This window comes from Methylobacterium sp. JK268, from assembly GCF_054052225.1.
In genome coordinates this window covers 1-56,069 of the sequence record NZ_JBSVZN010000028.1, presented here as the reverse complement: position 1 = coordinate 56,069, position 56,069 = coordinate 1, and the positions used below count along the sequence as shown (strand labels likewise).

Annotated in this window: 50 protein-coding genes and 1 pseudogene (1 of these 51 running past the window's edge); 37 read left to right on the top strand and 14 right to left on the bottom strand. The window is 71.5% G+C overall.

Translation table 11 applies throughout. The annotated features are described in order from the left end of the window. Together ACW9J6_RS25235 and otnC are read left to right on the top strand one after the other, a co-directional pair. A protein-coding gene (locus ACW9J6_RS25235; protein WP_457115230.1) for a LacI family DNA-binding transcriptional regulator crosses the window boundary here: on the top strand, positions 1-481 show its 3' end. The gene continues 566 nt to the left of window position 1, outside the view; only the last 481 of its 1,047 coding nucleotides appear in the window; the start codon falls outside the window, past its left edge; its stop codon occupies positions 479-481. Positions 482-494: 13 nt separating this feature from the next. Next, complete coding sequence (otnC, locus tag ACW9J6_RS25230; RefSeq protein WP_457115231.1) at positions 495-1,166, top strand: 3-oxo-tetronate 4-phosphate decarboxylase; 672 nt, start codon at positions 495-497, stop codon at positions 1,164-1,166. 7 nt (positions 1,167-1,173) lie between these two features. Here the strand turns inward: otnC and ACW9J6_RS25225 are convergent, their stop codons facing one another. Further along, positions 1,174-1,650: a GNAT family N-acetyltransferase gene (locus tag ACW9J6_RS25225; RefSeq protein ID WP_457115232.1), complete on the bottom strand. Its 477-nt coding sequence runs from the start codon at positions 1,648-1,650 to the stop codon at positions 1,174-1,176. Positions 1,651-1,728: 78 nt separating this feature from the next. On the opposite strand from ACW9J6_RS25225, the gene ACW9J6_RS25220 reads away from it, so the two are divergent. From ACW9J6_RS25220 to ACW9J6_RS25175, 10 genes are all read left to right on the top strand, one after another. After that, positions 1,729-1,866, top strand: coding sequence for a hypothetical protein (locus tag ACW9J6_RS25220; RefSeq protein ID WP_457115233.1), 138 nt, complete (start codon positions 1,729-1,731; stop codon positions 1,864-1,866). A gap of 514 nt (positions 1,867-2,380) precedes the next feature. Further along, a complete protein-coding gene (locus ACW9J6_RS25215; protein WP_457115234.1) occupies positions 2,381-4,174 on the top strand; it encodes an acyl-CoA dehydrogenase C-terminal domain-containing protein in 1,794 nt (597 codons plus the stop codon). A gap of 25 nt (positions 4,175-4,199) precedes the next feature. Then, the gene (locus ACW9J6_RS25210; RefSeq protein ID WP_457115235.1) at positions 4,200-4,379 is read left to right on the top strand and encodes a hypothetical protein; all 180 of its coding nucleotides are present in this window, start codon (positions 4,200-4,202) and stop codon (positions 4,377-4,379) included. Positions 4,380-4,460: 81 nt separating this feature from the next. Then, a complete protein-coding gene (locus ACW9J6_RS25205) occupies positions 4,461-5,669 on the top strand; it encodes an acetyl-CoA C-acetyltransferase (RefSeq protein ID WP_457115236.1) in 1,209 nt (402 codons plus the stop codon). A gap of 433 nt (positions 5,670-6,102) precedes the next feature. Continuing rightward, entirely contained in the window at positions 6,103-6,579 is a 477-nt protein-coding gene (locus ACW9J6_RS25200; protein WP_457115237.1) for a hypothetical protein, read from the top strand. Between the two features lie 56 nt (positions 6,580-6,635). Next, a complete protein-coding gene (locus tag ACW9J6_RS25195; RefSeq protein WP_457115238.1) occupies positions 6,636-8,837 on the top strand; it encodes a 3-hydroxyacyl-CoA dehydrogenase NAD-binding domain-containing protein in 2,202 nt (733 codons plus the stop codon). Positions 8,838-9,104: 267 nt separating this feature from the next. Next, entirely contained in the window at positions 9,105-10,781 is a 1,677-nt protein-coding gene (locus ACW9J6_RS25190; protein WP_457115239.1) for a methyl-accepting chemotaxis protein, read from the top strand. Positions 10,782-10,854: 73 nt separating this feature from the next. Further along, entirely contained in the window at positions 10,855-11,793 is a 939-nt protein-coding gene (locus ACW9J6_RS25185; protein ID WP_457115240.1) for a diacylglycerol/lipid kinase family protein, read from the top strand. Further along, positions 11,790-12,635: a metallophosphoesterase family protein gene (locus ACW9J6_RS25180; RefSeq protein ID WP_457115241.1), complete on the top strand. Its 846-nt coding sequence runs from the start codon at positions 11,790-11,792 to the stop codon at positions 12,633-12,635. Before ACW9J6_RS25185 ends, ACW9J6_RS25180 begins: the two co-directional genes overlap by 4 nt. A gap of 346 nt (positions 12,636-12,981) precedes the next feature. Next, positions 12,982-14,670 (top strand): methyl-accepting chemotaxis protein, encoded by a 1,689-nt coding sequence (locus ACW9J6_RS25175; protein WP_457115242.1) that lies wholly within the window; start codon positions 12,982-12,984, stop codon positions 14,668-14,670. Between the two features lie 6 nt (positions 14,671-14,676). Here ACW9J6_RS25175 and ACW9J6_RS25170 read toward each other — a convergent pair whose 3' ends face one another. After that, positions 14,677-15,057 (bottom strand): RidA family protein, encoded by a 381-nt coding sequence (locus ACW9J6_RS25170; RefSeq protein ID WP_457115456.1) that lies wholly within the window; start codon positions 15,055-15,057, stop codon positions 14,677-14,679. Positions 15,058-15,419: 362 nt separating this feature from the next. Between ACW9J6_RS25170 and ACW9J6_RS25165 the strand changes: the two genes are divergently transcribed. After that, on the top strand, positions 15,420-16,067 hold the full coding sequence (locus ACW9J6_RS25165; RefSeq protein ID WP_457115243.1) for a L,D-transpeptidase: 648 nt from the start codon (positions 15,420-15,422) through the stop codon (positions 16,065-16,067). A 54-nt stretch (positions 16,068-16,121) separates the two neighbouring features. Here ACW9J6_RS25165 and ACW9J6_RS25160 read toward each other — a convergent pair whose 3' ends face one another. Beyond that, the gene (locus ACW9J6_RS25160) at positions 16,122-16,430 is read right to left on the bottom strand and encodes a hypothetical protein (protein ID WP_457115244.1); all 309 of its coding nucleotides are present in this window, start codon (positions 16,428-16,430) and stop codon (positions 16,122-16,124) included. Between the two features lie 113 nt (positions 16,431-16,543). On the opposite strand from ACW9J6_RS25160, the gene ACW9J6_RS25155 reads away from it, so the two are divergent. Then, positions 16,544-16,783, top strand: a complete 240-nt coding sequence (locus ACW9J6_RS25155) for a hypothetical protein (protein WP_457115245.1) — start codon at positions 16,544-16,546, stop codon at positions 16,781-16,783. A gap of 75 nt (positions 16,784-16,858) precedes the next feature. On the opposite strand, the gene ACW9J6_RS25150 is transcribed toward ACW9J6_RS25155, so the two are convergent. Continuing rightward, a complete protein-coding gene (locus tag ACW9J6_RS25150) occupies positions 16,859-17,311 on the bottom strand; it encodes a phasin (protein WP_457115246.1) in 453 nt (150 codons plus the stop codon). A 252-nt stretch (positions 17,312-17,563) separates the two neighbouring features. Here ACW9J6_RS25150 and ACW9J6_RS25145 point away from each other — a divergent pair, with 252 nt between their 5' ends. The 3 genes from ACW9J6_RS25145 (at position 17,564) to ACW9J6_RS25135 (ending at position 21,707) form a co-directional block, all read left to right on the top strand. Next, on the top strand, positions 17,564-20,446 hold the full coding sequence (locus tag ACW9J6_RS25145) for a sensor histidine kinase (RefSeq protein WP_457115247.1): 2,883 nt from the start codon (positions 17,564-17,566) through the stop codon (positions 20,444-20,446). 219 nt (positions 20,447-20,665) lie between these two features. Then, complete coding sequence (locus ACW9J6_RS25140) at positions 20,666-21,142, top strand: Hsp20 family protein (protein WP_457115248.1); 477 nt, start codon at positions 20,666-20,668, stop codon at positions 21,140-21,142. Between the two features lie 49 nt (positions 21,143-21,191). After that, positions 21,192-21,707 (top strand): Hsp20/alpha crystallin family protein, encoded by a 516-nt coding sequence (locus tag ACW9J6_RS25135; protein ID WP_457115249.1) that lies wholly within the window; start codon positions 21,192-21,194, stop codon positions 21,705-21,707. Between the two features lie 245 nt (positions 21,708-21,952). Here ACW9J6_RS25135 and ACW9J6_RS25130 read toward each other — a convergent pair whose 3' ends face one another. After that, positions 21,953-22,906 (bottom strand): GlxA family transcriptional regulator, encoded by a 954-nt coding sequence (locus ACW9J6_RS25130; protein ID WP_457115250.1) that lies wholly within the window; start codon positions 22,904-22,906, stop codon positions 21,953-21,955. A gap of 119 nt (positions 22,907-23,025) precedes the next feature. Here ACW9J6_RS25130 and ACW9J6_RS25125 point away from each other — a divergent pair, with 119 nt between their 5' ends. The 9 genes from ACW9J6_RS25125 (at position 23,026) to ACW9J6_RS25085 (ending at position 32,661) form a co-directional block, all read left to right on the top strand. Beyond that, positions 23,026-23,838, top strand: coding sequence for an SDR family NAD(P)-dependent oxidoreductase (locus ACW9J6_RS25125; RefSeq protein ID WP_457115251.1), 813 nt, complete (start codon positions 23,026-23,028; stop codon positions 23,836-23,838). 16 nt (positions 23,839-23,854) lie between these two features. Continuing rightward, positions 23,855-24,250: a tautomerase family protein gene (locus ACW9J6_RS25120; protein WP_457115252.1), complete on the top strand. Its 396-nt coding sequence runs from the start codon at positions 23,855-23,857 to the stop codon at positions 24,248-24,250. Positions 24,251-24,448: 198 nt separating this feature from the next. Next, entirely contained in the window at positions 24,449-24,832 is a 384-nt protein-coding gene (locus ACW9J6_RS25115) for a tautomerase family protein (RefSeq protein WP_457115253.1), read from the top strand. A gap of 348 nt (positions 24,833-25,180) precedes the next feature. Beyond that, positions 25,181-26,479: an ABC transporter substrate-binding protein gene (locus tag ACW9J6_RS25110; RefSeq protein WP_457115254.1), complete on the top strand. Its 1,299-nt coding sequence runs from the start codon at positions 25,181-25,183 to the stop codon at positions 26,477-26,479. 117 nt (positions 26,480-26,596) lie between these two features. Continuing rightward, positions 26,597-27,946 (top strand): MFS family transporter, encoded by a 1,350-nt coding sequence (locus tag ACW9J6_RS25105; RefSeq protein ID WP_457115255.1) that lies wholly within the window; start codon positions 26,597-26,599, stop codon positions 27,944-27,946. A gap of 74 nt (positions 27,947-28,020) precedes the next feature. Further along, positions 28,021-28,296 (top strand): hypothetical protein, encoded by a 276-nt coding sequence (locus tag ACW9J6_RS25100; RefSeq protein ID WP_457115256.1) that lies wholly within the window; start codon positions 28,021-28,023, stop codon positions 28,294-28,296. A gap of 178 nt (positions 28,297-28,474) precedes the next feature. Continuing rightward, on the top strand, positions 28,475-30,421 hold the full coding sequence (acs, locus tag ACW9J6_RS25095; RefSeq protein WP_457115257.1) for an acetate--CoA ligase: 1,947 nt from the start codon (positions 28,475-28,477) through the stop codon (positions 30,419-30,421). Between the two features lie 246 nt (positions 30,422-30,667). Next, positions 30,668-30,973, top strand: coding sequence for a DUF485 domain-containing protein (locus tag ACW9J6_RS25090; RefSeq protein ID WP_457115258.1), 306 nt, complete (start codon positions 30,668-30,670; stop codon positions 30,971-30,973). Further along, positions 30,970-32,661, top strand: coding sequence for a cation acetate symporter (locus ACW9J6_RS25085; RefSeq protein WP_457115259.1), 1,692 nt, complete (start codon positions 30,970-30,972; stop codon positions 32,659-32,661). The genes ACW9J6_RS25090 and ACW9J6_RS25085 overlap by 4 nt, the downstream gene beginning before the upstream one ends. Before the next feature lie 105 nt (positions 32,662-32,766). Here the strand turns inward: ACW9J6_RS25085 and ACW9J6_RS25080 are convergent, their stop codons facing one another. The 4 genes from ACW9J6_RS25080 to ACW9J6_RS25065 form a co-directional block, all read right to left on the bottom strand. Further along, entirely contained in the window at positions 32,767-33,258 is a 492-nt protein-coding gene (locus ACW9J6_RS25080; RefSeq protein WP_457115260.1) for an AAA family ATPase, read from the bottom strand. Positions 33,259-33,494: 236 nt separating this feature from the next. Next, positions 33,495-35,015 (bottom strand): undecaprenyl-phosphate glucose phosphotransferase, encoded by a 1,521-nt coding sequence (locus tag ACW9J6_RS25075; protein WP_457115261.1) that lies wholly within the window; start codon positions 35,013-35,015, stop codon positions 33,495-33,497. Between the two features lie 161 nt (positions 35,016-35,176). Then, entirely contained in the window at positions 35,177-36,418 is a 1,242-nt protein-coding gene (locus ACW9J6_RS25070; protein WP_457115262.1) for a glycosyltransferase family 4 protein, read from the bottom strand. Positions 36,419-36,734: 316 nt separating this feature from the next. Next, positions 36,735-37,307, bottom strand: coding sequence for a polysaccharide biosynthesis/export family protein (locus ACW9J6_RS25065; protein ID WP_457115263.1), 573 nt, complete (start codon positions 37,305-37,307; stop codon positions 36,735-36,737). A 200-nt stretch (positions 37,308-37,507) separates the two neighbouring features. On the opposite strand from ACW9J6_RS25065, the gene ACW9J6_RS25060 reads away from it, so the two are divergent. Beyond that, complete coding sequence (locus ACW9J6_RS25060; RefSeq protein WP_457115264.1) at positions 37,508-39,886, top strand: GumC family protein; 2,379 nt, start codon at positions 37,508-37,510, stop codon at positions 39,884-39,886. A gap of 109 nt (positions 39,887-39,995) precedes the next feature. Here ACW9J6_RS25060 and ACW9J6_RS25055 read toward each other — a convergent pair whose 3' ends face one another. Beyond that, complete coding sequence (locus ACW9J6_RS25055; protein ID WP_457115265.1) at positions 39,996-40,229, bottom strand: DUF6894 family protein; 234 nt, start codon at positions 40,227-40,229, stop codon at positions 39,996-39,998. Positions 40,230-40,443: 214 nt separating this feature from the next. Between ACW9J6_RS25055 and ACW9J6_RS25050 the strand changes: the two genes are divergently transcribed. Beyond that, a complete protein-coding gene (locus ACW9J6_RS25050) occupies positions 40,444-40,950 on the top strand; it encodes a L,D-transpeptidase (RefSeq protein WP_457115266.1) in 507 nt (168 codons plus the stop codon). Positions 40,951-40,966: 16 nt separating this feature from the next. Here the strand turns inward: ACW9J6_RS25050 and ACW9J6_RS25045 are convergent, their stop codons facing one another. Together ACW9J6_RS25045 and ACW9J6_RS25040 are read right to left on the bottom strand one after the other, a co-directional pair. Continuing rightward, entirely contained in the window at positions 40,967-41,305 is a 339-nt protein-coding gene (locus ACW9J6_RS25045; protein WP_457115267.1) for a cupin domain-containing protein, read from the bottom strand. A 67-nt stretch (positions 41,306-41,372) separates the two neighbouring features. Beyond that, on the bottom strand, positions 41,373-41,579 hold the full coding sequence (locus ACW9J6_RS25040) for a DUF1674 domain-containing protein (RefSeq protein WP_457115268.1): 207 nt from the start codon (positions 41,577-41,579) through the stop codon (positions 41,373-41,375). Between the two features lie 124 nt (positions 41,580-41,703). Here ACW9J6_RS25040 and ACW9J6_RS25035 point away from each other — a divergent pair, with 124 nt between their 5' ends. Continuing rightward, positions 41,704-43,062 (top strand): RsmB/NOP family class I SAM-dependent RNA methyltransferase, encoded by a 1,359-nt coding sequence (locus ACW9J6_RS25035; RefSeq protein WP_457115269.1) that lies wholly within the window; start codon positions 41,704-41,706, stop codon positions 43,060-43,062. A gap of 104 nt (positions 43,063-43,166) precedes the next feature. After that, positions 43,167-44,888, top strand: a complete 1,722-nt coding sequence (locus tag ACW9J6_RS25030; protein ID WP_457115270.1) for a heparinase II/III family protein — start codon at positions 43,167-43,169, stop codon at positions 44,886-44,888. A 174-nt stretch (positions 44,889-45,062) separates the two neighbouring features. Here ACW9J6_RS25030 and ACW9J6_RS25025 read toward each other — a convergent pair whose 3' ends face one another. Next, positions 45,063-46,652, bottom strand: a complete 1,590-nt coding sequence (locus ACW9J6_RS25025) for a catalase (RefSeq protein ID WP_457115271.1) — start codon at positions 46,650-46,652, stop codon at positions 45,063-45,065. A gap of 190 nt (positions 46,653-46,842) precedes the next feature. Between ACW9J6_RS25025 and ACW9J6_RS25020 the strand changes: the two genes are divergently transcribed. Beyond that, positions 46,843-47,826: a LysR substrate-binding domain-containing protein gene (locus tag ACW9J6_RS25020; protein ID WP_457115272.1), complete on the top strand. Its 984-nt coding sequence runs from the start codon at positions 46,843-46,845 to the stop codon at positions 47,824-47,826. Here ACW9J6_RS25020 and ACW9J6_RS25015 read toward each other — a convergent pair. Continuing rightward, entirely contained in the window at positions 47,778-49,532 is a 1,755-nt protein-coding gene (locus ACW9J6_RS25015; protein ID WP_457115273.1) for a peptidase domain-containing ABC transporter, read from the bottom strand. The genes ACW9J6_RS25020 and ACW9J6_RS25015 overlap by 49 nt on opposite strands. 207 nt (positions 49,533-49,739) lie before the next feature. Here ACW9J6_RS25015 and ACW9J6_RS25010 point away from each other — a divergent pair, with 207 nt between their 5' ends. From ACW9J6_RS25010 to ACW9J6_RS24985, 6 genes and pseudogenes are all read left to right on the top strand, one after another. Further along, complete coding sequence (locus tag ACW9J6_RS25010; protein ID WP_457115274.1) at positions 49,740-50,807, top strand: AbrB family transcriptional regulator; 1,068 nt, start codon at positions 49,740-49,742, stop codon at positions 50,805-50,807. Positions 50,808-50,897: 90 nt separating this feature from the next. Then, a complete protein-coding gene (gene ilvA / locus ACW9J6_RS25005; protein ID WP_457115275.1) occupies positions 50,898-52,439 on the top strand; it encodes a threonine ammonia-lyase, biosynthetic in 1,542 nt (513 codons plus the stop codon). Between the two features lie 59 nt (positions 52,440-52,498). Beyond that, positions 52,499-53,395, top strand: a complete 897-nt coding sequence (gene lgt, locus ACW9J6_RS25000; RefSeq protein WP_457115276.1) for a prolipoprotein diacylglyceryl transferase — start codon at positions 52,499-52,501, stop codon at positions 53,393-53,395. Then, positions 53,392-54,504, top strand: a complete 1,113-nt coding sequence (locus tag ACW9J6_RS24995) for a class I SAM-dependent methyltransferase (protein WP_457115277.1) — start codon at positions 53,392-53,394, stop codon at positions 54,502-54,504. Before lgt ends, ACW9J6_RS24995 begins: the two co-directional genes overlap by 4 nt. Positions 54,505-54,514: 10 nt before the next feature. Then, positions 54,515-55,282: a peptidoglycan editing factor PgeF gene (gene pgeF, locus ACW9J6_RS24990; protein WP_457115278.1), complete on the top strand. Its 768-nt coding sequence runs from the start codon at positions 54,515-54,517 to the stop codon at positions 55,280-55,282. Positions 55,283-55,562: 280 nt separating this feature from the next. Next, a pseudogene (locus ACW9J6_RS24985) lies at positions 55,563-56,069 on the top strand (porin family protein); the annotation flags it as partial.

The window sequence follows — 56,069 nt, the reverse complement described above, 5'->3', positions numbered from 1 at the left end:
CAGCGCCCGCTACCTCGTGGCGCGGGGCTATCGGCGCATCGGCTATCTCGGCCACGATCTCGACCGGGACCGGCGCGCGGGCAAGCGCTACGCGGGGTTCCGCACGGCCCTCGGCGAGGCGGGGCTCGCGCTCCACGCGGAGGAGCGGATCACCGCGCCGTCCTCCGTGGAGGCGGGGCGGCACGGCCTCTCGGCGCTGCTCGCGCGGGCGCCGGACTGCGAGGCGGTGTACTTCTCCAACGACGACATGGCGCTCGGGGGCTACTTCCACTGCCTCGCGGCGGGGCTGACGGTGCCGGACCGCCTCGCCCTGTTCGGCTATAACGGGCTCGATGTCGGGCGGCTGATGCCGCAGCCGCTGACCACGATCCGCACGCCGCGCGTGGAGGCGGGCGCGACCGCCGCGCGCCTCCTCTGCGCGGACGCGCCCGCGACCGTGGTCGATCTCGGGTTCGAACTGATCGTCGGGGCGACGGCGTGAGGAAGGGAGCGCGATGAGCGAGAGCGGGTTTCGGGAGTCGATCTGCCGCTTCGGCCGCTCGCTGTTCGAGCGCGGGCTGACGCCGGGCTCGTCGGGCAACATCTCGCTGCGGCTCGACGACGGCGGCTGGCTGGTCACGCCGACCAACGCCTCGCTCGGCTTCCTCGATCCGGCGCGGATCTCCCGCCTCGACCGGGACGGCCGCCTGCTCTCGGGCGACCCCCCGACGAAGGAGATCCCGCTGCACGGGGCGCTCTACGAGTCGCGCGGCGGCGCCCGCGCCATCGTGCACCTGCACTCGACCCACGCGGTGGCGGTCTCGATGCTTCCGGAAATCGACCCGCGGGCCGTGCTGCCGCCGCTCACCGCCTACAGCCTGATGCGGGCGGGCGCGGTGGCCCTGGTGCCCTATTACCGCCCGGGCGATCCGGCGGTGGCCGATGCCATCCGGGGCCTCGCGGGGGCCTATTCCTCGGTGCTGCTCGCCAATCACGGGCCGGTGGTGGCGGGCGAGACGCTGGAAGCGGCGGTCTTCGCCACCGAGGAGCTGGAGGAGACCGCCAAGCTCTACCTGCTCCTGCGCAACCTCAACCCGCGCCATCTGACGCCCGCGCAGGTGCAGGATCTGGTTCGGCATTTCGGGCTCACGCTGCCCGAGCACCACGACCATCCCGCCCATTCATGAATGCGGCTCAGGGCGCGGCGGGCAGGTCGCGCCGCATCAGCACGTAGTCCTTGCCGTGGCTCCGGACGCTCTCGACCGTGATCCACTCGGCCCTGGCATAGATGCGCTCCGCGGTCCGGGTGTAGAGCCATAGCGTGGAGAACCCGGCCTCCCTCGCGCGCGCTTCGACCGCCGCGACGAGGCGGCCCGCATGGCCCTGGCGGCGCGCCTCGGGCACGACGTAGACGCCCGCGAGCCAGGGGGTGAGGTCGGGCCGCTGATCGAGATCGCGGGCGGCCAGTGCCGCCATGCCGACCGGCGTGCCGCTGTCGAGGAGGACGAGCACGCGCGGCATCGGCGGTGGGGCCGCCGCGCCCGCCCTCTCCGCCGCCAGCACCTCGTCGAGGGACCGGCCGCGCTTGCCGAAGAATTCCTGCCAGCGCCATCGCCCGGTGATCTCGGCAAGGTCGCGGCGGTCGGCGGTGCAGACGATGGCAGGGGTCACGGGACGGCTCTCGGGGTCATGAACGGGCCGGCGTGGGGTTCGCTTACCACGCGAGGTGGGGCGAAGGATCGGGCGCCGATGACGCAGGGTCTCTTGCGGTTGTCCTGCGATCGAAGAGGATTATTCATGCGGCAAATGGATCGTTTAGCTATTTATCCGGCAATATCAGAGAAAAATTACTATTTTGCCGCCAGTGCCACCGGTCATCACAAATGAAGTCATTCTGCCGTCGACTGCTCGGTGTCGACTAGCCAATTCGCTCTTCGTTGTTGATGCGCGATCCCCTCTGCCTCGCACGCGCGCTGCTGTCTGAGGAAATCAGAGGCTACTTTTCGGGAGCTTTGGTTTCTTAAAAGTGCCATTTCAACAGAAAACTACGCCATATCAGCTCGCGCGGGATCCCCTCTCCCGAGTGGGAGAGGGGAGAAGTGCTTCGCGTTTTCTCTGGACAGCTGTGCCGCCGGTGGAGAATTTTGCGCCTCGTCTCGAGAAGCGTGAATGAAGAAGCCCGCACGCGCGATGGATTCCCCGATTCGGCATCCCGGGCACCGGGCCGCTTGCCATGGCGGTCCCATCGCGGCGGACGTGAATGGCGGGCCCCTGTCCCAGAGGGAACCCCCTTCCCCACCGTCCACACCCCCTCCCCCCTTTCCCCCGGCCTCGAGATAGTTTACATGTGAACCATCTCGCGGCGGCACAGCCGTGGAGGGATCGAGGGAGACGAGGGGCCATGCCGAGCTACAAGGCGCCCGTGGAGGACGTCCTGTTCCTCCTCAACGACGTATTCGGGTACGAGCGCTACAGCAACCTGCCGGGCTTCTCGGACGCGACGCCGGACGTGGTCGAGGCGATCCTGGCCGAGGGCGCGAAGCTCTGCGAGGAGGTGCTGACGCCCCTCAACCTTCCCGGCGACGCGGAGGGCTGCACCCGTCATCCGGACGGCCGCGTCACCACCCCGAAGGGCTTCAAGGCGGCCTACGAGGCGTTCGCGAGCGGCGGCTGGAACGGGCTGTCGATGCCCGTCGCGTTCGGCGGCCAGGGCCTGCCCGCCACGATCAACAGCGTGATCCAGGAATTCATCTCCTCGGCCAACATCGCCTTCGGGATGTATCCGGGGCTGACCCAGGGTGCGATGGCGGCCCTGCTGGTGCACGGCTCGGAGGAGCAGAAGCGGACCTACCTCCCGAAGATGATCGAGGGGGTGTGGACCGGCACCATGAACCTCACCGAGCCGCATTGCGGCACGGATCTCGGGCTGCTGAAGACCCGCGCCGTGCCGAACCCGGACGGCTCCTACGCGATCACCGGCACCAAGATCTTCATCTCGGCCGGCGAGCACGACCTGTCGGAGAACATCGTCCACCTGGTGCTGGCCCGGATCGAGGGCGCGCCGGCGGGCACGAAGGGCATCTCGCTCTTCGTGGTGCCGAAGGTGCTGGTCAACGCGGACGGCTCCCTCGGCGCGCGCAACGGGGTGTCCTGCGGCTCGATCGAGCACAAGATGGGCATCCACGCCAACGCCACCTGCGTGATGAACTACGACGGCGCGACGGGCTGGCTCGTCGGCGAGGCCAATCGCGGCCTCAACGCCATGTTCGTGATGATGAACGAGGCGCGGCTGGCGGTCGGCATCCAGGGGCTCGCCCTGTCCGAGGTCGCCTACCAGAACGCCGTCGCCTACGCGAAGGACCGGCTGCAGGGCCGTGCGCTCACCGGGCCGAAGGCGCCCGAGAAGCCCGCCGACCCGATCATCGTCCACCCGGACGTGCGCCGCACGCTGCTCACGATCCGGGCCTTAAACGAGGCCGGCCGCGCCCTCGTGCTCTGGACCGCCCTGCAGGCGGACGTGGCGCACCGCTCCGGCGACCCGGCGGAGCGGCAGGCCGCCGACGACCACATGGGCCTGATGACTCCGGTGGTGAAGGGTGTCCTCACCGACCGCGGCTTCGCCAATGCGGTCGACGCCCAGCAGATGTTCGGAGGGCACGGCTACATCGAGGAATGGGGGATGTCGCAGTTCGTGCGCGACGCCCGCATCGCCCAGATCTACGAGGGCGCCAACGGCATCCAGGCCATGGACCTCGTCGGCCGCAAGCTGCCGCGCGACGGCGGCCGGGCGATGATGCGGTTCCTCCAGGAGGTCGAGACCTTCTGCAAGGAGAACGGCGCCGACGAGACCCTCAAGACCTTCACCGGCCCCCTCGCCAAGTCGGTGGGCGACCTCCAGAAGGCCACGATGTGGCTGATGCAGAACGCCATGGCCAGGCCCGACAATGCGGGCGCGGCCGCCACCGACTACATGCACCTGCTGGGCCTCGTGGCGATGGGCTACATGTGGGGCCGGATCGCCAAGGCGGCCTCCGCCCGCAAGGCCGAAGGCAACGGCGACGCGGCCCGGATGGAGGCCAAGCTCGCCACCGGCCGCTTCTACATGGAGCGACTCCTGCCCGAGACCGGCACCCGCCTCGCCCGCATCTCGGCCGGCGCGGACACCGTCATGGCGGTGCCGGCGGAGATGTTCTAGCCTGGAGCAAGCCCGGAGCGCCGCGATGGCCGAACCCGAGACCCTGGTTCTGGAGCACCTGGGCGCGATCCGCGCTTCGGTCGACCGGCTTGAGCAACGCGCGGATCGCCTGGAAAGCCGCGGCGAGGCCCGCTTCGGCGCGATCGAAGATCGCCTCGACGGCCGCGAGACGCGCATCGTCCGGCTCGAAGCCGATCCCATCTGAGCGGGCTGCCCGCCGGCCCGCCCTGTCCTCCGCCGCGCGGCCCCATCCCGCGCGGCCCGCCCTCTCCCGGGAAGAAACGCCATGCCCGACGCCTATATCTACGACCACGTCCGCACCCCGCGCGGCCGCGGCAAGACCGACGGTTCGCTGCACGAGGTCACGGCGCTTCGCCTCGCCGAGACGGCTTTGCGCGCGCTCAAGGACCGCAACGGCCTCGACAAGGCCGCGGTCGACGATGTGGTGCTCGGCTGCGTCGACCCGGTCGGCGAGGCGGGCGGCGACATCGCCCGCGCGGCCGCCCTCGTGGCCGATTACGGGGACCACGTGCCGGGCGTGCAGATCAACCGCTTCTGCGCCTCCGGCCTCGACGCCGTGAACTTCGCCGCCGCCCAGGTGATGAGCGGCCAGCACGACTTGACGGTCGGGGGCGGCGTCGAGTCGATGAGCCGCATCGGGCTCGGCGCCTCGGGCGGCGCGTGGCCGGTCGATCCCGCCATCGCGGTGAAGTCCTACTTCATGCCGCAGGGCGTCTCGGCCGACCTGATCGCCACCAAGTACGGCTTCTCCCGCGATGCCTGCGACGCCTACGCGGTGGAATCGCAGAAGCGGGCCGCCCGCTCCTGGGACGAGGGCCGCTTCGCCAAGGCCGTCGTTCCGGTCAAGGACGTCAACGGGCTCACGATCCTCGACCGCGACGAGCATATGCGGCCGGGCACCGACATGCAGACGCTGGGCGCCCTCAAGCCCTCCTTCGCCCAGATGGCCCAGATGGGCGGCTTCGAGGCGGTGGCGATCGCCGCCCATCCGGACGTCGAGGCCCTCGACCATGTCCACCACCCGGGCAATTCCTCCGGCATCGTCGACGGCGCCGCTGCCGTGCTGATCGGCTCGCAGGAGGTCGGGTCGGCGGCGGGCCTCAAGCCGCGGGCGCGCATCCGGGCCTTCGCCAATATCGGCTCGGACCCGGCGCTCATGCTCACCGGGCCGGTCGACGTGACCCGCAAGGTGCTCAAGCGCGCCGGCATGAGCCTCGCCGACATCGACCTGATCGAGATCAACGAGGCCTTCGCCTCGGTGGTGCTGCGCTTCCAGCAGGCCTTCGACCTCGATCCGGCCAAGGTGAACGTGAATGGCGGCGCCATCGCGATGGGCCACCCGCTCGGCGCCACCGGCGCGATGATCCTGGGCACCGTGCTCGACGAGTTGGAGCGGACCGGCAAGACGACGGCGCTGGTCACGCTCTGCATCGGCGCCGGCATGGGCACCGCAACGATCATCGAGCGGGTGTGAGGCGCCGAGCGGCGTGACCCCTCCCCCACAGCGGCACGCCCGTCCGGAGGAGATCCACACATTCGACGAAAGCGCGCTCGTCGACGACAAAAACGTTTTCTAACAGTAGCTTACGAAGATCCCAGAATGGCGCGGGATCCCCTCTCCCGCGTGGGAGAGGGGTAGGGGTGAGGGTGGCTAGGTCTCACCACGAACTATGAACCGTCGAGCTGCCAGCGGCACGGCCCAGTCTTCTTGCTGAGGCCGAGCCACCCTCACCCCCGGCCCCTCTCCCACTCGGGAGAGGGGAGAGGCGCCTCACTCTTCTCCGGACAATCGTGCCGCAGGGCGGGTGACGCTTTGCGCGGCCCCTGTCCGAAGGAGGTGCTTGACGCTGGCGCGCGGGCCGGGCCTTCGGTCCGCGGCCACGCAAGGCCCCGATCAGGAAACGCTCATGACGAAGTCCCTTCCCCTCCTCGCCCTCGCGCTGGCCCTGGCCGCTCCGGCGGCTCGCGCCGACGACCGCGTCGCGCTCGCCCGCACCATCGTCGAGCGCACGGTGGTCAGGAATCTCGGCCTCGCCTTCCGGCAGGCCGAGGAGCGCACGCTGGCCTCGGTCACCAAGGAGCAGGCCGACACGATGCGGCCCGACCTCGACAAGGGCTTCGAGCAGGAGCGCGCCAAGCTCCTCGACGATCTGTCGAAGGAATACGCCCAGAAGTTCAGCGACGACGAGCTGAAGCAGCTCGCCAAGATCTACGACGACCCGGTCTACCAGAAGTTCCAGGCCCTCAACGCCGACCCGAACTCCCTGGTCTCCAGCATCACCAAGGATGCGGTGACCCGGATGATGAACATGCTGACGCTCGCGACCCTGTCGCAGCAGCAGCCTCAACAGCCGGGTGCCGCCCCGGCCCCGCAGAAGCCCTGACCGGGGTGCCTCCCGCGCCCGGCGCGGGAGGCCCCGGACCAAGAGAGGACGCCCCGATGGACCTCACGCATTTCCGCTTCGAGACCGATTCCGACGGCATCGCGCTCGCGACCTGGGACAGCCCCGGCCGCTCGATGAACGTCATCACCCCCGAGGTGATGGCGGAACTCGACCGGATCATCGACGCGGTCGCGGGCGATGCCGCGATCAAGGGCTGCGTGATCACCTCGGGCAAGGAGGCCTTCTCGGGCGGCGCCGACCTGACCATACTCCAGCAGGTGGGCGCCGAGTATGCGCGGCTCACCAAGGAGCGCGGCGAGGAGGAGGCGATGCGCTTCTTCTTCGACGAGACCCGGCGCCTGTCCCTGCTCTTCCGCAAGCTCGAGACCTGCGGCAAGCCCTTCGCGGCGGCGGTGCACGGCACCTGCCTCGGGGGCGCCTTCGAACTCGCCCTCGCCTGCCACCACCGGGTCCTGTCGGACGACGACAAGACCCGGGTCGGGCTGCCCGAGATCAAGGTCGGGCTCTTCCCGGGCGCCGGCGGGACCCAGCGCGTCGCTCGGCTGATGCAGACCGGCGACGCCCTGCAGATGCTGTTCAAGGGCGACCAAATCCGGCCGCTGATGGCCCGCAACATGGGCCTCGTCCAGGCCGTGGCCAAGCGCGAGGCGATCGTCGACGAGGCCAAGGCCTGGATCCGCAACGGCGGCTCGGCCGTCGCCCCCTGGGATCAGCCCAAGTTCAAGGCGCCGTCGGGCAAGGTCTACTCACCGGCCGGGATGATGACCTGGCCGCCCGCCAACGCCATCTACCGCCGCGAGACGCACGACAACTATCCGGCCGCGAAGGCGATCCTGCAATCCGTCTACGAGGGACTGCAGCTGCCGATGGATCTCGCGCTCAAGGTCGAGAGCCGCTACTTCGCCAAGATCCTGCGCTCGCCGGAAGCCGCGGCGATGATCCGCTCGCTCTTCGTCTCGATGGGCGAACTGAACAAGGGCGCCCGCCGTCCGGCCTCGGTCGGGCCGGTGAGCCTGAAGCGGGTGGGCGTCGTCGGGGCGGGCTTCATGGGAGCGGGCATCGCCTACGTGTCGGCGAATGCCGGCCTCGAGGTCGTGCTGATCGACCAGAGCGCCGAGGCGGCGGAGAAGGGCAAGGCCTACTCGCACAAGCTCGTCTCCGACCAGATCATGAAGGGCCGCGCCAAGACCGCGGACCGCGACGCGCTGCTCGCCCGCATCACCGCCACCACGGATTACGCCGCCCTCGCCGCGTGCGACCTCGTGATCGAGGCGGTGTTCGAGGATCCGAAGGTCAAGGCCGAGGTCATCGCCAAGGTCGAGGCCGCGATCCGTCCCGAGACGATCTTCGCCTCGAACACCTCGACCCTTCCGATCAGCGGCCTCGCCAAGACCTCGTCGCGTCCCGATCAGTTCATCGGCATCCACTTCTTCTCGCCGGTCGAGAAGATGTTGCTCGTCGAGATCATCATGGGCAAGGAGACCGGCGAGCGGGCGCTCGCGACCGCCCTCGACTACGTGCGGGCGATCAAGAAGACGCCGATCGTGGTCAACGACGCGCGCGGCTTCTTCGCCAACCGCTGCGTCGGCGCCTACATCCTGGAGGGCCACCTGATGCTGGCCGAGGGCGTGCCGGCCGCGATGATCGAGAATGCCGGGCGGCAGGCCGGCATGCCGGTCGGCCCCCTCTCCCTCAACGACGAGGTCGGCGTCGATCTCGGCCTCAAGATCCTCAAGGCCACCAAGGCGCAGGTCGGCGAGGCGGCCGTGAACGCCGATCAGGAGCGCATCCTCACCGCCCTCGTCGAGCGCGAGGGCCGGCTCGGGCGCAAGAACCGCAAGGGCTTCTACGATTATCCGGAGAGCGGGCCGAAGCGCCTCTGGCCCGGCCTCGCGGAGATCGCGGGCAAACGCCAGGATCCGGACGCGGTCGACTTCCAGGAGCTGAAGCACCGGCTCCTCGTGGCCCAGGCGGTCGAGGCCGCGCGGGTCTACGGCGAGGGCGTGGTGACCGACCCGCGCGAGGCGGATGTCGGCTCGATCCTCGGCTTCGGCTTCGCGCCCTACACGGGCGGCGTCCTCTCCTTCATCGACGGGATGGGCGCGCGGCGTTTCGTGGAGCTGTGCCGCTCCCTCGAAGCCAAGCATGGTCCCCGCTTCGCTCCGCCGGAGAGCCTCCTCGCCATGGCGGAGACCGGCGAGCGCTTCTACGGCCGCCCGGCCAAGCAGGCGGCGTGACCCGGCGGCCGCGGCGGCGCGCTGGATCGCCGCCGCGGTCCCCAATCCCTCCCGGCCCCGGCCGCTCGACTGCGCGGTGGCTCGGGCCGGTGGGTCACGACTGGTCCGAAACTTCAGAATGTCGGACGTATATTTCCGCAATCGCGGCGCCGTCATCGAAGCGTCAATCGGTACAGCGCGCGCAGCTGCCGATGATATAACGATTTTTTCACGCGATTATTGAAGGTTCGCCGCGCAGCGCGAAGCTGCTTTGCGGAATGTCGGGCCATGCGCCTCTCCTTGAAAGCCCTCCTGGTCGGCCTGTTCGCGGTGCTGACCGCCGTCGCGGTGACGCAGGCCGGAGTCACCGCTTACAAGATCGCGGGCCTGGGGGCCCGGCTGCGCGACGTGACGGAGCACGCGCTCCCGTCCCTCGATGCCCTCCACACGATCAGCACGATGGTGGCCCGCTCCCGGATCCGGCAGTACCAGTGCCTCCTCGCGGAGGATGCCGAGGAGAGCCGCAAGCTCTATGCCCGCTGGGCCGAGAGTGTCACCGAGATCAAGGACGCGGCGGCGCGCTACGACGCGGCCCTCTCCAGCGAGGAGGAGCGGGCGGCCTTCCGCACCTTCGGGGCGCGGTGGCAGACCATGCTGGCCGGATGGGAGAACCTGCGCCGCATCGACCCGACGCAGCGCGACGAGATCATGCGCCGCTTCCGCGGACCGATGGCCGCCGAGTACAGGGACGCCCTCGCCGCCCTCGACGCGACGATGGCGCTCAACCGGCAATTCGCCGACCGGGCGCGCGCCGCGGCCCACGAGGCACAGGACGGCATCGCGCGGTTCGTGATCGCCGCCCTGGTCGTCGCCCTCGTCCTGGCGCTGGCGGCCTCGGCGGTGGCGGTCTGGCGCGTGGTGCGGCCGATCGGGCAGGTCACCGCGGCGATGCGGCGCCTGTCGCAGGGGGACGAGACGGTGGCGATTCCCGGGTCGGACCGGCGCGACGAGATCGGCGCCATGGCGGAGACCCTGGCGGTGTTCCGCGACAACCTCGTGCGCCGCCGGGCCCTTGAGGAGGAAGCGGAGCTCGCCCGCGCCGGCGCCGAGGCGCAGCGGCGGCAGGCGATGCGGGATCTCGCCGGCGCCTTCGAGCGGGCCGTCGGCGGCATGCTCGGCGCGGTGACGGCGGCCGCCACGGAATTGGAGGCCACGGCGCAGAGCATGACGGTCACGGCGAGCGGAGCGGCCGGACAGGCCGCGGAGGCGGCGCAGGCGGCCGAACGGGCGAGCGGGAATGTCACCGCGGTGGCCGGGGCCGCGGAGGAACTCGGCGCCTCGGTGCAGGAGATCGGGCGGCAGGTGCAGGGATCGGCGGGTCTCGCCTCGGCCGCGGTGGCGGAGGCCGGCCAGACCTCCGGCCTCGTGGCGGAGCTGCGCGACGCGGCGGGCCAGATCGGGGACGTGGTCGGGCTCATCTCCGACATCGCCGGCCAGACCAACCTCCTCGCGCTGAACGCCACGATCGAGGCGGCGCGGGCCGGCGAGGCGGGGCGCGGCTTCGCGGTCGTCGCGGCCGAGGTCAAGGAGCTCGCCAACCAGACCGCCCGGGCCACCCAGGATGTCACGAAGCAGATCGCCCGTATCCGCGGGGCGGCCGACCAGGCCGTGGCGGCGATCGGGGAGATCACCGGGCGCGTCCAGGAGATCGGCGGCGTCGCCTCCGCCATCGCCGCCTCCGTGGGCCAGCAGGGCGCCGCGACCCAGGAGATCGTGCGCAACGTCGCGCAGGCGGCGGATGGGACCACCTCCCTGTCGCGGACCATCGACCACCTCGCCGGCAGTTCCCAGGAGGCCGGCTCCGCCGCCGAGCAGGTCCTCGCCGCGGCGAGCGAACTGTCGCGGCAGGCGAACCACCTCAATTCCGAGATGTCTCGGTTCCTCGACACCGTCCGGGCCGCCTGATCCCGGCGCACCGCCATCCAGTTGAGATGAAGCCCCGGCACTCTCCCGCGAATCGATCGCGAGGGCGGGAACGATGGTGGATGCGACGCCGGGCGCCGGCCCAGGCCGGCGGGTGGTGCTGGTGACCAATCTCGCGTCGGGCGCCCTCTCGGAGCGCGGCCTCGCACCCGAGCGGCCGGCGGCCCTCCTCGCCGCGGCGGGCGTGACGGTGGTTCCGGAGCCGCGCCCCGACCTTCCCCTCCCCGACCGCCTGTCGGCCGCGGCCGCGGTGCCGGGCATCGACGCGGTCGTGGTGGCGGGCGGCGACGGTACCCTTGCCTGCGCGGCGCACCGCCTCGCGGACGGCCCGGTCCCCCTCGGCATCCTGCCCGCGGGGACCATGAACCTCCTGGCGAAGGATCTCGGGCTGCCCCTCGACCTCGAGGCCGCCGCGGCGGTGATCGCGCGAGGGCGCCCGCACGCCATCGACCTCGGCGAGGTCAACGGCCACGTCTTCGCGATCAACTCGGTCCTGGGCCTGCCGGCCCGGATGCAGCGGCACCGCGAGGCGCGCCGCGGCCGCCTCGGCCTGCGCGGCCTCCTCGACATGGCGGCGGTGCTCTGGCGGCATCTCGGCCGCTACCCCCGCATGTCCGCGCGTCTCACCGTCGGGGGCGTGACCCGGCCGGTGCGCTTCAGGACGCTGGCGATTGTGGTCGGCGACTACCGGGAGGGATTCGGTGAGGTGCTTCACCGCGCCGGCCTCGACCAGGGGCGCCTCACGCTCTACGTCATCGCCGCGCTCACGGCGCCGCGGCTGCTCCGCCTCGGCCTCGGCTTCGCCGTGGGCGAGTGGCGCCGCCATCCGGACCTCGACCGGACGGAGGCGACGGAACTGACTCTCACCGCGTCGCGCCGCCGACTGCGGGTGATGAACGACGGAGAGGTAATCCTGCTGAAGCCGCCGCTCACCTATCGGTTGCGCCCGCGAGCGCTGCGGGTCCTGGTCCCGGCCGCGGAGCGCGCCGGGTGAGGCGGATCGCGCATATCTCGGACCTGCATTTCGGCCGCACCGATCCGGCCGCGGTCGAGGGGCTGGTGGCGGAGCTGAACCGCGACCGCCCCGACCTCGTGATCGCCTCGGGCGACTTCACCATGCGGGCGCATCACCGCGAATACGCGGAGGCGCGCGCCTTCCTCGACCGACTCGCCGCGCCGGTGATCGCTGTGCCGGGCAACCACGACATCACGCCCTTCCGGCTCTGGGAGCGCTTCCTCCATCCCTTCCGCCGCTACCGCCGCCACATCGCGGCGGAGACGGAGCCGCTGTTCCAGGACGAGGAGATCGCGGTCATCTGTCTCAACACCGTGCGGACCTGGGCGCCCGAGCGCGACTGGTCACAGGGCAAGATCACCCGGGCGCAGATCCGCCGGACCGAGGCGCGCCTCGCCGCCCTGCCCGGCCACCTGTTCCGGATCGTGGTGGGACACCACCCCTTCATCCCGCCGCCCTGGGACGTGGAGGCGCGCCTCGTCGGCCGGGCGGACGAGGCGCTGGCGGCCTTCCAGCGCCATTGCGTCGGCCTCGCGCTCGCGGGCCATCTCCACCGCGGCTACTCGCGCTTCGTGGCGCCGGCGCCGTCCGGCACGCGGGCGGAGATCGATGTCAGCGAGGCGCGGACCACGGCGCAGCGTCTGCTCGCCGTGCAGGCGGGCTCCGCCACCTCCACCCGTCTGCGCGGGAACGAGCCGAACGCCTACAACCGGATCCGCGTCGAGGACGGCGCGGCGACCGTGCAGGTGCGGCTCTGGACGGGCCAAGACTGGTGCGACGCCGCCGAGGCCGGCTCGGCGCGCTGCGCCGCGCGGGAGTGACCGGCGGCGGCCGATCGCGACGCCGCGCCATGGCCCTCGGCCCGCGGGCATGGCTGCGCGCAGGGAGGCGCCGCATGCGCGCAGCCGCCAAGCCCGCGCGGTCGCGGCCGCCGGAATCGGGTGCGCCTCATCGGCTCCCAGGGCAATGCGCGAGCGCTCGCCGAATGCCATGGTGCCCATCGTCAAAGCAGTGGCATCGGCCGTATGCGAGCACCCATGTCACTCGGAATCATCAATATATCCTTCGCTGTGTGAGCTGTAATCGATTGATTTACCCCTATCATCGAGAAGGCGGTGTCCGGCGCCCGCTGCCGCGATCCGGTGCGGGTTACCATTGGAGCGCGTCTTGTCGATCGATCTCTTGTCCATCCGAAGCAAACTGGCGATCGCCTTCGCGATCCTCACCGCGCTCCTGATCGGCCTCGGCGGCCTCGGCCTGTACGGCGTGGGGCGCGTCGACGGCCTGCTGAAGGACGTGCAGCGGAACTGGCTCCCGAGCGTGCGGATCGCGGGCGAGATCGACGCGCTCACGGGGCGATACAACACCAGCCTGCTGCGGCACCTGCTGACGACCGACGAGACGGCGGCGGGCGGCGTCGAGGCGGATCTCGGGCAGCGCGGCGCCAAGCTCGACGCGGCGGCGACGCGCTATCAGCAGGTGATCAGCAGCGACGCCGAACGCGCGATCTACGACCAGTTCCGCCGGGACTGGGCGGCCTTCGTCGCGGTGGCGGGTGAGATGACGGCGCTGTCGCGGGCCGGGCGCAAGGCCGAGGCCCTCGCGCTCTACGAGGCGAAGGGGATCGGCGCTCGCCGTCAGGCCTCGGTGGCGCTCGACAGGCTGATCGCCCTGAACAACGAGGGCGCCGCCCGCGCCGAGACCGACGCGAATGCCGTCTACGGCGAGGTCCGGATGCTGGTCGTCGCGGCGGCCATCGGGGCGATGCTGCTCGCGACGGGCCTCGCCGCCCTCATCACGCGGGGGATCTCGCGCGGCATCGACTCGGTGCTCCGCCCGATGCAGGCCCTGGCGGAGGGCGACCTCTCCGTCGCGGTGCCGCAGCCGGGGCGCCGCACGGAGATCGGCCGCATCGCCGCCGCCGTGCAGGTGTTCAAGGAGGCGCTGCAGCGGGCGCGGGCGCTGGAGCGCGAGAGCGAGGCCGCGCGGGCCGGGGCCGAGGCGCAGCGCCGGGCGGCGATGCGCGACATGGCGGACGGGTTCGAATCCGCGGTGGGCGGCATTCTCGGGACGGTCACGGCCGCCGCGGCGCAGCTCGAAGCGACGGCGGGCGGGATGAGCCGCACCGCCGGCGAGACCGCTCTCCGCTCCGCGACCGTGGCTGCCGCCGCCGAGGAGACGGCCACCAACGTCACCACGGTCTCGGCCGCGACGGAGGAACTCGGGGCCTCAGTGCAGGAGATCGGCCACCAGGTCCACGGCTCCGCCGAACTGGCGCGGGCGGCCGTGACCGAGGCGAGCCAGACCGCCGAGGTGGTGCGGGACCTGAGCCGGGCGGCGTCGCAGATCGGCGACGTTGTGGCGATGATCTCCGCCATCGCGGGTCAGACCAACCTCCTCGCCCTCAACGCGACGATCGAGGCCGCCCGGGCCGGCGAGGCCGGGCGGGGCTTCGCCGTCGTCGCGGCCGAGGTCAAGGAACTCGCCTCCCAGACCGCCCGGGCGACGGACGAGATCACCGGCCAGATCGCCCGGATCCAGGGCTCGACCGGCGAGGCCGTGTCGGCCATCGACCGGATCACCGGCGTGATCGAGCGGATGAGCGCCGTCACGGGCTCGATCGCCGCGGCGGTGGAGGAGCAGGGCGCGGCGACGCAGGAGATCGTCCGCACCATCTCGCAGGCGGCCGCGGGGACGCAGGACGTCACCGCGACCATCGGCACCGTCGCGCTGGCGGCGGAGGAGACGGGCGCGGCCGCCACGCAGGTGCTCGCCTCGGCCTCCGACCTGTCGCAGCAGGCCGAGCGCCTCCGCCGCGAGGTCACGCAGGTGCTCGCGGCGGTGCGGGCGGCCTGACCCGGGTCAGCCAAGCGCGGCCGTCACCTCGATCTCGACCCTCATCTCCGGCCGCAGCAGGCCCGCCACGACGAGGAGCGTCGCGGCGGGCCTCGCCGCACTCATCACCCGCCCGGCGACCGCCAGCACCGCCTCCGCATCCGCCCTGTCCGTCACGTAGTAGGTCGCGCGCACCACCTGCTCCAGGGACGAGCCCGCCTCGTCCAGCACCGCCGCGATGGTCCGCCAACAGGCCTCGGCCTGGGCGCCCGCCCCTTCCGGCATGGTCATGGCGGCGTAGTCGTAGCCGGTCGTCCCGGCGACGAAGACGAAGCCGCCCTCGATGACGGCGCGGGAATAGCCGTAATCCCGCTCGAAGGACGAGCCCCCGTCGATCCGCCGCCGCATGTCGCCCTCCCGATCCGTCAGGAGGATCATAGCGCGCGGATCGGCCGGTCCCGCATCGGCTCGCGGCACCCTCCCGTCGCTCGCAGGGCCTCGCGCGGTGGGAGTCGTGATGTCGGAATTCGCCCGCTCGGCGAGCGGGCGAGGTCATGCGCCTCATCCAGGGCGGCACCGAAACCCCGCGGCGCGGAACCGCCGCCGGTGCGCCGGCGCACTGCCAGACCGCCGCGCTTGGCGCACACCCTCCGTCAGCGCCGGCGGCTCAGCGGTTCACCACAGCACCAAGCATGGCTTTTTCAGGGAACCGAAGTCCTCGTCGGACATTCTTAACTGCAAAGGTAATTGCTGAGGTAAGGCTCCCAGCCATGAAGATCTTCGCCACCGCCCTCGCGGGCGTCCTCGGTGCCTGCGTGCTCGCCTCGGCCCCCGTCAAGGCGGCTCCCTACGACCCGTTCGACGTCAACCCGGGCGAGGAGTACTACTCCAGCCGCGGCTATGGCGGGCAGGTCTACGCGCCCCCCTCCTACGGCCAGGGTCAGGCCGCGGGCAGCACCGATCAGGCCCAGGTCGCGCCGATCCCCCGGGAGCTCGTGCCCTTCACCGGCAGCTACGCCCCGGGGACGATCGTGGTCTCGACGGCGGAGCGCCGACTCTACCTCGTGGTCGGTGACGGGATGGCGATCCGCTACGGCGTCGGCGTCGGCCGTCCCGGCTTCACGTGGTCGGGCACCAAGACGATCGTCGCCAAGCGCGAGTGGCCGTCCTGGACGCCGCCGAAGGAGATGATCGCCCGCCGCCCCGACCTGCCGCGCTACATGGCCGGCGGCATCGACAATCCGCTGGGCGCCCGCGCCATGTATATCGGCGGCACGCTCTACCGGATCCACGGCTCGAACGAGCCGGACACGATCGGTCAGGCGGTGTCCTCGGGCTGCATCCGCATGACGAACGACGACGTGACCGACCTCTACGAGCGCGTGAAGGTCGGCGCGAAGGTCATCGTCCTCAATTAACACGGCTTTCAGGGCCGCGAGAGGAGGGCCGCCGCGGGGCGGCCCTCGTCGCGTTCAGGGCACCACGCGGCCCGGGGCCGGGGACTGCGGCGGGCTGAACGGGGCGATCGGCAGGTCGCAGAAGCAGCGCGCCCCGAGCGGGCGCGGCCCCGGCAGCGGGCAGGAATAGGGATGCGGGCCCGAGAGGCCGGGCTGGATGGCGTCGCAATTGTAGCCCGCGGGAACCGGCCGGGCCGGGCGGTGACGCCGCGGCGGCGGAGGGGCGTATTCGTCGGCGTCGTAGGGCTGGGCGGCGGCCGGGCCGGCGAGGCCCCCCGCCATCAGGACCGCCGAGGTCAGACACGCGCGAACGAACCGTCGCATCACTGCGTTTCTCCGTCAGGGTGCGCGCCCCGGGCCCGGGACGGCGCGGGCGGGCATCGGTAGCCCATGCGCGAATCCGCGGCAACGCGGCCTTGCACCAGCGGAGGCAGGCCATGACCGATCCGGGCCAGTGGCAGCGCAGCGTGGATGCCATCCTCGCCCTCGTGGACGAGATCGCGCGGCTGTCGCCCGACTGCGCGGACCGCGCCATGCGGATCGCGCGGCTCGTGCGGGACCTCGAACCGCCCGCGGGCGAGGAACGGGCGCGGCCGCCCGAATCGGACGAGGAGGCGGAGACCGACGTGGGCCCGCTGACCCGTCCCTCCTGGCGCGACGGGTCCGCCGACGCCTGAACGCGAACGGCCGCGCCTCCTCGAAAGCGCGGCCGCACGAGCCGATCCTGGACGGGGAAGACCCCCGGCGGGCGGTCAGCCCACGTTGTGCGTGTTCTGGTTGAACTCGTTGGCGGCCGACTTCGCCTGGTCGACACCCTGCTGCATCGCGGCCTTCGCGTTCTCGGCGCCCTGCTGCATGGCCGACTGGGTCATGCTGCCGAACTCCTTGGCCTGCGACTGGATCGCCGCGAACTGGCTGCGGATGAACTCGGCCTGGTGCTGCATCGCCTCCTGAACGTCGCGCGAGCGGACGAGCTTCTGGGCGAGGTCGAAGGCCGCGTTCACGTTCTGCTCGGCGAACGAGAAGCTGCGGGTCGACAGGGTCTGGGCGTTGCTGCGGGCGGCCTCGGCCGACCCCTGGAGCGTGTCGGCGGTCTTGCGCGCGGCGCTGATGAACGAGTCGAACGCCTTGCGGGCCTGCTCGACGCTCTTCTCCGCGAAGTCGCGCATCTCGGTCGGGATCTCGTAGTTCGGGGTCGTGCTCATGTTCGTCTCCTCTCTTGTCGTCCGGCACAGCCGTCCCCGCACCCGCGGCATGGGCGTTGTGCACTGCACAATACCACATCGCCCGCCGGATGCCAGGTCGGGCGGGTCCGTTAAGGTTAATAGCTGTTTAACGCGCGGGCTGCGCATTCCGTGCCCGTGCCAGGGCGTTTCATTTCCGTTAAATCTGACGAGGCCGATTGTGGCGGGGCGGCGAATCGCCCGATTCGATGGGATCGGGTGGGTTGGGGAGAAATGGTGGTCGAAGACGCGCTGTTCGAGGCCAGGATCGCCGCGCTGAAGGAGCTTCCCGCCCTACGGAGGCTGGTATCCGGCCGCGCTCTCGCGTGTCTCCTGATCGACGAAGCGGTCGCGCGTGTTCTCTACGCCACCCCTGCGGCGATGGGTCTCCGCGCCGCCATCAGCGATCCCGAAGGCCGGATCGACCCCGATCTCGAGTTGCCGCGTCAGCTGCGCGGGCTGCGGCATCTCGCTCCGGACGGGGAGAAGCCCCGCCTGTCGCGCCTGCGCGTCGATCCCGGGCGCCTGATCCCTCCCCTCGTCTGCGCCTGCCTCGTGGCGACGCTCGGAGATGGGCGGCGCTGCCTCGCGGTGATCCCGATCGATCCCGTGCCGAACCTGCGGCCCCGCCGCCGGCCGCTTCCGGCCGGCCGCCCGTCCCAGCCCGCGGCGCCGGCAGCCAATGCGGCGGGCCCCACGGTCCGCTTCCTGTGGCGCAGCGATGCGGAGGGGCGGATCGCCGAGGTGACGGACGCGCTCGTGGAGATTCTCGGGACCAGTCCGGTCGGCGAAACGTGGTTCGACCTCCTCGGCCACGCCACGGTGGCGCCGGACCGGGGCCTCGCCGAGGTGCTGGAGGCGCGCCGGACCTTCCGCGCCGTGCCGGTGCTGTGGCGGCTCGGCGAATCCGGGCAGGGCGTCGCGATCGACCTGTCGGGCACGCCGCGGCTCGGAGAGGGCCGCGCCTTCGCGGGCTTCAGCGGCTTCGGCGTCATCCATCCGGACCGGCGCGCGGCCATGCCGGCGCGCCCGCCGAGCGCCCCTCAGGGGGCGGAAGCGCCACCCCGTCCGAGCCTGCGGGAGCGGGCCGCCGCGGTGATGGCGATCGGGCGCAACGCTCCGCCGCGCGACGCCGGGCCCGGGGATGCCCCGGTCCCCGACCTCCCCGCCTTCGCGTCGCTGGCCGGGGCCACGATCGCGGGCTTTGCCGGCATGATGGCCTCGGCGCCCCTCAACCCGTTCGGGCTCGGCTGGCCCTTCCCGGGCGAGACACATCCCGACGCGGCCACGACCGGCGGGACCCGGGAATCTCCCCGCGCCGCGCCGGAGGTTGCCGCGGAGCCGGCCGGCACGGCCACGGCCGCCGCGCCCGGCGAGGCGCTCGCACGGCCGCCGGGCGCGGGAGACGGGGAGGCGGCAGCGCCCGAGGCGCCCGCCCCGGATCCGGCCGCGCGCGCGCCTCTCACCGGAAACCAGCTGTCGCTGAACGAGCACGCCGCCTTCCGCGAGATCGCCCGGGCGCTGGGCGCGCGCTTCGCCGGCGACCCGCCCGATCTTCCGGACGACGAGAACGAGGCGCCGCGGCGGGGCGGCGCCGTGACCCCGTTCCGCTCCCTAGCGATCGCCCGGCAGGCGGAGCGGGGGCCGGCCGCGCTCGGCGAGACGGCGCGCCTGCTCGACCGGCTGCCGGTCGGGATCCTGGTCCATCGGGGCGAGGAGGTGCTCCTCGCCAACCGGGCGCTGCTGGCGCTCGCCGATTACGAGAGCGCCGAAGCCCTGGCCGAGGCCGGCGGTGCGGGCGTGCTGTTCCGGGGCCGCGCCCCGGCGGACCTGCCGGCGGTGGAGGGCGGCCACCCGGTGGTGCTGGCGCGTCGCGATGGCGGCGCGGTGCCGGTCGCCGTCACGCTCACCACCCTCGATTGGGCGGGCGCCCCGGCGAGCCTGCTGCTCCTGCGCCGCCTGCCGGAGGCGGACCCGGCCCGGGATCTGGCGGCGACCGAGATGGCGCGGGCGCGGCAGGAGGCGACCCTGCGCGAGATGGAGGCCGTCCTCGACGCGGTGACGGATGGGGTGGCGACCCTCGACGCGCGCGGCCGGATCCTGTCGCTGAACAAGCGCGCGCGCGCCCTGTTCGGCCTGGAGCCGCGGGAGGTGACGGGCGACGAGCTGACGGCGCTGTTCGTGCCGGAGGGGCGTCCCGCCATCCGCGCGGCGCTGGAGCGCGCCCGCGGGGGCGAGCCGTCCGGCACCGAGGTGGCGGCGGAGAACGGCGAGCGGATCCTGGCGCTGACCCTCGCCCGCGTGGGACAAGGGGAGCAGGCCCGCATCTCCGCGCTGATCCGCGACGTCTCGGCGGCGCGGCGCACGGAGGCTGAACTCCTGCGCGCCAAGCGCGCCGCCGAGACCGCGAGCAGCCACAAGTCGGACTTCCTGGCCACGATCAGCCACGAGATCCGCACGCCGCTCAATGCCATCCTGGGCTTCACGGAAGTCATGATGGAGGAGCAGTTCGGGCCGATCGGCAACGAGCGCTACCGGGATTACCTTCGCGACATCCGCAGCTCCGGCGAGCACGTGGTCAGCCTCGTGACCGACCTCCTCGACCTCGCCAAGATCGAGGCGGGGCGATTCGACCTGAGCTTCACCGGCGTGGTGCTGAACGACCTCGTGTGGGCGAGCGTCTCCCTGATGCAGGCCCAGGCCGCCCGCCAGCGGGTGGTGGTGCGCACGAGCTTCGCCGCGGACCTGCGGCCCGTCCTCGCCGACGAGCGTTCCCTGCGCCAAGCGGCGCTCAACCTCATCGCGAACGCCATCACCTTCACGGATGCGGGCGGGCAGGTGATCGTGTCGACGGCGATGACCGACCGGGGCGGCGTGGCCCTGCGGGTGCGCGACACGGGTATCGGCATGACGCCGGACGAGATCGAGACCGCGCTCCAGCCCTTCCGGCAGGTGGCGACGGCCCAGAACCGCCGTGGCCGGGGCACCGGGCTCGGGCTGCCCTTGACCAAGGCCCTGGTCGAGGCCAATCGCGGCGCCCTGCGGGTGACGAGCCGCAAGAACGAGGGCACCCTCGTCGAGGTGCTGTTCCCTCCGGCGCGGGTGCTGGCGGGGTGAGGCGCGGGCAGCACTGCTGCCGTCGATGCCCGCGGATGGGTTGCCGCAAGGGTCGCCGGTGATCCGCGACGATCTGCAAACAAAATTCCGAAAGTACCTCTTGAACGGGCAAGCAGCGCCCCCACCTCATCGCTCGCCAAGGCTGAAGAGCTTGGCATAGCGGGCGCCGGTTCCTGGCCGGCGCTCTCATATCCATGTTGCTCAACGGAGGATGTGGCTATGAGGTACGATCTTTCTCCCCTGTATCGTTCGACCGTCGGGTTCGATCGCCTGTTCGACTTGATCGATCAGGCCGCGCGCGTCGAGTCCCTGGCCGGCTGGCCGCCCTACGACATCGAGAGGACGGGTGAGGACCGTTACCGCGTGAGCATGGCGGTGGCGGGCTTCACCCCGGACGAACTCGAGGTGACGCAGGCAGACACGACCCTGATCGTGGCGGGGCGCAAGCCGGAGCCCGAGGGCGAGAGCCGTCACCTGCACCGCGGCATCCCGGGCCGCGCGTTCCGCCAGACCTTCAACCTCGCCGATCACGTGAAGGTCACGGGCGCGTCCCTGGAGAACGGCCTGCTGGTGATCGACCTCGTGCGCGAGGTGCCGGAGGCCCTCAAGCCGCGGCGCATCGCGATCGGGACCGGGTCGCCGGCGCTTCCGGAGCGTCGGGCGGAGCCCGCGCGGCTCGTCGCCGAGGCCGCGTGAGGTCGGCCCCGTTCGGCGAAATCACGGCACGGAAACACGGAGAGAGACGATGGCTGTGAAGGATCTGATCCCGTGGCGCAGCGGTCGCAACGCGGCCGCCTCGCCGCTCCAGGGCTCCGAGGTGAGCCCGTTCCTCGCCCTGCACCGGGAGGTGAACCGGCTGTTCGACGACGTGTTCAACCGGTTCGACGCGGGAGCGCCCTCGCTGCTCGGGCCCCTCTCGACCTGGCCGACCATCGAGGTGAGCGCCACCGACGCGGAGGTGCGCGTCTCGGCGGAACTGCCGGGTCTGGAGGACAAGGACGTCGAGGTCCTGGTGGACGACGACGTGCTGACCCTGCGGGGCGAGAAGAAGGCCGAGACCGAGCGGAAGGAGCGCGGCTTCACCGAGCGCGTCTACGGCCGGTTCGAGCGGGTGATCGCCCTGCCCTTCCCGGTCGAGGAGGACAAGGCGCAGGCCAGCTTCCGCAACGGGGTTCTGACGGTGACCCTGCCGAAATCCGCCAAGGCGGAGGATCGCGCCAAGCGCGTCCCGGTCAACGGCCGGGAGGCGGCGCGGGCCTGAGCCCGGCACCCGGCGCGCCCGGACGGGCGCGCCGGCTCTCGTGCTCACCTTGGGGTCAAATCCCGATCCTCCTGACCATCCCGAGGGCCGCGCAGGTGTTGTGAGCGGCCTTTCGCCTGTCGGCCCGAAGCGGACGTCCCGCAACCGACCCAGGCTGGACGAACATCCGTCTTCGTTCTTCTCCCAGAAGCAGACCTTGGGACCGCATCATTGCCAGGGAGCGCTGCCCAAAGGTTAGGCCGGACCTACGCACTCGCCGTATCCAGTCCTCCGCGTGCATTGCGCCGGATGACCTGCGGCGGCTGCCCGAACGCCCTAAGGAAGGCCCGGCGCATCCGATTGCGGTCTGCGAAACCGGTCTGGTCGGCGACGGCGTCGATGGGATGCCGGCTGCGCTCCATCAAAACCCGCGCGGCCTCGACGCGCAGGTTCTCGACCGCCTTGGCCGGCGACTGGCCAGTTTCGGCACGGAAGACGCGGCTGAACTGGCGAGGGCTGAGATGCGCGGCTTCCGCCAGTTCCTCGACCGATAGCGGCCGGTGCAGGTTCCGCTTGGCATAGGTCAGGGCCGCCTGGATCCGGTCCGACTTCGCGTCGAGGTCGAGCAGGGTCGAAAACTGCGACTGGCCCCCTGCCCGGCGGTGGTAGAGCACGAGCTTCTTGGCGATCTCCTTCGTCACCTCGTGGCCGAGATCCGCCTCGATCAGGGCAAGAGCGAGGTCGATACCGGCACTCATCCCCGCCGATGTCCAGATCGGGCCGTCGTTGATGAAGATGCGGTCCGCGTCGGCCGAGCACTTCGGGAACTGGTTCTGCAACGCGTGGGCGTGCATCCAGTGCGTCGTGACACGCCGGCCGTCGAGCAGGCCGGCCTCGCCGAGAACGAAGGCTCCGGTGCAGATCGCAGCGATGCGCCGGGCCTGAGCAGCCGCGCGCTGAACGAGGGCGACGAGGCCCGGCGTCGACGGGCGTACGAACGTACCGCCGCCGACGACGAGGGTATCGAAGGGCGTCTGGCCGAACGCCTCGGTCTCCACGTTCATGCCGGCCGATGTGCGGACCGGCCCTCCGTGCTCGGAGACGAAGTGGATGTCGTAGGTCGCTTCGTCCGCCGCGAGGTTCGCGACCTCGAAGGCCGGCACGGCCGCCAGCGCCATCATCGAGTAGTCCGGATAGACGACGAAGCCGACGCGCTGCATGCCTGTCTTCCATGTCCTGAATCGACGCAAGTATGACATTTGTGCCGCGTCCAGGCAAGGATAGCTTTCTCCCATCGAACGCCGCCCGCCAGGTGGCGCGCAGGACGAGGAGAACGACGATGACGATCGAATCCAGTAAAGGCCTTGCCGTCGTGACCGGCGCGTCCGCCGGCATCGGCGCGATCTACGCCGACCGTCTCGCCAAGCGGGGATATGACCTGCTGCTGGTTGCCCGCAACGGGGAGCGGCTGCAGGCGCTGGCCGACCGCTTGGCCCGGGAGACCGGGCGCAAGGTCGAGCCGTTCAGGGCCGACCTGGGCCGCAGGGAGGATCTCGCGCGCCTGGAGGCTCGGCTGCGCGAGGACGCGAGCATCACCATGCTGGTCAACAACGCCGGCATCGGCTCCGTCGCGTCGATCCTCCAGGCCGACGTGGAGACGATGGACGCGATGATCCAGCTCAACATCACCGCGCTGACCCGCCTGACCTTCGCGGTCGCTCCGGCTTTCGTGGCGCGCGGATCGGGGACCATCGTCAACATCTCGTCCGTCGTCGGCATCGCCGTCGAGGTGCTCAACGGCGTCTACAGCGCCTCGAAATCCTACGTCCTCAGCTTGGGCCACTCGCTCCAGAAGGACCTCGCGGACAAGGGCGTGCGCGTCCAGACCGTGCTCCCCGGCGCGACGGCGACCGAATTCTGGGATGTCGCCGGTTACGCGGCGCAGAAGACGTCCGCGATCACCATGTCGGCGGCCGATCTGGTCGACGCGGCGTTGGCCGGTCTCGATCAGGGCGAGCTCGTCACCATCCCGGGCCTGCAGGATGTCGGCGACTGGACGCGCTGGGAGGCGGATCGCCGCGCGATCTCCGCCAAGTTCAACAACGCCAAGCCTGCGGCGCGCTACGGTCTCGCGGCCGCGGACGCGGCCTGAACTCCGAGGGGAACCCATGCCGTACCTTCAGCTTGACGTGACCGGCCCGCATTCCGTGGCATCCAAGAAGCGCCTCGCGGCGCTGATGAGCCGGACCTACGCGGAGATGATGTCGGTCGACATCCGGCGGATCAGCGTCGCCATCCGCGAACTCGGCGAGGGCGGCGTGTGGCGGATAGCGGACGCCGGCGGCGAGCCGGTGCCGGTCTCCGTGATGATGCTGGACATCCGCAAGGGGCGGCCGGCCGAGTTGCGGATGGCGGTTGCCAAGGCGCTGTGCGCCCACTGCACCGAGATCCTTGGCCTGCGCGAGGATCGCCTCAACGTGGAGTTCACGCAGCATTCGGGCGACGAGATGTATCACCCGGCTCTCGGGGGCTACAGCCCCGAGTGGTCACCGGATGAGCGATGACCGATTGTGCGCTCGGTTCTGAGCGCACGCGGATGCCCGTACTCCACATCGATCTCGGACTGCCGTACAGCCGCCCGAGCCGGACCGACCGCCCCTTGGCCCCGCTGATTGCGGGTCGAGCGCAGTCGCCCCATTGAGCGATTGCGGCCCGAGAGCCCATGATCGAAACCTCAAGCGACGAAGAACGAGGAGTGTCCCATGCCATTAGCGCGCATTGATCTCGCCAAGGGCAAGCCTGCCGAGTACCGCCGCGTAATTGGTGAGGTCGTCTACGCCGCCATGCTCGACGCGCTGAATGTACCCAAGGACGACCGCTTCCAGATTATCAACGAGCATGAGCCGGAAAATTTCGTCATCGACCCGAGTTATCTCGGCATTCATCGGACGCGAGACTGTGTTGTCATCCAGCTCACCCTCAATGCGGGGCGCGGAATCGAGCAGAAGCGAGCCTTCTACAGGGCTGTTGCGGATGGCTTGCACGAGCGGCTGAACCTGCGCCGCGAGGACGTGTTCATCAGCCTCGTCGAGGTCGCCAAGGAAAACTGGTCCTTCGGCAACGGCGAGGCCCAGTACGCGACGTGATCGAATGCTGCGTTCTCCGTTCCACGCGGGCCGCACGATCGAGCGGCCAAGGTCCGGCCGCCCGTGCGTCCTGGGACCGGAGAGCGTCTACCAAGGGGTGTGCGTCGGGGATGTCCGCTTCGGTGCTGGGTTTGCGCCGAAGCGGAATGGGAGGAAACCACACAACCCGGCCGCCAGCCTCCGTCCCAACAGCCTGGAAGCAGACCTTCCCAGGGTCTGCAACAGGTCGGCAGCGGCCTCTCCAACGGCCAAGCTGATCGGGTTTTGACCCTAGCTCCCTCCCCCGGATCGGCGCTAGATGGGTGCGCTGCGGCGCGGCGCGTCCGAGGCCGCCGGAAACAAGAGCCGATGCCGATCCGCCGCCTGCTCTGCGTCGCCCTCGCGACCCTCCTCGCCGCCCCGGCCGCGGCGCAGGAGATCCCGCTCGCCCTCCTCACCGAGCGCGCCGGCCCGCTCGCCGCCTCGGGCACGCCGCTGGCCAACGGCTTCTCGGACTACTTCGCCATGCTCAACCAGCGCGACGGCGGGCTCGGCGGGCACAAGGTCGTCGTCACCGAGTGTGAGACCGGCGGCAGCCCGGAGGCGGGCCTGGCCTGCTACGGGGCGGCCCGCGAGCGCGGCGCCGTCGCCGTCAACCCGGGTGCGGCGGACGTTGCCCTGGCCCTGCTCGGCCCGAGCACCACCGACCGCCTCCCTCTCGTCTCGGCGGCGGCCGGACCCGCCCTGGCCGCGGCCGGTCTCTCCTTCCCGTACGCCTTCGCGCCCCCGGCCACGGCCTGGGACGGGCTCACGGTCGCCCTCGCCTCGCTGATCGCCGGGCCGGAGGGCCTCGAGGGGCGGCGCGTCGCCTACCTGTACCGGGACAGTCCGGCGGGCCGGGATCCCTTGCCCGTCATGGAGGCGCTAGCGGAGGAGTTGCATTTCACCCTGCGCAGCTACGCGCTGCCCGACGCGGGCGAGGCTCAGGACGTCTGGCGCACCGTCAGGGCGGCCGCGCCGGAGGTGGTGATGCTCGACGGGACGGCCGGGCTGGCGGGCGACCCGGTGGCGGAGGCCGTGGCGGCCGGAATCGCGCCCGGGAGCATCCTCGCCCTCGCCGGGATCGACGACGAGGCCCTGCGCCGGGCCGGCGCCGCGGCCCGCGGCCTGCGGGCGATCACGTGGCACGGCGTCACCGATAGCTTCCCGGCCTTCGATCAGATCGACCTCCTCGCCATCGACGCGGGCCTGTCGCGCACCGAGAAGGACGAGGCCACCGGGATCCTCTACGCCCGTGGCGTCTACGCGGCCGTGGTGCTCGCGGAGGGTGTCCGCAACGCCCTGCGCGCCGGTGCGGGCGAAAGGCTCGACGGGGAGGCGGTGCGCCGCGGCCTCGAGCGCGTGAACCTCGACGGGGCGCGCTGGAAGGAACTCGGCCTGACCGGCTTCGCGGCGGCGCTCCGGCTCTCCTGCGCCGATCACAGCGGCCACCTCGCCGGCCTCGTGCTGCAGTGGAGCGGCGCCAAGTGGGTGCAGGTCAGCGACAAGATCGCGCCCCTGCGCCAGCGCCTGCGGCCCCGGCTCGACGCCGCCGCCAGCGAGGTGGTGGCCAAGGGCCTCGACGGCCGGCCCTGGCCGGAGCGGCCGGAACCCTGCGCGCGGTCCTGACGGGGAAACGCCGCGGCGCAGGGCTGGCGCGGCGGGCGAAACCCGCTATCCAACGGGTATCGTCGCCGGGAACCACCGATCAGGGCGGACCGGCCGCAGAGAGGAATCGCCCCCGCGATGTCGACCACAGCCCCCGCCCGGCCCGCCGGGACCGATACCCTGTCCTCGGCGAACCCGACCATCGCCGCCTACGACACCAAGGCGCGCATCCGCGCCATCGTGGGCTCGTCGTCGGGCAACCTCGTCGAGTGGTACGACTTCTACGCCTATGCGTTCACGGCGATCTACTTCAAGGACGCGTTCTTCCCCGGCGCCGACCCAACGGTCCAACTCATCAACACCGCGGCGGTCTTCGCCATCGGCTTCCTGATGCGGCCGATCGGCGGCTGGCTGTTCGGTCGGATCGCCGACCGGCTCGGCCGCAAGAACGCGATGCTGATCTCCGTCCTGATGATGTGCCTCGGCTCGCTGGTGATCGCGGTGCTGCCGACCTACGGCCAGATCGGGATCCTGGCGCCGGTGCTGCTCCTCCTCGCCCGCATGGCGCAGGGGCTCTCGGTCGGCGGCGAGTACGGGACCAGCGCCACCTACATGAGCGAGGTCGCCCTCAAGGGAAAGCGCGGATTCTACGGCTCCTTCCAGTACGTGACCCTGATCGGCGGCCAACTCCTCGCCTCGCTCGTCGTCGTGCTGATCACGCTCGCCCTCTCCGACAAGGAGATGAGCGTCTGGGGCTGGCGCATCCCGTTCCTGATCGGCGCGCTCGCGGCGATCGTGGCCCTCTACCTGCGGCGCTCGCTGCACGAGACTTCGACGGCCGAGACCCGTGGCGCGCGCGAGGCCGGGAGCATCGCGGCGCTCTGGCGCCACCACCGCCGCGCCTTCCTGACGGTGCTGGGCTATACCGCCGGCGGCTCGCTGATCTTCTACACCTTCACCACCTACATGCAGAAGTACCTCGTCAACACCGCACATATGGACAAGAAGACCGTCAACTACGTGATGACGGCGGTTCTGTTCACCTACATGGTGGTGCAGCCGCTGTTCGGGATCTTCGCCGACCGGTTCGGCCGCAAGACCGCGATGCTGATCTTCGGCGCCTCGACCACGCTGCTGACCGTGCCGCTGATGCACGCGATCGGCGGCGCCAAGGACCCGGTCACCGCCTACCTGCTGATCACCGCGGCCCTGCTCTGCGTGTCCTTCTACACCTCGATCAGCGGGCTGGTGAAGGCCGAGATGTTCCCGGCCGAGGTGCGGGCGCTGGGCGTCGGCCTGTCCTACGCCATCGCCAACGCGGCCTTCGGCGGCTCGGCCGAGTTCGTGGCCCTGTCCTTCAAGGACTGGGGCGTCGAGACCTGGTTCTTCTGGTACGTCACCATCATGTGCGCGATCGCCTTCCTGACCTCGCTGCAGATGCCCGACAGCCGGCGCTCCGGCTACCTGCAGGGCGACGGCACCGCCTGAGGCGCGGGAGGGGGTGAACCGCGGCCGCGGCAGGGCGTTGACCCGGGACAGTCCCGTCGTCGAGGCCCTTCGCGATGCGCAATCTTCCCGTTCTCGCCCTCGTTCTCCTCGCGACCGGCCTCGGTGCCGGTCCGCTCGCCGCCCAGACGGCGGATCCGGGCACCACCGCTCCGGACACCGGCGCCTCCGATGCCGGCAGCACCGGCTCGGTGAACCGCAGCATCACGGCGAGCGGACAGACCAAGCCCCCCGGTCGCGCTGCCGCGCCGCAGGATCCGACCCAGCAGCCCGACCGGGTGAAGGAGATCAACCGCAAGGTCGATACCGGAATCTGCATCGGCTGCGACTGACCCCGGACCGCGATCCCTCCCCGCGCGTGCCGGGAGGGGCCGCCTCGCGCGGCTGTGCTCCGAAAGGCGTTAGACGGAAGAATCCGTTGCAGGCAGGCCGGTCGCCGGATTAACTCCTCTCCACAAGCACCGGCGCCCCGCGGGATGATCCGGTCAAGGTGAGGAGAGGGAGAGCGCCATGTCGCAGCGGATCGTTGCCGTGCCGGCGGCCGTGCGTGAGCGAGCTTTCGTGGACGAGGCGAAGTATCGCGAGTGGTACACCGCGTCGATCAACGATCCTGTGAGTTTCTGGGGCGAGCACGGCAAGCGGATCGACTGGTTCAAGCCCTATACGCAGGTCAAGGATACCAGCTTCGGCCCGGGAAATGTTTCGATCCGCTGGTTCGCCGATGGTGTGACCAACGTCGCGCACAATTGCATTGACCGCCATCTGGAAACGCGTGGCGATCAGGTCGCGATCATCTGGGAAGGCGACGACCCGTCGGAATCCCGCAAGATCACCTACCGCGAGTTGCACGCCGAAGTCTGCCGGATGGCGAACGTCCTGCGCAACCGCGGGGTCGGCAAGGGCGACCGGGTGACGATCTACCTGCCGATGATCCCCGAGGCTGCCTTCGCGATGCTGGCCTGCGCGCGCCTCGGCGCCATCCACTCGATCGTGTTCGGCGGCTTCTCGCCGGATTCGCTCGCCGGGCGCATCGAGGGCTGCGGGTCGAAGCTGGTGATCACGGCCGACGAGGGCCTGCGCGGGGGCCGCAAGGTGCCGCTGAAGGCCAACGTGGACGCCGCCATCGCGCGCCTGCCCGAGGACAGCGTCGACCACGTCGTCGTCGTGCGCCGCACGGGCGGCAGCGTGGCGATGGATCCGGTCCGCGACGTCTACTACGACGCGGCCGCCGCCCAGGTCACCGACGAGTGCCCGGTCGAGCACGTCGAGGCCGAGCACCCGCTCTTCCTCCTCTACACGTCGGGCTCGACCGGCCAGCCGAAGGGTGTCGTCCACACCACGGGCGGCTACCTCGTCTACGCCTCGATGACCCACCAATACGTGTTCGACTACCACGACGGCGACGTCTACTGGTGCACGGCCGATGTCGGCTGGGTCACGGGCCATTCCTACATCGTCTACGGTCCGCTCGCGAACGGCGCCACGACCCTGATGTTCGAGGGCATCCCGACCTACCCGTCGATCTCCCGGTTCTGGGACGTGGTCGACAAGCACCAGGTCAGCATCTTCTACACCGCCCCGACCGCGATCCGCTCGCTGATGGGCGCGGGCGAGGAGCCGGTGCGCCGAACCTCGCGCAAGTCCCTGCGCGTGCTCGGGTCGGTGGGCGAGCCGATCAACCCGGAGGCCTGGGAGTGGTACTACCGGGTGGTCGGCGAGGAGCGCTGCCCGATCGTCGACACGTGGTGGCAGACCGAGACCGGCGGCATCCTGATCACGCCGCTGCCCGGCGCCACCGCCCTCAAGCCGGGCTCGGCCACACTGCCCTTCTTCGGCGTCAAGCCCGTGGTGGTCGACGGCGAGAACAAGGTCCTGGAGGGCGCCTGCGAGGGCAATCTCTGCCTCGACGATTCCTGGCCCGGCCAGATGCGCACGGTCTGGGGTGACCACGAGCGCTTCGTCCAGACCTACTTCTCGACCTTCCCGGGCCGCTACTTCTCGGGCGACGGCTGCCGCCGCGACGAGGACGGCTACTACTGGATCACCGGCCGCGTCGATGACGTCATCAACGTCTCGGGTCACCGGATGGGCACGGCCGAGGTGGAGTCCTCGCTCGTCGCGCATCCGAAGGTCTCGGAGGCCGCGGTGGTGGGCTATCCCCACAGCCTCAAGGGCCAGGGCATCTACGCCTACGTCACGCTGATGCAGGGCGAGGAGCCGACCGAGGAGCTGCGCAAGGAACTCGTCGCCTGGGTGCGCCGGGACATCGGGCCGATCGCGTCGCCGGACCTGATCCAGTTCGCCCCGGGCCTGCCCAAGACCCGCTCGGGCAAGATCATGCGCCGCATCCTGCGCAAGATCGCGGAGGACGACTTCTCCACCCTCGGCGACACCTCGACGCTCGCGGATCCGGGCGTGGTCGACGACCTGATCGAGAACCGCCAGAACCGGGCCTGAGGCCGGCGGCCCGCGGCGCGCCCGCGGGCCGACCCCGGCGTCCCGGCGCGGCGGCCGCATCCGCTACAACCTTCGTCGCATGCGGCGGGTTTGCGAGACTATCCCGTCTGTTCAACCCGCCCATCTTCGGCCAAAGCCTGCACCGGGACGTCGATCCAAAGACGACACGCGCGGCGCGCGCTCTCCGGCGCGAAATCCGGCAGGAGCGGCGGCCGCGTGCAACCGATAGCGAGGGAGGTCATCGCCATGTCCGGACCGGACGCATCGCGCATCCTGGACAATCCACGGTTCCGAGAACTCGTGGCCGAGCGCAGCCGCTTCAGCTGGCTGCTGTCGGCCATCATGCTGGGGATCTATCTCAGCTTCATCCTGCTGGTCGCCTTCGCGCACGGCCTGATGGCGACGAAGGTCAGCGGCACGATCTCGCTCGGGCTCGTGCTCGGCGTGCTGGTGATCCTCTCGGCCTTCGCCCTCACGGGCATCTACGTGCAGCGCGCCAACGGCCGCTTCGACGACCTCACCCGCGACCTGAACCGGGACCTCGCCCGATGAACCGCCTCCTTCTCGCGGCCCTCGCGCTGCTCCTCCCCGCCGCCGCCCTCGCGGCCGGCCCCGACCTCGGCGCCGTGCAGCAGCAGGCCACGAACTGGCCGGCGATCGGCATGTTCCTGTTCTTCGTGCTCTTCACGCTCGGCATCACCTACAAGGCGGCCAAGGGCTCGAAGTCGGCCGCCGACTTCTACGCCGCCGGCGGTGGCATCTCGGCCGGCACCAACGCGCTGGCGATCGCGGGCGACTACATGTCGGCGGCGTCGTTCCTCGGCATCTCCGGCATGGTCTACACCTTCGGCTTCGACGGCCTGATCTACTCGACGGGCTTCCTGGTCGGCTGGCCGATCGTGCTGTTCCTGATCGCCGAGCGCCTGCGCAATCTCGGCAAGTTCACCTTCGCGGACGTGGCGAGCTTCCGCCTCGACCAGACCCGCATCCGCATCCTGTCGGCGACCGGCACCCTCGTGGTGGTGGCCTTCTACCTGATCGCCCAGATGGTCGGCGCGGGCAAGCTGATCCAGCTCCTGTTCGGCCTGCCCTACCTCTACGCGGTGGTGATCGTCGGCGTCCTGATGATCGTCTACGTCGCCTTCGGCGGCATGAAGGCGACCACCTGGGTGCAGGTCATCAAGGCCTGCCTGCTGCTCGCGGGCGCGACCTTCATGGCCGGGGCCGTGCTCTACAAGTACGGGTTCAGCCCCGAGAAGCTGTTCGCGGCGGCCGCCAGCGTGCACCCGAACGGCGACTCGATCATGGGGCCGAGCAACAATCCCAGGAGCCCGGTGTCGAGCCCGATCGACACCATCTCCCTCGGCATCGGCCTGATGTTCGGCACCGCCGGCCTGCCCCACATCCTGATGCGCTTCTTCACGGTGTCGGACGCCCAGGCGGCCCGCAAGTCGGTGTTCTACGCCACCGGCCTGATCGGTTACTTCTACATCCTGACCTTCATCATCGGCTTCGGCGGCATCGCCCTGCTGATGTCGGATCCGAGCTACTTCAAGGTCGCGGCCAACGGGACCTACGACAAGCTCACCGGCATGAACGGCAGCACCAACATGGTGGCGGTCAACCTCGCCAACGCTGTGGCCGGGCCGTACTTCCTCGGCTTCATCTCGGCGGTGGCCTTCGCGACCATCCTGGCGGTGGTGGCGGGGCTGACGCTGGCGGGCGCCTCGGCGGTGAGCCACGACCTCTACGCGCAGGTCTTCGCCCGCGGCCGCACCACGGAGCGGACGGAGGTGAACCTGTCCAAAGCGGCGGCGGTGGTGATCGGCCTCGTGGCGATCTATCTCGGCTACGTGTTCGAGAATCAGAACGTCGCCTTCATGGTCGGCCTCGCCTTCTCGGTGGCGGCGAGCTGCAACTTCCCGGTCCTGGCGATGTCGATCCTGTGGAAGGGCACCACCACCACCGGCGCGCTGATCGGCGGCCTCATCGGCCTCGTCGCCGCGGTGGCGATGGTGGTGCTGTCGAAGGCCGTCTGGGTCACCACCTTCGGCCATCCGGCGGCGCTGTTCCCCTACGACAACCCGGCCCTGTTCTCGATGCCGATCGCCTTCCTGGCGATTTGGGCGATCTCGAAGGTCGATGCGAGCGCCCGCGCCCGCCGCGAGCGCGAGAGCTTCGAGGCGCAGTACGTCCGCTCGGAGACCGGCATCGGCGCCGCCACCGCGCACGCGCACTGACCCGCAGCCGCCCGCCCCTCCCCGCCGCGCGCGTCAGGGAGGGGCGGGCGTCTCGAACGGCGGGACGTCCGGCGAGGACGCCCGTGGCAGGCCGGCGACCACGGCCTACGCGCGATGAACCACCACGTCGAACCCCTCGTCCGGATGGGGCGGCACGAAGTAGCGCGTGAACAGGTCGAACTCCTCGTCGCTGACGTGGAATTCGTGCGCCCCGCTCGCGTTGCGGCGATGGAGCCGCGCCCGGCAGGTTTCGTCCGACACGTCGAGGTGGTGGAGCTGGTGCGAGACCGTCGCCTGCCGGATGATCCCCCGCATCCACGCCCGGCTCTCCGGCGTGTTCGCCGGGAAGTCGAGCACGACGGAGAGACCCGCCTGCAGGATGGCGATCAGGTGCGGCCCCATCACGGACCGCAGCCGGGTCGTGTTCCGGACGTAATCGGCCAGGCACGTCTGCTCGCCCGGATAGAGGCTCGCCAGCCACTGATCCTCCCTGACGAGGATCGAGCGCGGTCGATCCGCCAGCCGCGCGGCGAGCGTCGACTTGCCGGCAGCGATCTTGCCGCAGAGGAGATGGAGCATCGCGTCGTTCGCGGACATGATGGGAGACCTTCGACGGCGCCGAGAGCGCCTGATCGTTCACGCACAGGTCGAATTGAAGCCGGCCTGAACGATCAGGCCGGGCGTCGAATTCGCAGGCGGAGCGCACCGCCCGTGGCGTGACTGCAGAAGGTCATCTGATAAGCATGTCCGCTCGCGGTCACGGCGTCAAGACGTCGAAGCCGCCGCGCTTCACCGCCCCGTTCGGGCGCGAGCCGGCGGGCGCCGCCGTCGCCTCAATACGCGTTCTCGGTCTTGAGCAGCGCGAACGGCGTCATCGCCAGGATCTGAAGGTCGAAGAACACCGACCAGTTCTCGATGTAGTAGAGGTCGTGCTCGACGCGGCGCTGGATCTTCTCGCTGGTGTCGGTCTCGCCGCGCCAGCCGTTGATCTGCGCCCAGCCGGTCAGGCCCGGCTTCACCTTGTGCCGCGCGAAGTAGCCGTCGACGACCTGATCGTACAGCGTGTTCGCCGCCTTGGCCTGGAGGGCGTGCGGCCGCGGCCCGACCAGCGAGAGGTCGCCCTTCAGCACGTTGAAGAGCTGCGGCAGTTCGTCGAGCGACGTCTTGCGGATGAAGCGACCGACCGGCGTCACCCGCGGATCGCCCTTGGTGACGAGTTTGGCCGCACCCGCATCGCTCTGGTCGACGTACATCGAGCGGAACTTGTAGACCTCGATCAGCTCGTTGTTGAATCCGTAGCGCTTCTGGCGGAACAGGATCGGCCCCCGCGAGGTCGTCTTCACGGCCACCGCCACCGCCAGCATCACGGGCGCGAAGGCGACCAGCATCGCGGTGCCGACGACCCGGTCGAACACCGCCTTCACCACGACGTCCCAGTCGGCGATCGGCTTGTCGAACAGGTCGAGGACCGGCACCGAGCCGAGATACGAGTAGCTCCGCGGGCGCAGGCGCAGCTTGCTGGCATGGGCCGAGAGGCGGATGTCGATCGGCAGCACCCAGAGCTTGGCGAGCATCTGGAGGATGCGCGCCTCGGCGGAGATCGGCAGGGTGAAGACGATCAGGTCGAGGCGGGTGTTGCGCGCGAACGCGACGAGATCGGCGACGGTGCCGAGCTTCGGGTAGCCCGCCACGACGTCGCCCGAGCGGCCGTCCGTGCGGTCGTCGAACACGCCGACGACGCGGATGCCGGATTCCGGCTGGCTCTCCAGCGCGCGGATCAGCGCCTCCGCGGCCTCCCCGCCCCCGACCACGGCGGTGCGGCGGTCGAAGCGCCCGCGGCGGAGCTGCTCGCTGACCGCCAGGGACAGGCCGAGCCGGCCGCACACCAGCAGCGCGAGCCCGGACAGGTAGAAGCTGCCGAGCCACAGGCGCGAATAGTGGTCGCCGAGCTTGGCGAAGAACAGGATCGCCGCGGCGAGCAGGAAGACCAGCGACCAGCCGAGCGCGACACGCAGGGCGGAATGGAAGAACTTGCGGAACGCCCGGATCCCGTAGGTTCCGGCACCCTGCTGGACCGCGAGGTTGAGCGCCGCGATGCCGAAGATCGTGGTGAGATAGCCGATTTGCAGCGGGACCACGTCGTGCAGGATCGCCACCTGCGCGACGATGCCAGTAACAGCGATGAGGACCACCTCCGCCGCGCGGACGCAGCCGGTGAGCACGACGGGCGAGAGCGGCCCGCCCTGGCGCGGCGCGAGGAGGTTCTCGGCGGGCGGCATCGGCCGGCGCGCGGAGGGATCCGCCGTCTGGGAGGCTGCGCTCTTCAGGATGTCGCGGACGTCGAACGCGGTCATCGGGCGTCTCTCGGGTGCATCCTGCGGCTGCTGGGCCGGCCCGTCCGGACCGAGCCCGGCGCCGCGGGCGGGGCCGGGAGCGGCCCTCGCCGTCAAGGGACCGCCCGCGGCGGGGTTCCGCGCCGGGTCGGTCCGACCCCCCGACTTTTAGCAACTAGTGGTCACGGAAGGCTTAACGGAATGACGCCGGGTTGAGTAACCGGCCGACGCTCGCGCGCCGCAGCGTAGCCGTCCAGGATGCCGTCGGCCATGCGCTGCATCGAGAAGCGGCTGCGGATGAACGCGCTCAGGCCCGCCGCCTCGTCGCGCCGCACCTCCTCGGGCTGGTCGATCTTGCGCAGGAGCGCCGCGGCGAGCGCCTCCACGTCGCGCGGGGGCACCAGGACGCCCGCGGCCGGGCCGAAGATCTCCGGGATGCCGCCGACATTGGTGGCCACGAGGGGCTGGGCCGCCGCCGCGGCCTCCAGCACGACGTAGGGGAGCGATTCCGCGAACGAGGGCACCACCATGATCCGACCGCGGGAGAGGGCCGCGCGGATCGGCTGGGGCGGCTCGAAGCGGACGACGTCGTCGAGGCCGAGCGCCTGCACCCGCTGGCGCAGCTTCGCCTCGTCGGGGCCGGACCCGACGACGAGCAGCGTCATGCGCCGGTTGAGCGCGGTCCGGATGCGCGCCAGCGCATCGAACAGCACCGGGATGCCCTTCGCCTGGCGCAACTCGCCGATATAGACGAAGTCGCAGGGATCCTCGGCCAGGGGAATGGGCGCGAATTCGGCGCCGTCGATGCCGTTCTGGACGACGCGGATCAGCCGGTCGGTCTCGCCCACATAGGCGCCGTAGCGCCCGGCGATGTAGGCGCTCTCGAACAGGAAGACATCCGTGCGCCGGGTGAGGACCGCCTCGGCGCTCATGTAGAGGCGGTGCAGCACGGTGCCGGGCCGGTAGTTGAAGCTGCCGCCGTGCGGCGTGTAGGCGCGAACCGGATCGGCCACGCGGCGCGGCGCGACGACCGTGCGGGCGAAGAGGCCGCCCTTCGACCCGTGGCCGTGGAGCACGGTGGGCGCCGTTCGGCCGACGAGGCCGTGGAGGCGGGCGAGGGCCGAGAGGTCGAGCGGATGCGGGTTGCGCCGCATCGGCACGCGGGTGAGGCCGAGGGCGAGCTGCGGGGCGAGGCCCTCCAGCACGGCCGCGGCCCGCTCCCCGCCCGTGCTCGAATCGCAGAACAGGCCCACCGCGTGGCCGGCGGCGACCTGGAGGCGCGCGACGTCCATGACGTGCCGGAACAACCCGCCGACGGGCGCCCGGAAGACGTGAAGGATCCGCTCCCCCTGCGCGGGTGCGGTCTGCGTCGCGGTGTCGGCGACCGGCGCCGGCGGGACGAAGCGGAGTTGGGGAAGCGCCACGAACCTCTCCCGAGGCGTGGCCGTCCGCCCGCCCGGGACGGTCGGGTGCGGGTTCCACGCCGGTCTGTTCTGAGGCGGCGGTGGTCGCCGGGGCGTTAAACGCGGGTCACCGGGCGGGGAAGCTTCGGCCGGTGGTTAAGCGGGCGTGTCGATCGCCGCCGCGCGGAGGGCTCCCGCGCTCATCGTCCGGGGACGAGGCCGCTGGTTCGTCGTGGCGAATGCCTCGGAACCCGGGAGCGAATCCAGGCTCCGCGTTTCGATCTCACCGGAGCCTGCCCCAGAGCAGCGTTCGCCTGAGGCGCCATCCGGCGCTGCGCTAGAACCACCGCTCCTTGATCAGGATCGTGTCACCGGGACGGACCGGATAATTCATCGGGACGGCCCCGGAGACGGGTCCGCTGCGGGTCTGGCGGGTGATGATCGCGTAGTTGCGCGCCGCACGCGGCCCGAACCCGGCCGCGATCGCGACCGCGGTCTCGACGGTCATCCCATTCACGTAGGCGTATTGGCCCGAGGTCGTGACCTCGCCGAGGATGAAGAACGGCCGGTAGAGGTCGATCTCGACCGTCACGTGCGGCTCGCGCACGAAGCCGTCGCGCAGCCGCGCCTCGATGCTCCGGGCGGCCTGCAGGGTGGTGCCCCCGCCGACATGCACGGGGCCGATCAGCGGCATGATGATCCGCCCGCCCCCGTCGACGGCGTAGAGGTTCGACAGGTTGTCCTGACCGAAGACGATCACCCGCAGGCGGTCCCCGGCCGCGAGGGCGTATTGCGCCCCGATCGAGCCGGTGGCGGCCGCGTCGAGGGCATCCGTGCGGAACTCCGGCTGCATGCAGCCGCTGAGCGCCACACTGGTCGCGAGACCGGTCAGGAAAACGCGTCGATTCATTGCTTTGCGCCAAGTGCGTCCGACGGCCAAGATCTAAGCGATCATGGTTAATGAATGCTCACTCGATGCGAGCGCCACGCCTGGACTCCATGACCAGTCAAGCCGCCGGGAAATTTACCGGGCTTCAACCTTAATCAGTTTTGATCGTGTTCCGGACGGCTCCGCCATCCGCCCGATACCTCGCATCGCAGACGGCCCGCATGCTCCGCGCGACCTCCGCTGTTTCGCATTTTTCCGTGGGCGGCCGGGCGGCCGGGCCGACCGGCGCCGATCGCGCATCCAGCGTGGACGGTCTGGCCGTCGGGGATCTCGGCCGCCTCCTGCGGCGGCACTGGCTCGCCATCCTGCTGCCGACGCTCGCCGCGATGGCCGCCGCCCTGGTCTTCGTGCAGGTCGTGAACCCGCGCTACACCGGCGAGGCGAAGCTGCTGCTGGAGAGCCGCGACAGTGCCTTCACGCGCCCCCAGCAGGAGCGCGGCGACGCGGCGCCGCCGATCGACGAGCAGGCCGTGGCCAGCCAGGTCCAGGTGGTGATGTCGCGCGATCTCGCCCGCGAGGCGATCAAGCGCCTCGGCCTCGTGGGGAACAGCGAGTTCGATCCGATGGTCGAGGGCATCGGTCCGCTCCAGCAGGTGCTGGTGATGGTCGGGCTCATGCCCAATCCCCTCGAGCGCGAGTCCGAGGACCGCATCCTCGACCGCTACTTCGACCGCCTGCTGGTCTATCCGGCCGGCAAGTCGCGCATCCTCACCATCGAGTTCCGGTCCCGCGATCCCGACCTCGCCTCGCGCGGGGCCAACACGATCGCCGACCTCTATCTCGCCTCGCTGGCGGCGGCGAAGGTGGACACCGCGCGCTACGCGTCGAGCTGGCTCGGCACCAACGTCGAGACCCTGCGCGGCCGCGTGGCGGAGGCCGAGGCGAAAGTCGAGGTCTTCCGGGCGCGCAACGGCCTCGTCGGGGGCGCGGGCGGTGCGGGCGGGCCGCAGCCGCTCGTCGCGCAGCAGCTGACCGAACTCTCCACCCAGCTGACCCAGGCCCGGGCCGCGCAGGTCGATGCCGGCGCCAAGGCCACGCTCATCCGGGACATGATCCGCGACGGGCGCGCCTTCGAGATCCCGGACGTCGCCAACAACGAGCTGATCCGCCGGCTGGTGGAGCAGCGCATCACGCTGCGCGCGCAGCTCGCCCTGGAGAGCCGTACCCTCCTGCCCCAGCATCCCCGCATGAAGGAGCTGACGGCGCAGCTCGCCGACCTCGAAGGCCAGATCCGGTCGGCCGCGGACCGCACCGTGCGCATCCTCGAGAACGACGCCCGCATCGCTGGGAGCCGCGTCGAGAGCCTGCGGGCCGCCGTCGACGCGCAGCGCGACCTCGTCGCCAAGGGCAATGCCAGCGAGGTCGAATTGCGGGCGCTGGAGCGCGAGGCGAAGGTGCAGCGCGAGCAGCTCGAATCCTACCTCGCCCGCTACCGCGAGGCCGCTGCGCGGGACGCCGAGAGCGCCGCGCCGCCCGATGCCCGGGTGGTGTCGCGGGCGATCGTCCCGGACACGCCGTCCTTCCCCAAGAAGCTCCCGATCATCGGCTTCACGACCGCCATCGCCTTCCTCCTCGCCGCAGGCGCCGTGATGACCCGCAGCCTGATCGCCGCGGACCCGGACGGCGCCCAGGGCGCCGGTCGCCGCCGCCCGACCATCGTGCCGCCGACGGCGGAGGCGGGATCCCGCGCGGCCGATGCCGCGGCGCCCCGCGCCGCAACGGCGGTGCTCCCGACGGATCCGCCGCGCACCATCCTCCCGCAGGAGCCCGCCGCACCGGCGGACGAAGCCCCGCTCCTGCGGCGCGGCACGGCCGACCCGGACGAGGTCCCGGAGGAGGTGCTGATCGAGCCCGGTACCCCAGTCGTGACCGCGACCGATCGGGCGCCGGATTCCCCGCTTCCGGAACAGGGCGCGCCGGTCGCCTCCGGCACCGGCGGGAACCGCTACGACTTCGACGCCCTGGTGGCGCGCCTCGGCACCGTGGAGAGCGCAGGCGGAGGACGGCGCATCCTGGTCATCGAGAGCGGCGCCGCGGCGGGCGCGATCGCCCTCGCCGTCGGCCGGGCCCTGGCGCGGACCGGCCGGGCCGTCCTCGTCCGGATGGACGGTCCCGTCGCCGAGAACGGTGACGGCCTGAGCGACGTCGTCGCGGGTGAGGCCAGCTTCGGCACGGCGATCCGGGGCGACGAGGGCTCCTGGCTCCACCAGGTGGGCCTCGGCACGCTCGGCACCGACATTCTCCTCACCGAGCGCAAGGCCCTCGGCATCGCCCTCGACGCCCTCGGCCAGGCCTACGACTGGGTTCTCTGCACGCTGGAGGCGCGGTCGGGCGACGACGCGGCGCTGTCGCTGATCGAGGCCGCCTGCGCCTGGGTGGATGCGGTCGTGATCGCGTCGAACGCGCCGCCCGACGATGCCGGTCTCATCGCCCTCTACGAGTTGGCGGAATCCTGCGGCGTGCCGGACGTGATCGTGGCGCAGGATCGGCCGCCGGCCCCGATCGCCGTGCCGGCGCCCCCGCTGCTGCGCTCGGCCTGAGCCCCGCGAAGCCCGAGGCGTCGTTCGCTGGACGGAACGACGCGTCCGCCAGGGACGTCTCGGGCGCCCGGCCTCCCGGAGCCTCGCTTCGTCTCGGGGAGGTTCCCCGTCAGGCCGCGAGCGCGAGCGCCGGACCGGCGCCGAAGGGCACGACCAGCACCTGCCGCCCCGCGAGGTCGTGGACGGTGACGCTCCAGCCCGACCAGTCGCCGCCGTGCCGCGCCACGTCCGCCGCCACCGCGCGCGCCCGCGCCGCGACGGACTCGCCCGGCCGCAGGCGCTGCCCGGACCCGTCGAGCACGCATTCCAGTCCGTTGGTGCAGTGGAACCGATAGGTCCGCATCCCGAGCCTCCTGTGGACGGATACGAATTTGTTCACTTTCTGTTCGCATGTCAACGCGGCGTCACCCTGTTGGCGGGCCGCGGACACCCGGCGTTAAGGCTGCGTCGGAGAGGGGGCGCGTTCACCCCCGGGCAAGCATCTTCGCCAACCGGAACGTCAGGATTGGCCGCGAATTATCGTCCCGCTTCAATGGTCACGTTCGAGGACCACAGGGATGATCAGGCAGAGTGGATGGGCCGCGGCCATCGCCGCCGCGGCCGCGGTGACGTGCGGCCACGCCGCGGCGCGCGAGGTCGTCGTCTTCGACCCCGGCGTGTCGGCCGGCAGCATCGTGGTGCATACGGGTGAGCGGCGGCTCTACTACGTGAATGGGGACGGCACGGCGATCCGCTACCCCGTCGCGGTCGGCAAGCTAGGGAAGCAGTGGACCGGCACGGCCACCATCGACGGCAAGTACGTGCAGCCGGCCTGGGCGCCGCCCCGCGAGGTCAAGCGCGACAATCCCCGCCTGCCCGACGTGATCGCCGGCGGCTCGCCCCACAATCCGATGGGCGCGGCGGCGCTGACGCTCGACCGGGGCGAGTACGCGATCCACGGGACCAACCGCCCGGGCTCGATCGGGACCTTCGCGTCCTACGGCTGCATCCGGATGTACAATCAGGACGTCGTGGATCTCTTCGCCCGGGTCGCGGTGGGCACGCCGGTCATCGTGACCCGGTGAGGCGACGCGGGGGCCCTCAGCCGTCCCGCCCGTGCACCTGCGCGGGCGGCGACGTGGCCTCGACGGCCGTGAAGGTCTCCAGGATCCGGTAGGTGTGCTCGGCCCCCGCCGGGACGAGCCAGGAATCGCCGGGTTCGAGCCGCACCGTCTGCCCGGCGACCTCGAGCTCCGCCCGGCCGGCGATCACGTAGCCGACCGTCTCGTAGTCGCGGGCGACGGCGGCCTTGCCCTCCGTCGGCGGCTCCTCCTCCCAGAGCCGCATCGCCACCCGCTTGCCCGAGGCGAGGTAGCGCTCGCCCTGCGCACCGTGCGGCGAGGTCTCGCCCGAGACCTTCTTGATCGTCGTCTCAGCCATCGCTGCCTCCAGGACCTGCCGGTCGGCAACGGAGGGCCGCGGCCGCCTGTTCCCCGTCGGGCGGCGCTCAGAAATCCGTCGCCAGGCCCTTCACCTCCCAGTCGTCGTAGCGCACCGGCTCGAGGCCACCGCGGCCGTCGATCTCCCGCGCACGCCGGATCTCGGCCGCCCGCGCGTCGATCTCCGCCCGGCGCGCCTCCGCCTCGGCCAGCGCGCGCCGCGCCGCCGGCGACAGGGCCCTGTCCGGGCTCTCGGGGGTCCCGCTCTCGTCCATGATCCTTCTCCCGCTTGCATCCGGGCCGGCACGGTGTCACGTCCGGCCCCTCGCGCGTCGATGCTCCTCGCCCGGAGGTGGAGGGGGTCCGACGCGCCGTCAAGGCGGGAGATGCGGCAGCTTCATGGACGAGGTGCGAGAGGATCGACAAGAGGACCGGACCGCCGGGCTGCCGGCGCGGCGCCTCGCCGTCGCCACCGTGGCGGACCTGCTCGGCGCGCGCTCCGGCACCGCCCTCGACGACGTGCTCGACCCGGCGGCGGCCCGCGCCAGCCTGTCCGGGCCTGACCTCGCGCTCGCCCGCGCCATCGCCACCACGACCTTCCGCCACCTGGGCGAGATCCGTCACGCGCTGGCGGCGCGCCTGGCCCAAGGCCTGCCCGCGGACCAGCCGAAGCTCCTCGCCGTCCTGGCGACCGGCGCGGCGCAGATCCTCTACCTGAACACCCAGGACCACGCCGCCGTCGACCTCGCGGTGCGGCTCGTGAAGGGCGAACCGCAGCTCCGCCACCTCTCGGGCCTCGTGAACGCGGTGCTCCGGCGCGTCGCCCGGGAGAAGGAGGCGATCCGACGGGAGGGCGACGCCGACCCGCTCGGCCTCGGCACGCCCGCCTGGCTCGCCCGGCGCTGGACCGCGACCTACGGGGCGCAGGCCGCCGCATCCATCGCGGCCGCGCATCTGCGCGGGGCTCCCCTCGACCTCTCCGTGAGGGCGGAGCCGGAGGCCTGGGCGGAACGGCTCGGCGCCGTCCTGCTGCCGACCGGGTCCCTGCGCCTCGACGAGGCCCGCACGCCGGTGCCGCAACTGCCGGGCTTCGCGGAGGGCGCGTGGTGGGTGCAGGACGCGGCGGCCGCCCTGCCGGCCCGCCTGCTCGCGCCGCGGCCGGGCGAGCGCGTCGCCGATCTCTGCGCGGCGCCGGGCGGCAAGACCGCGCAGCTCGCGGCCGCCGGAGCCGCGGTCCTCGCCGTCGACCGCTCCGAGGCGCGGCTGCGGCGGCTGCGCGAGAACCTCGCGCGGCTCGGCCTCTCTGCCGAGACGCGGGCCGCCGACGCGCTGAGCCTGCCCGAGGATGAGCCGTTCGACGCGGTGCTGATCGACGCGCCCTGCAGCGCCACGGGGACGATCCGCCGCCACCCCGACGTGGCCTGGACGAAGCGCGAGGGCGACCTGCCGCGCCTCGCCGCCCTCCAGGCGAAGCTCCTCGACAAGGCGGCGCGCCTGCTCGCGCCCGGCGGGCGGCTCGTCTACTGCACCTGCTCGCTGGAGCCCGAGGAGGGCGAGGCGCAGGCCGAGGCCTTCCTGGCGCGGCACCCGGAGATGGCGCGCCTTCCGGTCGCGCCCGCGGAGGTCGCCGGCGAGACCGATCTCCTCGGCCCGGCGGGGGACCTGCGGACCCTCCCCTGCCAATGGCCGGCCACCGCGGGCGGCCGGGGCGGCCTCGACGGGTTCTTCGCCGCGCGGTTCGTGCGTCGCCCGGCGTGAGTCGTTCCTGTTCACAAGCGCGGCCGCGCCGTTTGACGGCGCCGGTCTCCTTCACCAATGGTTGAGTTCTGACCCGCCGCCGCGCGGGGACCTCGGGGGGTGGCGTGCACTGGGGGCCTGACCGCTGGCGCTTCTACCGGCTCGTCGGGCGTGAGATCGGCCGGTCCGCCCGCTCGGCCCTGCTGCACGTCGCGTCGGTCCCCTCGGCCGTGGCCCGCCTGCGGCCCAGCGGCCTCGTCATCGCGCCCCAGGACCTGCGCACCAGCGACCCGACGCTCGCGGGCGACATCTATGCCGGGCTGTTCGTCTTCGCCGGCCGGGCGCTCGCCACCGGCGGGCGCTCGCCCTTCGACTTCACGCCGCCCTCCCTCGAATGGGGCGAGGCGCTCTACGGCTTCGGCTGGCTGCGCCATCTCAGCGCCGCCGACAGCGCGCTCGCGCGATCCAACGCCCGGGCCTTCGTGCAGGACTACCTCGCGGGCCGGGGTGACCGCGAGATCGCGGACCGCCCGCACGTGGCGGCCCGGCGCCTGATCTCGCTGCTCAGCCAGTCGCCGCTGGTGCTGGAGGGCGCCGATCACGGCTTCTACCAAGCCTTCCTGAGGGGGATCGGACGCTGCGTGCGCCGCCTCGACGCCGCCCTGCGCCACGGCGTCCCGCCGCGCCAGCGCCTCGCCGCCGCGGTGGCCCTGACCTATGCTGGGCTGTGCTGCGACGGGTTCGAGCCGGTGCTGCGCCGCGGCACCCGGCTGCTCGTCCGGGAACTCGGGCGGCAGATCCTGGCCGATGGCGGCCACGTCAGCCGCGACCCGGCGATCGTGCAGGAGGTGCTGCTCGACCTGCTGCCGCTCCGCCAGAGCTTCCTCAGCCGCGACATCGCTCCGCCCGAGGCCCTTCTCGTCGCCATCGACCGGATGCTGCCCTTCCTGCGGCTGCTGCGGCACGGGGACGCCTCGCTCGGCCACCATAACGGGATGGGCGCGACGGAGGCCGATCAGCTCGCCACCCTGCTCATCTACGACGGGGCGCTCGCCCGCCCGCTCACCCACGCGCCCCACACGGGCTACGCGCGGCTCGAAGCGGGGACGACGCTGCTGGTGGCCGATATCGGCCCGGCGCCGCCCCTGGCCCACGCGACCCTGGCGGGGGCCGGCTGCCTGTCCTTCGAACTGTCGAGCGGCGCGCAGCGGCTGGTGGTGAATTGCGGCATGCCGGCCAGCGGCGAGGAGATGCGCCAGCTCTCCCGCACCACGGCGGCGCACTCCACCGTCACCCTCGGCAATGCCTCGTCCTGCCGCTTCCTCAACCCGCCGGGGCGCGGCTTCGCGCACCCGATCGCCGCGTGGCTGCGGCACCGGCTCGGTCCGGTGATCCTGCGCGGGCCCGCGCGGGTGCCGGTGGAGCGCGGCACCGCTCCGGACGGGACGCTCGTCCTTGCCGCGAGCCACGACGGCTACCTCCCGACCCTCGGGCTGGTGCACGAGCGTCGCTGGCGCGTGCCGCCGGGCGGGGGCGGCGTCGAGGGTGAGGACGCCTTCCGCAGGCCGGCGCCGGGCGGCCGCGCCCGGCCGACCAGCCGCCCGGTCGAGGCGGCGATCCGCTTCCACCTCCACCCGTCCCTGCGGGTCTCCCGCGAGGGCCGCGCCGTGCGCCTGCAGGGGGCGGGCGACGAGACCTGGCTGTTCGAGGCCGACAGCGTCGACCCGGTGATCGAGGAGAGCGTGTTCTTCGCCGCGTCGAACGGCGCCCGGCGCACGGAGCAGATCGTACTCCACCTCGACGTCACGGACGGAACGAGCGTGGCGTGGCGGTTCCGGCGCGCGTAGGCGCCCGCATCCTGCGCCGACCACGCGTGACGCTGTTGCCGCCGCGAGGATCGATCGCCGCCGCCCGGCACCGCGCCACCTCGCATCCGCAGGGCCTTCGCCCGCGCGACCCAGCAAAAACCCCGCCCGGACGGTCCGGGCGGGGCTGGGTTCGGGTCAGAGGAGGCGACGACCTTACTCGGCGGCGACCCGGTGGGCCTGCGACCCGTCCGTGTAGGTCTCGGCGGTCAGGCGCTTGCCCGGCGCGGCGCGGCCGGGAAGCGGCGGCAGCGCCTTCGCCTTCTCCAGATCGATGCCCGCGCCCTCGGCGACGCGCCGGCCGTAATCCTCGTCGGCGTGCCAGAAATGCCAGACCATCCGCAGCTGGATCGGCTCGGGGCACTGCTTGAGATCGCCCACGAGGTTGGCGATCAGGTCCTCCCGCTCCCAATCCTGGAACGAGCGGTAGCGTTCGCCGGCCTGGACGTAGTCGTCCTCGGCGCGGCTGGTCTGGTAGCGGCCGAGGTTGCCGCTCACCGGCTGGTGGTAGTCCTTGGCCGGCTTGGGCGCCTCGCGCAGGCCCTCTGCCAGCGTGCTCGGCTCGTAGTTGATGTGCTTGTTCGGGCCGGTGCCGTCGACCTGGTAGGTCATCTGGCCGTCGCGCTGGTTCGAGTAGACCTTCACGCCCGGCTGCGGCGCGTTGATCGGCAGCTGCAGGTAATTGGGACCGACGCGGTAGCGCTGCGTGTCCGAGTAGGACAGGGTCCGGCCCTGGAGCATCTTGTCGTCCGAGAAGTCGATCCCGTCGACGAGCACGCCGGTTCCGAAGGCCGACTGCTCGACCTCGGCGAAGAAGTTGTCCGGCACGCGGTCGAGCACCATCCGGCCGCACTTCAGCAGCGGGAACTGATCCTCGGGCCAGCGCTTCGTGTCGTCGAGCGGGTCGAACGACAGGTGATCGTTGGGGCCGTCCGGCATGATCTGCACGGCGAACTCCCACTCGGGGAAGTTGCCCTTGCTGATGTTGTCGTAGAGGTCACGCGTCGCGTGGCCGACATCCTTGGCCTGGATCTCGGAGGCCTGCTGAGAGGTCAGGTTCCGGACGCCCTGCTTGGGGATCCAGTGGAACTTGCAGAGCACCGCCTCGCCCTGGTCATTGACCAGCTTGTAGGTGTTGACGCCCGAGCCCTCCATCTCCCGGTAGTTCGCCGGAATGCCCCAGGGCGACTTCAGCCAGGTGACCATGTGGATCGACTCGGGGTGCTGCGCCACGAAGTCGAAGAAGCGCCACGCCTCCTGGCGGTTGGTCACCGGGTCGGGCTTGAAGGCGTGGATCATGTCCGGGAACTTGATGGCGTCCCGGATGAAGAAGACCTTGAGGTTGTTGCCGACGAGGTCCCAATTGCCTTCGACCGTCTTGAATTTCACCGCGAAGCCGCGCGGATCGCGCTCGGTCTCCGGGCTCTCCTTGGCGCCGGCCACGGTCGAGAAGCGCACGAAGACCGGTGTCTTCACGCCCGTCTCGGTGAGGACGCGGGCGCGGGTGTACTTGGAGGCCGGCTCGTCGCCGATCTTCCCGTAGGCTTCGAAGTAGCCGTGGGCGCCGGCGCCGCGGGCGTGGACGACGCGCTCGGGGATCCGCTCGCGGTCGAAATGCGTGATCTTCTCGATGAACTGGTAGTTCTCGAGCGTCGCCGGGCCCCTCTCGCCGACCGTGCGCAGGCTCTGGTTGTCGCGGACCGGGTGGCCCTGACGCGTCGTCAGGATCGGGCGTTGATCGCTCATGAAGCCTCCTCTCGCCATCGAATGGGCGGCGCCGCGCCCTCGAGGACGCCGCTGCCGCGCGAGCACGACCGAGATAGGGATGGAAGACCTGAAGCCCAACCACCCTCGAACCGTTCTCGGTCGGACCTATGGACCCGCGGCCCGCCCCGGGGCCAATGCATCGTTGCGAAAGCTGTGATAGACGCGGCCTATGAATGCCGCCGCCCTGTCCCTCCGGGATCTCGAATACGTCGTTGCCGTTGCGGACGAAAATCACTTCGGGCGCGCGGCGGAGCGCTGCGCCGTCAGCCAGCCGACGCTGAGCGTGCAGGTGCGCAAGCTGGAGGAGGCGCTCGGCATCACGATCTTCGAGCGCACGAACCGCCGGGTGCTGCTGACGCCCGCCGGCCAGGCCGTGGTGCGGCAGGCGCGGGCCGTCCTCGCGGAGGCGCAGCGGCTGGTGCTCCTCGCTCACGAGGGGCACGGCGCGCCGCTGTCGGGCCGGCTGGTGCTCGCGGCGATCCAGACGCTCGGCCCCTACCTGTTCCCGCACGTGCTGCGCCAGATCCGGCAGGATTTCCCGCAGCTCTCCCTCGCCCTCAGCGAGGGCCGCACGGCCGGCATTCTCGAGGGCCTGCGCGAGGGCCGGCTCGACGCGGCCCTGATCTCGCTGCCGATCCCGGAAGCGGGCCTGACCGTCGCGCCGCTGTTCCGGGAGCCCTTCCTGCTCGCCTGCCCGTCCGACCACGCCTTCGCGGCGGGCGACCCGCCCCGCGCGAACGACCTCGCCGGGCCGGACCTCCTGCTCCTCGACGAGGGCAACTGCCTGCGCGACCAGGCGCTCGCGGCCTGCGGGGCGGGGGGGACGGCGGGGCGGCACGCGACCAGCCTCGAGACGCTGCGCTCGATGGTGGCGGCGGGCGCGGGCTACACCCTCCTTCCGGCCCTCGCGGCGCCCGCCGGACCGGATCCGAGCGGGCTGACGGTCTGCCGCCGCTTCGGCGAGGACGGCCCGGACCGGGTGATCGCGCTGGCCTGGCGGGCGAGCGACCCGCGGGGGGACGGTATGGAGCAGCTCGCCGCGTTCTTCCGCGCCCAGGCTCCCGCCGCGACGTATCCCTGCGGCGGGGCCAAAGGAGCCCGGGCTCAAGCGGGGATGAGGGCGGCCGGCTCGGCCTTCACGGAGCGGGTGTAGTCGGCCCACAGCGAGGCATAGACCGGCACGGTGGTCAGCAGAGCCTCGTGCGTGCCGGTCCCAACGAGGCGCCCTCCGTCGAGAACGACGATGGTCGCGGCCTGGCGGGCCGCCGCGAGGTGATGCGTCACGAGCAGCAGCAGCCGGTCGCGGCCCCACGCGGCGAGACGCTGCTCCAAGGCCAGCGCGGCCTCCGGGTCGAGGAACGCGGTGGGCTCGTCGAGGATCGCCATCGCCGGATCGCGCAGCACGGCGCGGGCGATGGAAAGGCGCTGCCGCTGGCCGCCCGACAGCGTGCGGCCGTTCTCACCGAGCGGCGCGTCGAGGCCGCCGGGCAGCGCCTCGACGAAGTCGAGGGCGCCGGCGAAGCGGAGCGCCTCCCGGATCGCCGCCTCGTGGTGCCGCCCCGTCGACACCACGTCCCGCACCGTGCCGGAGAACAGGATCGTCTCTTGGTCCACCGTCCCGATGCGGGAGCGCAGCCAGCGCGGATCGTAGTCGCGCACCTCGCCACCGGCGATCTCCACGCGGCCGGCATAATCCCGCTGCAGGCCGAGCAGGATCCGCATGAGCGTCGACTTGCCGGACCCGTTGCGCCCGACGATGGCGACGACGCCCCGCGGCGGCAAGGTCAGGCTGATCCCGTCGAGGGCTGGCCGCGCCGCGCCGGGATAGGTGAGCGAGAGATCGGTGATGGCGATGCCGTGCTCGTCGAACTGGCGTCGCGGCGGCTGCTTCTCCGCCCGCTCGGAGGGTTGCGCCAAGAAGGCCGCGATGCGGCGCACGGCGACGTTGGCCTTCCGCGTTTGCTCCAGGAACAGTCCCAGATGGGAGATCGGGCTGGTGATACGGCCGGTGATGACCTGCAGCGCGAGCAGGCCGCCGACCGTGAGATCGCCCTGGTAGAGCCGCCAGCAGCCGATGCCGGTCACGACGAGCGTGACGCCCCGGGCGATGATTTGGCTCTGCAGATTGTAGCGGATCCCCGCGACGGAGACGTTCCGGTTGGCGCGCGAGAGCGCGGCGCTCGCCCTTTCGAACCGCCGGACCCGCTCTCCCTCAATGGCCAGCGCCTTGACCGTCGGGAGCCCGTGGACCGTCTCCGTGACAACGCCCTGATACGCCGCCTTCGCGCCGACTTGCACGTCGTAGGCGTCCTCCATCCCGGCCCCTCGCCGTCGGCCAATCATCGCGACGACGGGAAGCGCGGCGGTGAGCGTCGCTCCGAACGCCACGTCATAGGCGTAGGCGAGGCCCAGCCCGACCGCGGCGCCGCCGATGTCGACCATCAGGATCGGCGCCGTGTACAGGACGAACTCGTAGATCCTCTCCCGCTCGTCGAACAGGGCGAGGAGGTCGCCGGCCTGCGATTGGGCTCCGTCGAACCGGATGCGCATCAGGTGACAGAAGATCCGGCGCGAGATTCGCCTGTCGATGAAGAGCGTGAGGCCCGCATTGACGCGTCGGCGGAGCCACTCCATTCCCACCTCTGTCGCGATGGCAGCGATCGCCGCAGCTGCGAGGCCGACGAGCCATCCATCGACCCGGCCCGCTACGATCGCGTCGATGATCTGCTGCAGCGCGACCGGGAAGATCAGCCCTGTCCAATAACTGAGCCCGATGAGCGCGGCGAGGAGGGCCGTGTGGCCCTTGCGCAGGCGGAACTCCCGAACGATCCACCGCCACCCGAATGGCCTGCTCCGCATCGTCGCGCCCTCCCTCATGCCGCTGCGTCATGCTGCGGTAGAGGCTCTGTCTCGCGAGGTCGCGGAAGCGCCCATGTCGGCAGCGCAAAGGCCGTCTCGGGGATCTGCTCTGAGCGCGGGGCTGCCATGTCCCAGCGCCTGCCGGCGCGGACATCGTTTTGCACGCCCCATGCTCTAAACGGCAGCGTGGTCATGCCCGGATCATCGATGAAGTCCGCCGCTCTCCAGTTCCGCCGCTCCGCAGCACGACCGATCCCGCAATGGGTCGGGCTCGTCGCCGCCTCGGCGGCGCTCTCGGCGCTTTTCACGGGCACGGGCTTCCCGGCCGCGCTCCTTCTCGGACCGATGTTCGCCGCGATCGCGTTCGGAGTCACCGGAGCGCGCATCCGCGTCCCGCGCCTCGGCTTCCTGGCCGCGCAGGCGCTGATCGGCTGCCTCGTGGCGCATGCCGTCAATGCCTCGATCGTGCAGACCCTGGTCGCGGACGGTCCGCTGATGCTCGCGGTGGTCGGCGTGACCGTGCTGGCGAGCGCCGCGGTCGGCTGGCTGCTCACCCGGCTGCGGCTGCTGCCCGGCACCACGGCCGCCTGGGGCTCCTCGCCTGGCGCCGCCTCCGCGATGGTGGCGATGGCCGAGGAGTACGGGGCCGATCCGCGCCTCGTCGCCTACATGCAGTATCTCCGCGTCGCCTGCGTGGTCCTGACGATGTCGGTCATCGCCCGGGTCTTCGCGGTTCCGGAGACCGGCGCCCTTCCGGCCCCGGTGGGCGCGGCGGAGCCGCTGGCGGTGCTGCTCACCCTCGCCGTCGCGGCGGTCGGGGCGACGCTCGGGCGCTGGCTCAACATCCCCGCCGGCGCCATGATCGGGCCGCTCGCCGTCGGGGCGACGCTGCACGCGACCGGCCTCGCCAGCATGAGCCTTCCCAACTGGCTCCTCGCCCTGGCCTACGCGGCGGTCGGGTGGACGGTCGGCCTGCGCTTCACGCGCGCCACCGTGCGGGCGACCATCACGGCCCTGCCCGGGGTCCTCGCCGCGACCCTGGCGCTGATCGCGCTCTGCGGGTTGTGGGCCTGGGGCCTGACCTTCCTGCGGCCGATCGACCTCCTCACGGCGGTCCTCGCCACCAGCCCCGGCGGCCTCGACTCGGTCGCGATCATCGCCGTCGGGTCGAAGGCGGACGTTTCCTTCGTCCTGGGTGTGCAGACCCTGCGGCTCCTCGTCGTCATCATCACCGGGCCGCTCGTCGCCAAGTGGATCTCGCGCGGCGTGACCTGAAACAACGGCCGCGCTCGCCTCCCGGCGCGAAACCCGGTAAGGGGCGCCTCTGCGGCAGGGTCCCGTCCCGCCGCCATCCGGACCCGTCCCGTGCACGATTACATCAGGAAGATCCTCACCGCCCGCGTCTACGACGTGGCCATCGAGAGCCCCCTCGACCGGATGCCGCGGCTCTCCGCGCGGCTCGGCGCCGCGGTGCTGCTCAAGCGCGAGGACCTGCAGCCGGTCTTCTCCTTCAAGCTGCGCGGGGCCTACAACAAGATGGCGGGGCTGCCGCGGGACGTGCTCGACCGCGGGGTGATCTGCGCCTCGGCGGGCAACCACGCGCAGGGCGTGGCGCTGGCGGCCGCAGAACTCGGCGTGACCGCCACCATCGTGATGCCGCGCACGACCCCGGCCATCAAGGTCGAGGCGGTGCGCGCGCGCGGCGGCCACGCGGTGCTGCACGGCGACGCCTTCGACGAGGCCTACGCGCACGCCAAGACCCTGGAGGCGGAGCAGGGGCTGACCTTCATCCACCCCTACGACGACCCCGAGGTGATCGCCGGCCAGGGCACGATCGGCCTGGAGATCCTGCAGCAGCATTCGGCGCCGATCGAGGCGATCTTCGTGCCCGTGGGCGGCGGCGGCCTCGCGGCCGGCATCGCCACCGTGGTGAAGTTCCTGCGGCCCGAGACGAAGGTCATCGGCGTCGAGCCGGAGGACGCCGCCAGCATGGCGGCGGCGCTCGGGGCCGGCGAGCGCGTGGTGCTCAACAGCGTCGGTCTGTTCGCGGACGGTGTCGCGGTGCGTCAGGCCGGCGAGGAGACGTTCCGGCTGTGCAGGGAGCATCTCGACGGCGTCGTCACGGTCGACACCGACGCGATCTGCGCCGCGGTCAAGGATGTGTTCGACGACACCCGCGCCATGTCGGAGCCCTCCGGGGCGCTCGCCGTGGCGGGACTGAAGGCCTGGGTCGCGGAGCACGGGGCGGGCGGGGGCGGCGCGCTCATCGCCATCAACAGCGGGGCCAACCTGAACTTCGACCGGCTGCGCCACATCGCCGAGCGGGCGGAACTCGGCGAGCGGCGGGAGGTGCTGCTCGCCGTGACGATCCCCGAGAAGCCCGGCGCCTACCGGGCCTTCATCCAGGCGATCGGCACTCGCGCCATCACCGAATTCAACTACCGCATCGCGGAAGGGGCGGACGCGCACATCTTCGTCGGCGTGCAGATCCAGGGCCAGCCGGGCGAGAAGCGGGCGTTGATCGAGGGCCTCGCCGCCCTCGGCTATCCGGTCCTCGATCTCAGCGACGACGAGATGGCGAAGGTGCACGTCCGCTACATGGTGGGCGGGCGCGTGCCGGGCCTCGCGGACGAGCGGCTGCTGCGCTTCGAGTTCCCGGAGCGGCCGGGCGCGCTGCTCAAGTTCCTCGACAGCCTCGGCCACGTCTGGAACATCTCGCTGTTCCACTACCGCAACCACGGCGCCGATTACGGCCGCGTGCTCGCCGGGATCCAGGTGCCGGAATCCGACCGCGAGCGCTTCCAGCAGGCGCTGGAGGAACTCGGCTACCCGTTCCACGACGAGAGCGACAACCCGGCCTACCGGCTCTTCCTCGACGGGAATGCGGGCCGCGCCCCGGCCGCCTGAGCGCCGCGGCGGCGTGGCGGGTTGACGGGGAGCCGCACCCGGTCCACCTGTGCGGCCCGATGCCGCCGCTCCTCGCCATTCCCTTCCCGGCGATCAACCCGGTCGCCGTCGCGATCGGCCCGATCGCCATCAAGTGGTACGCGCTCGCCTATATCGCCGGGCTCGTCGGGGGCTGGTTCTACGCCAAGCGCCTCGTCGCCGCCGCCTCGCTCTGGGGGCCGGTGCGCCGGCCCTCGGGCGCCGACATCGACGACCTGATCGTCTGGGTCGCGCTCGGCGTCGTGCTCGGCGGGCGCATCGGCTACGTGCTGTTCTACAATTTCGGGGCCTACCTGGCGAACCCGTCCGAGATCCTGGCGATCTGGCGGGGCGGGATGTCCTTCCACGGCGGCTTCCTCGGGGCGGTGCTGGCGCTCGTCCTGTTCGCCCGCGCCCGAGCCTTGAGCCCCTTCGCGCTCCTCGACCTCGCCGCGGTGGTCGTGCCGATCGGCCTGTTCTTCGGCCGCCTCGCGAACTTCGTGAACGGGGAGCTCTGGGGGCGGCCCGCGCCGGACTTCCCCTACGCGGTGGTGTTTCCGACCGGCGGGCCGCTGCCCCGGCACCCGAGCCAGCTCTACGAGGCGGGCGCCGAGGGGCTGATCCTGTTCTGTCTTATGGCCGTGGCGGCGCGCCGCTTCGGCTTCCGCCGCCCGGGCCTGCTGGGCGGGATCTTCACCATCGGCTACGCGGTGGCGCGCACCACCTGCGAGTTCTTCCGCGAGCCCGACCCGCAGCTCGGCTTCCTGTTCGGGACGCAGGTCTCGGCCCTCAACGGCGGCATCACCATGGGGATGCTGCTGTGCATCCCGATGCTGATCGTCGGGATCGTGGTGATCGCCGCGTCCCTGCGCGGCGCCACCCTCCCCCGGGCCCGCCTGAGCGAGCGGCCCGCCGATGCCGAGGCGCATTCGGCGTGACGGAGACCCCGCGGCGGCACGCCCTCCTGGCCGAGCTGCGGGCGCTGATCAGCGAGACCGGCCCGATCTCGGTCGAGCGCTACATGGCGCTCTGCCTCGGCCATCCCCGGCTCGGCTACTACACCACCCGCGATCCCCTCGGCGCCGCCGGGGATTTCACCACCGCTCCTGAGATCAGCCAGATCTTCGGCGAACTCCTCGGCCTCTGGGCAGCGGAAAGCTGGCACGGCATGGGCAGCCCCTCCCCCTGCCGCCTCGTCGAGCTCGGGCCGGGGCGCGGCACGCTGATGGCCGACGCGCTGCGGGCGATCCGGGCGGCGCTGCCGGCCTTCGCCGTGGCGATCGATCTCCACCTCGTCGAGACCAGCCCGGTGCTGCGGGCCGCGCAGGGCGAGCGGCTCGCGCCCCTCGGCGTCGCGCCCACCTGGCACACCCGGGTCGAGGACCTGCCGGCCGGGCCGGCCCTCATCCTCGCCAACGAGTTCTTCGACGCGCTGCCGGTCCGGCAATTCGAGCGGACGGGGAGGGGCTGGTGCGAGCGCCGGATCGGCCTCGACCGGAACGGCGAAGGCCTCGCCTTCGGACTCGACCTGGAGCCGGTTCCGGACATCGCCGCTCCGGCGCCCGAGGGCGCGGTCCTCACCGTCCCCGCCGCGGCGCTCTCCGTGATGCGGACCCTCGCGCGGCGCCTCGCGCGTGATAGCGGCGCGCTCATCGCGATCGATTACGGGGAGGCCCGGCTCGGCCTGACCGACACGCTGCAGGCGGTATCCCGCCACCGCGTGGCCGATCCTCTCGCGGCGCCCGGCGAGACGGACCTTACGGTGCCCGTCGATTTCGGCGCCCTGGCCCGGGCCGCGGCGGAGGCGGGCGCGACGGTGCACGGTCCGATCCCGCAGCGCGACTTCCTGCTCTCCCTCGGCCTGGCCCAGCGGGCCGAGCGCCTGGCCGGTCGGGCCTCGGCCGAGCGCGCCCAGGCGGTGGCCGCCGGCGCGGCGCGCCTGATCGAGGACGCGCCGACCGGGATGGGGCGGCTCTTTAAGGTTTTGGGCGTCTCTGGTCCCGGCCTGCCGGACCTGCCGGCGCTTCCCCGCTCGATCCCGTCTTGAGAGGCGCCCCATGCACCTCGAAGCCCCCGCGCTCGCGGCCCTGCCCGGCCTGCGCCACGCCTTCTTCACCCGGCAGGGCGGCGTCTCGGAGGGGCTCTACGCCTCGCTGAACGGCGGGCTGGGCTCCGGCGACGACCCGGCCCGGGTCGCCGAGAACCGGCGGCGGATGACGGCGCATCTCGGCGTAGCGCCCGCGTCCCTCGTGAGTCTCTACCAGGTCCATTCCGCGGATTGCGTCATCGTGGAGGCTCCCTTCCCGGAGCGCCCGAGGGCCGACGGCATGGCGACCCGGGTGCCGGGGCTCGGCCTCGGGATCCTCACGGCGGATTGCGGGCCGATCCTGTTCGCGGATGCGGAGAGCCGCGTGGTCGGCGCCGCCCATGCGGGCTGGAAAGGCGCCCTCACGGGCATCATCGAATCGACCCTCGACGCCATGGAGCGCCTCGGCGCGGCGCGCGGGCGGATCACCGCCGTGCTCGGGCCGACGATCGGCCGCGCGAATTACGAGGTCGGCCCGGAGTTCCGCGACCGCTTCCTCGCGGCCGCGCCGGACAACGCCCGCTTCTTCGCGCCGAGCCCGGACCGGGCCGACCACGCGCTCTTCGACCTGCCCGGCTACATCGCCGGGCGGCTGAGGCGCGCGGGCGTCGGCACGATCGCGGATCTGGGTCTCTGCACCTACGCGGACGCGGATCGCTTCTACAGCTACAGGCGCACCACGCATCGCGCCGAGCCCGATTACGGCCGCCTCGTGTCGGCGATTGCGCTGAACCCATAGGCGCTATTCCGTATTCGCAGGGTCACCCTCGCGCGTCGGACGTCGTTCGGCGAAATTTTTTCCGAACGCGGTGAACCTTGGCCATTCGCGGGCGTTATCGTCGCAAGGAGCCAAGGGAGTCCGGGCGGCGAGATCGCCGATAAGGCCGCGGTGAACTCACCAGCGTTGTCGCCAGGACACAGCTTTCACAGGGCTGCCGAGATATGTCGAGGCACTGCTTCCGCGGACCGACCGGCCTAGGCCGGCGCGGGCCGGGAGCATCGTAGAGAGGACCAGAACCATGAAGTCGCTTCTCAAGAGCGCGACCGCCCTCGCGGGCATCGTTATCGCCGGTTCCGCCATGGCGGCCGATCTGCCGCGCCGCGCGGCCCCGCCGCCGGTCTTCACCCCGGTGCCGGTCTTCACCTGGACCGGTTTCTACGCCGGTTTCAACGCTGGCTACGGTTTCGGCACGGGCAGCAACAACAACCCGACCGTCGTGGGCGTGAACGCCCTGACCGGGCTCGTGCCCCCCGGCACCACCGCCGTGCTGGGCTTCTCGAACCGCAACAACAACACCGACGGCTTCGTCGGCGGCGGTCAGGTCGGCTACAACTACCAGTTCACGCCCGGCTCGGGCGTCGTGATCGGCATCGAGGCGGACGCCCAGTACGCCGATTTCGGCCGTGACCGGAACCGCTTCACCCTCGTCACCAACAACCCGGCCGTCACGGGCCTGGCCGCCCAGCAGGTGTTCAACCCGAACGGCCTGTCGGGTCTCGACTACTTCGGCACGGTGCGCGGCCGC

Excerpts from the sequence above, each read along its gene's own strand:
- otnC (WP_457115231.1), top strand. The coding sequence starts at position 495 with ATGAGCGAGAGCGGGTTTCGGGAGTCGATCTGCCGCTTCGGCCGCTCG.
- ACW9J6_RS25220 (WP_457115233.1), top strand. The coding sequence starts at position 1,729 with ATGACGCAGGGTCTCTTGCGGTTGTCCTGCGATCGAAGAGGATTATTC.
- ACW9J6_RS25215 (WP_457115234.1), top strand. The coding sequence starts at position 2,381 with ATGCCGAGCTACAAGGCGCCCGTGGAGGACGTCCTGTTCCTCCTCAAC.
- ACW9J6_RS25210 (WP_457115235.1), top strand. The coding sequence starts at position 4,200 with ATGGCCGAACCCGAGACCCTGGTTCTGGAGCACCTGGGCGCGATCCGC.
- ACW9J6_RS25205 (WP_457115236.1), top strand. The coding sequence starts at position 4,461 with ATGCCCGACGCCTATATCTACGACCACGTCCGCACCCCGCGCGGCCGC.
- ACW9J6_RS25200 (WP_457115237.1), top strand. The coding sequence starts at position 6,103 with ATGACGAAGTCCCTTCCCCTCCTCGCCCTCGCGCTGGCCCTGGCCGCT.
- ACW9J6_RS25195 (WP_457115238.1), top strand. The coding sequence starts at position 6,636 with ATGGACCTCACGCATTTCCGCTTCGAGACCGATTCCGACGGCATCGCG.
- ACW9J6_RS25190 (WP_457115239.1), top strand. The coding sequence starts at position 9,105 with ATGCGCCTCTCCTTGAAAGCCCTCCTGGTCGGCCTGTTCGCGGTGCTG.
- ACW9J6_RS25185 (WP_457115240.1), top strand. The coding sequence starts at position 10,855 with ATGGTGGATGCGACGCCGGGCGCCGGCCCAGGCCGGCGGGTGGTGCTG.
- ACW9J6_RS25170 (WP_457115456.1), bottom strand. The coding sequence starts at position 15,057 with ATGCGGCGGCGGATCGACGGGGGCTCGTCCTTCGAGCGGGATTACGGC.
- ACW9J6_RS25165 (WP_457115243.1), top strand. The coding sequence starts at position 15,420 with ATGAAGATCTTCGCCACCGCCCTCGCGGGCGTCCTCGGTGCCTGCGTG.
- ACW9J6_RS25160 (WP_457115244.1), bottom strand. The coding sequence starts at position 16,430 with ATGCGACGGTTCGTTCGCGCGTGTCTGACCTCGGCGGTCCTGATGGCG.
- ACW9J6_RS25155 (WP_457115245.1), top strand. The coding sequence starts at position 16,544 with ATGACCGATCCGGGCCAGTGGCAGCGCAGCGTGGATGCCATCCTCGCC.
- ACW9J6_RS25150 (WP_457115246.1), bottom strand. The coding sequence starts at position 17,311 with ATGAGCACGACCCCGAACTACGAGATCCCGACCGAGATGCGCGACTTC.
- ACW9J6_RS25145 (WP_457115247.1), top strand. The coding sequence starts at position 17,564 with ATGGTGGTCGAAGACGCGCTGTTCGAGGCCAGGATCGCCGCGCTGAAG.
- ACW9J6_RS25140 (WP_457115248.1), top strand. The coding sequence starts at position 20,666 with ATGAGGTACGATCTTTCTCCCCTGTATCGTTCGACCGTCGGGTTCGAT.
- ACW9J6_RS25135 (WP_457115249.1), top strand. The coding sequence starts at position 21,192 with ATGGCTGTGAAGGATCTGATCCCGTGGCGCAGCGGTCGCAACGCGGCC.
- ACW9J6_RS25130 (WP_457115250.1), bottom strand. The coding sequence starts at position 22,906 with ATGCAGCGCGTCGGCTTCGTCGTCTATCCGGACTACTCGATGATGGCG.
- ACW9J6_RS25125 (WP_457115251.1), top strand. The coding sequence starts at position 23,026 with ATGACGATCGAATCCAGTAAAGGCCTTGCCGTCGTGACCGGCGCGTCC.
- ACW9J6_RS25120 (WP_457115252.1), top strand. The coding sequence starts at position 23,855 with ATGCCGTACCTTCAGCTTGACGTGACCGGCCCGCATTCCGTGGCATCC.
- ACW9J6_RS25115 (WP_457115253.1), top strand. The coding sequence starts at position 24,449 with ATGCCATTAGCGCGCATTGATCTCGCCAAGGGCAAGCCTGCCGAGTAC.
- ACW9J6_RS25110 (WP_457115254.1), top strand. The coding sequence starts at position 25,181 with ATGCCGATCCGCCGCCTGCTCTGCGTCGCCCTCGCGACCCTCCTCGCC.
- ACW9J6_RS25105 (WP_457115255.1), top strand. The coding sequence starts at position 26,597 with ATGTCGACCACAGCCCCCGCCCGGCCCGCCGGGACCGATACCCTGTCC.
- ACW9J6_RS25100 (WP_457115256.1), top strand. The coding sequence starts at position 28,021 with ATGCGCAATCTTCCCGTTCTCGCCCTCGTTCTCCTCGCGACCGGCCTC.
- acs (WP_457115257.1), top strand. The coding sequence starts at position 28,475 with ATGTCGCAGCGGATCGTTGCCGTGCCGGCGGCCGTGCGTGAGCGAGCT.
- ACW9J6_RS25090 (WP_457115258.1), top strand. The coding sequence starts at position 30,668 with ATGTCCGGACCGGACGCATCGCGCATCCTGGACAATCCACGGTTCCGA.
- ACW9J6_RS25085 (WP_457115259.1), top strand. The coding sequence starts at position 30,970 with ATGAACCGCCTCCTTCTCGCGGCCCTCGCGCTGCTCCTCCCCGCCGCC.
- ACW9J6_RS25080 (WP_457115260.1), bottom strand. The coding sequence starts at position 33,258 with ATGTCCGCGAACGACGCGATGCTCCATCTCCTCTGCGGCAAGATCGCT.
- ACW9J6_RS25075 (WP_457115261.1), bottom strand. The coding sequence starts at position 35,015 with ATGACCGCGTTCGACGTCCGCGACATCCTGAAGAGCGCAGCCTCCCAG.
- ACW9J6_RS25065 (WP_457115263.1), bottom strand. The coding sequence starts at position 37,307 with ATGAATCGACGCGTTTTCCTGACCGGTCTCGCGACCAGTGTGGCGCTC.
- ACW9J6_RS25060 (WP_457115264.1), top strand. The coding sequence starts at position 37,508 with ATGCTCCGCGCGACCTCCGCTGTTTCGCATTTTTCCGTGGGCGGCCGG.
- ACW9J6_RS25055 (WP_457115265.1), bottom strand. The coding sequence starts at position 40,229 with ATGCGGACCTATCGGTTCCACTGCACCAACGGACTGGAATGCGTGCTC.
- ACW9J6_RS25050 (WP_457115266.1), top strand. The coding sequence starts at position 40,444 with ATGATCAGGCAGAGTGGATGGGCCGCGGCCATCGCCGCCGCGGCCGCG.
- ACW9J6_RS25045 (WP_457115267.1), bottom strand. The coding sequence starts at position 41,305 with ATGGCTGAGACGACGATCAAGAAGGTCTCGGGCGAGACCTCGCCGCAC.
- ACW9J6_RS25040 (WP_457115268.1), bottom strand. The coding sequence starts at position 41,579 with ATGGACGAGAGCGGGACCCCCGAGAGCCCGGACAGGGCCCTGTCGCCG.
- ACW9J6_RS25035 (WP_457115269.1), top strand. The coding sequence starts at position 41,704 with ATGGACGAGGTGCGAGAGGATCGACAAGAGGACCGGACCGCCGGGCTG.
- ACW9J6_RS25025 (WP_457115271.1), bottom strand. The coding sequence starts at position 46,652 with ATGAGCGATCAACGCCCGATCCTGACGACGCGTCAGGGCCACCCGGTC.
- ACW9J6_RS25020 (WP_457115272.1), top strand. The coding sequence starts at position 46,843 with ATGAATGCCGCCGCCCTGTCCCTCCGGGATCTCGAATACGTCGTTGCC.
- ACW9J6_RS25015 (WP_457115273.1), bottom strand. The coding sequence starts at position 49,532 with ATGCGGAGCAGGCCATTCGGGTGGCGGTGGATCGTTCGGGAGTTCCGC.
- ACW9J6_RS25010 (WP_457115274.1), top strand. The coding sequence starts at position 49,740 with ATGAAGTCCGCCGCTCTCCAGTTCCGCCGCTCCGCAGCACGACCGATC.
- lgt (WP_457115276.1), top strand. The coding sequence starts at position 52,499 with ATGCCGCCGCTCCTCGCCATTCCCTTCCCGGCGATCAACCCGGTCGCC.
- pgeF (WP_457115278.1), top strand. The coding sequence starts at position 54,515 with ATGCACCTCGAAGCCCCCGCGCTCGCGGCCCTGCCCGGCCTGCGCCAC.